Origin of the sequence: Burkholderia sp. KJ006, from assembly GCF_000262695.1 — a bacterium.
Lineage (GTDB): Bacteria > Pseudomonadota > Gammaproteobacteria > Burkholderiales > Burkholderiaceae > Burkholderia > Burkholderia vietnamiensis.
Window position 1 is genome coordinate 1310839 of sequence record NC_017920.1, and the last position, 56434, is coordinate 1367272.

General features: G+C 69.4%; 50 protein-coding genes (2 of these 50 running past the window's edge). 33 read left to right on the forward strand and 17 right to left on the reverse strand.

The features are described from left to right. The 3 genes in view from bcsA to MYA_RS05975 are tightly spaced (at most 26 nt apart) and all read left to right on the forward strand, a layout consistent with a single transcriptional unit that may run on beyond the window. Nucleotides 1–637 carry the final stretch of a UDP-forming cellulose synthase catalytic subunit gene (gene bcsA / locus MYA_RS05965; protein WP_014722845.1) on the forward strand. 1901 nt of this gene lie to the left of the window's left edge, so the window shows 637 of its 2538 coding nt (coding positions 1902–2538); the start codon falls outside the window, past its left edge; its stop codon occupies nt 635–637. 26 nt (nt 638–663) lie between these two features. Then, nucleotides 664–2217: a cellulose biosynthesis protein BcsG gene (gene bcsG, locus MYA_RS05970; protein ID WP_014722846.1), complete on the forward strand. Its 1554-nt coding sequence runs from the start codon at nt 664–666 to the stop codon at nt 2215–2217. After that, nucleotides 2199–2396, forward strand: coding sequence for a hypothetical protein (locus MYA_RS05975; RefSeq protein WP_011884396.1), 198 nt, complete (start codon nt 2199–2201; stop codon nt 2394–2396). The genes bcsG and MYA_RS05975 overlap by 19 nt, the downstream gene beginning before the upstream one ends. A gap of 55 nt (nt 2397–2451) precedes the next feature. On the opposite strand, the gene MYA_RS05980 is transcribed toward MYA_RS05975, so the two are convergent. The 5 genes from MYA_RS05980 to MYA_RS32555 form a co-directional block, all read right to left on the reverse strand. After that, a complete protein-coding gene (locus tag MYA_RS05980) occupies nt 2452–3336 on the reverse strand; it encodes a pirin family protein (RefSeq protein ID WP_014722848.1) in 885 nt (294 codons plus the stop codon). Nucleotides 3337–3362: 26 nt separating this feature from the next. Then, nucleotides 3363–3755: an OsmC family protein gene (locus MYA_RS05985; protein WP_011884400.1), complete on the reverse strand. Its 393-nt coding sequence runs from the start codon at nt 3753–3755 to the stop codon at nt 3363–3365. A gap of 49 nt (nt 3756–3804) precedes the next feature. Beyond that, the gene (locus MYA_RS05990) at nt 3805–5385 is read right to left on the reverse strand and encodes a cation:proton antiporter (RefSeq protein ID WP_011884401.1); all 1581 of its coding nucleotides are present in this window, start codon (nt 5383–5385) and stop codon (nt 3805–3807) included. After that, nucleotides 5382–5645, reverse strand: coding sequence for a DUF1427 family protein (locus tag MYA_RS05995; protein ID WP_014722849.1), 264 nt, complete (start codon nt 5643–5645; stop codon nt 5382–5384). The genes MYA_RS05990 and MYA_RS05995 overlap by 4 nt, the downstream gene beginning before the upstream one ends. A gap of 151 nt (nt 5646–5796) precedes the next feature. Then, the gene (locus MYA_RS32555; RefSeq protein WP_148278547.1) at nt 5797–6186 is read right to left on the reverse strand and encodes a hypothetical protein; all 390 of its coding nucleotides are present in this window, start codon (nt 6184–6186) and stop codon (nt 5797–5799) included. A 132-nt stretch (nt 6187–6318) separates the two neighbouring features. On the opposite strand from MYA_RS32555, the gene MYA_RS06000 reads away from it, so the two are divergent. After that, nucleotides 6319–7233: a VOC family protein gene (locus tag MYA_RS06000; RefSeq protein ID WP_041493807.1), complete on the forward strand. Its 915-nt coding sequence runs from the start codon at nt 6319–6321 to the stop codon at nt 7231–7233. Further along, nucleotides 7230–7910, forward strand: coding sequence for a YoaK family protein (locus MYA_RS06005; RefSeq protein ID WP_014722853.1), 681 nt, complete (start codon nt 7230–7232; stop codon nt 7908–7910). Before MYA_RS06000 ends, MYA_RS06005 begins: the two co-directional genes overlap by 4 nt. Before the next feature lie 413 nt (nt 7911–8323). Here MYA_RS06005 and MYA_RS06010 read toward each other — a convergent pair whose 3' ends face one another. Beyond that, nucleotides 8324–9910, reverse strand: coding sequence for an acid phosphatase (locus tag MYA_RS06010; RefSeq protein ID WP_014722854.1), 1587 nt, complete (start codon nt 9908–9910; stop codon nt 8324–8326). 218 nt (nt 9911–10128) lie between these two features. Here MYA_RS06010 and MYA_RS06015 point away from each other — a divergent pair, with 218 nt between their 5' ends. The 3 genes from MYA_RS06015 to MYA_RS06025 all read left to right on the forward strand — a co-directional run bounded on the left by MYA_RS06015 (nt 10129) and on the right by MYA_RS06025 (nt 12515). Then, entirely contained in the window at nt 10129–11490 is a 1362-nt protein-coding gene (locus MYA_RS06015) for a cytochrome-c peroxidase (protein ID WP_041493808.1), read from the forward strand. Nucleotides 11491–11646: 156 nt separating this feature from the next. Further along, nucleotides 11647–12033: an RT0821/Lpp0805 family surface protein gene (locus tag MYA_RS06020; protein WP_011884411.1), complete on the forward strand. Its 387-nt coding sequence runs from the start codon at nt 11647–11649 to the stop codon at nt 12031–12033. Between the two features lie 11 nt (nt 12034–12044). Then, on the forward strand, nt 12045–12515 hold the full coding sequence (locus MYA_RS06025) for an NUDIX hydrolase (RefSeq protein WP_011884413.1): 471 nt from the start codon (nt 12045–12047) through the stop codon (nt 12513–12515). 134 nt (nt 12516–12649) lie between these two features. On the opposite strand, the gene MYA_RS06030 is transcribed toward MYA_RS06025, so the two are convergent. Continuing rightward, nucleotides 12650–14359, reverse strand: a complete 1710-nt coding sequence (locus MYA_RS06030) for a glutamine--tRNA ligase/YqeY domain fusion protein (protein WP_014722857.1) — start codon at nt 14357–14359, stop codon at nt 12650–12652. Nucleotides 14360–14611: 252 nt separating this feature from the next. Here MYA_RS06030 and MYA_RS06035 point away from each other — a divergent pair, with 252 nt between their 5' ends. Beyond that, the gene (locus MYA_RS06035) at nt 14612–14821 is read left to right on the forward strand and encodes an ornithine acetyltransferase (protein ID WP_011884418.1); all 210 of its coding nucleotides are present in this window, start codon (nt 14612–14614) and stop codon (nt 14819–14821) included. 168 nt (nt 14822–14989) lie between these two features. After that, the gene (locus tag MYA_RS06040; RefSeq protein ID WP_014722858.1) at nt 14990–15553 is read left to right on the forward strand and encodes an RBBP9/YdeN family alpha/beta hydrolase; all 564 of its coding nucleotides are present in this window, start codon (nt 14990–14992) and stop codon (nt 15551–15553) included. Nucleotides 15554–15792: 239 nt separating this feature from the next. Here the strand turns inward: MYA_RS06040 and MYA_RS06045 are convergent, their stop codons facing one another. Further along, complete coding sequence (locus tag MYA_RS06045; RefSeq protein WP_011884420.1) at nt 15793–17013, reverse strand: CaiB/BaiF CoA transferase family protein; 1221 nt, start codon at nt 17011–17013, stop codon at nt 15793–15795. A gap of 237 nt (nt 17014–17250) precedes the next feature. Between MYA_RS06045 and alaS the strand changes: the two genes are divergently transcribed. After that, a complete protein-coding gene (gene alaS / locus MYA_RS06050; RefSeq protein WP_014722861.1) occupies nt 17251–19875 on the forward strand; it encodes an alanine--tRNA ligase in 2625 nt (874 codons plus the stop codon). Nucleotides 19876–20279: 404 nt separating this feature from the next. Here the strand turns inward: alaS and MYA_RS06055 are convergent, their stop codons facing one another. Continuing rightward, nucleotides 20280–21194 carry a LysR family transcriptional regulator gene (locus MYA_RS06055; RefSeq protein ID WP_014722862.1) on the reverse strand — a complete coding sequence of 305 codons (915 nt, stop codon included), beginning with the start codon at nt 21192–21194 and terminating at the stop codon, nt 20280–20282. Nucleotides 21195–21312: 118 nt separating this feature from the next. Between MYA_RS06055 and MYA_RS06060 the strand changes: the two genes are divergently transcribed. The 8 genes from MYA_RS06060 to MYA_RS06095 all read left to right on the forward strand — a co-directional run bounded on the left by MYA_RS06060 (nt 21313) and on the right by MYA_RS06095 (nt 28472). Further along, a complete protein-coding gene (locus MYA_RS06060; protein WP_041493809.1) occupies nt 21313–22677 on the forward strand; it encodes a YbfB/YjiJ family MFS transporter in 1365 nt (454 codons plus the stop codon). 127 nt (nt 22678–22804) lie between these two features. Continuing rightward, nucleotides 22805–23341, forward strand: coding sequence for an NUDIX domain-containing protein (locus MYA_RS06065; RefSeq protein WP_011884430.1), 537 nt, complete (start codon nt 22805–22807; stop codon nt 23339–23341). A 97-nt stretch (nt 23342–23438) separates the two neighbouring features. Next, nucleotides 23439–23876, forward strand: coding sequence for an acyl-CoA thioesterase (locus MYA_RS06070; RefSeq protein WP_011884432.1), 438 nt, complete (start codon nt 23439–23441; stop codon nt 23874–23876). Between the two features lie 19 nt (nt 23877–23895). Continuing rightward, the gene (locus MYA_RS06075) at nt 23896–24834 is read left to right on the forward strand and encodes a branched-chain amino acid ABC transporter permease (RefSeq protein WP_041493953.1); all 939 of its coding nucleotides are present in this window, start codon (nt 23896–23898) and stop codon (nt 24832–24834) included. Next, a complete protein-coding gene (locus tag MYA_RS06080) occupies nt 24827–26071 on the forward strand; it encodes a branched-chain amino acid ABC transporter permease (RefSeq protein WP_041493810.1) in 1245 nt (414 codons plus the stop codon). The genes MYA_RS06075 and MYA_RS06080 overlap by 8 nt, the downstream gene beginning before the upstream one ends. After that, nucleotides 26068–26817, forward strand: coding sequence for an ABC transporter ATP-binding protein (locus tag MYA_RS06085; RefSeq protein WP_011884438.1), 750 nt, complete (start codon nt 26068–26070; stop codon nt 26815–26817). The genes MYA_RS06080 and MYA_RS06085 overlap by 4 nt, the downstream gene beginning before the upstream one ends. Beyond that, on the forward strand, nt 26814–27518 hold the full coding sequence (locus MYA_RS06090; RefSeq protein ID WP_014722866.1) for an ABC transporter ATP-binding protein: 705 nt from the start codon (nt 26814–26816) through the stop codon (nt 27516–27518). Before MYA_RS06085 ends, MYA_RS06090 begins: the two co-directional genes overlap by 4 nt. A 207-nt stretch (nt 27519–27725) precedes the next feature. Beyond that, nucleotides 27726–28472: a glucose 1-dehydrogenase gene (locus MYA_RS06095; RefSeq protein WP_011884441.1), complete on the forward strand. Its 747-nt coding sequence runs from the start codon at nt 27726–27728 to the stop codon at nt 28470–28472. Nucleotides 28473–28519: 47 nt separating this feature from the next. Here MYA_RS06095 and MYA_RS32080 read toward each other — a convergent pair whose 3' ends face one another. The 5 genes from MYA_RS32080 to MYA_RS06120 form a co-directional block, all read right to left on the reverse strand. After that, a complete protein-coding gene (locus MYA_RS32080) occupies nt 28520–28708 on the reverse strand; it encodes a hypothetical protein (RefSeq protein ID WP_014722867.1) in 189 nt (62 codons plus the stop codon). Between the two features lie 115 nt (nt 28709–28823). Beyond that, a complete protein-coding gene (gene iolB / locus MYA_RS06105) occupies nt 28824–29642 on the reverse strand; it encodes a 5-deoxy-glucuronate isomerase (protein ID WP_014722868.1) in 819 nt (272 codons plus the stop codon). Nucleotides 29643–29687: 45 nt separating this feature from the next. Beyond that, nucleotides 29688–30617, reverse strand: a complete 930-nt coding sequence (gene iolE / locus MYA_RS06110) for a myo-inosose-2 dehydratase (RefSeq protein WP_014722869.1) — start codon at nt 30615–30617, stop codon at nt 29688–29690. Between the two features lie 60 nt (nt 30618–30677). Further along, nucleotides 30678–32561, reverse strand: coding sequence for a 3D-(3,5/4)-trihydroxycyclohexane-1,2-dione acylhydrolase (decyclizing) (gene iolD / locus MYA_RS06115; RefSeq protein ID WP_041493812.1), 1884 nt, complete (start codon nt 32559–32561; stop codon nt 30678–30680). A gap of 88 nt (nt 32562–32649) precedes the next feature. Continuing rightward, a complete protein-coding gene (locus MYA_RS06120; RefSeq protein ID WP_011884448.1) occupies nt 32650–34605 on the reverse strand; it encodes a bifunctional 5-dehydro-2-deoxygluconokinase/5-dehydro-2-deoxyphosphogluconate aldolase in 1956 nt (651 codons plus the stop codon). A gap of 315 nt (nt 34606–34920) precedes the next feature. On the opposite strand from MYA_RS06120, the gene MYA_RS06125 reads away from it, so the two are divergent. The 6 genes from MYA_RS06125 to MYA_RS06150 all read left to right on the forward strand — a co-directional run bounded on the left by MYA_RS06125 (nt 34921) and on the right by MYA_RS06150 (nt 42149). Next, nucleotides 34921–35847: a sugar ABC transporter substrate-binding protein gene (locus MYA_RS06125; protein WP_011884459.1), complete on the forward strand. Its 927-nt coding sequence runs from the start codon at nt 34921–34923 to the stop codon at nt 35845–35847. A gap of 68 nt (nt 35848–35915) precedes the next feature. After that, on the forward strand, nt 35916–37490 hold the full coding sequence (locus MYA_RS06130; protein ID WP_014722871.1) for a sugar ABC transporter ATP-binding protein: 1575 nt from the start codon (nt 35916–35918) through the stop codon (nt 37488–37490). A gap of 27 nt (nt 37491–37517) precedes the next feature. Continuing rightward, complete coding sequence (locus tag MYA_RS06135) at nt 37518–38543, forward strand: ABC transporter permease (RefSeq protein ID WP_014722872.1); 1026 nt, start codon at nt 37518–37520, stop codon at nt 38541–38543. 128 nt (nt 38544–38671) lie between these two features. Further along, nucleotides 38672–39685 carry a Gfo/Idh/MocA family protein gene (locus MYA_RS06140; RefSeq protein WP_011884463.1) on the forward strand — a complete coding sequence of 338 codons (1014 nt, stop codon included), beginning with the start codon at nt 38672–38674 and terminating at the stop codon, nt 39683–39685. 151 nt (nt 39686–39836) lie between these two features. Further along, nucleotides 39837–41009, forward strand: a complete 1173-nt coding sequence (locus tag MYA_RS06145) for a Gfo/Idh/MocA family protein (protein WP_014722873.1) — start codon at nt 39837–39839, stop codon at nt 41007–41009. 255 nt (nt 41010–41264) lie between these two features. Then, complete coding sequence (locus tag MYA_RS06150; RefSeq protein ID WP_014722874.1) at nt 41265–42149, forward strand: MurR/RpiR family transcriptional regulator; 885 nt, start codon at nt 41265–41267, stop codon at nt 42147–42149. Nucleotides 42150–42213: 64 nt separating this feature from the next. Here the strand turns inward: MYA_RS06150 and MYA_RS06155 are convergent, their stop codons facing one another. Further along, a complete protein-coding gene (locus tag MYA_RS06155) occupies nt 42214–43734 on the reverse strand; it encodes a CoA-acylating methylmalonate-semialdehyde dehydrogenase (protein ID WP_011884470.1) in 1521 nt (506 codons plus the stop codon). Between the two features lie 107 nt (nt 43735–43841). On the opposite strand from MYA_RS06155, the gene MYA_RS06160 reads away from it, so the two are divergent. The 7 genes from MYA_RS06160 to MYA_RS06190 all read left to right on the forward strand — a co-directional run bounded on the left by MYA_RS06160 (nt 43842) and on the right by MYA_RS06190 (nt 51493). Further along, a complete protein-coding gene (locus MYA_RS06160; RefSeq protein ID WP_011884472.1) occupies nt 43842–44777 on the forward strand; it encodes a LysR family transcriptional regulator in 936 nt (311 codons plus the stop codon). Between the two features lie 485 nt (nt 44778–45262). Next, nucleotides 45263–45490 carry a sulfurtransferase TusA family protein gene (locus MYA_RS06165; protein ID WP_006753156.1) on the forward strand — a complete coding sequence of 76 codons (228 nt, stop codon included), beginning with the start codon at nt 45263–45265 and terminating at the stop codon, nt 45488–45490. A gap of 215 nt (nt 45491–45705) precedes the next feature. Continuing rightward, nucleotides 45706–46098: a hypothetical protein gene (locus tag MYA_RS06170; protein ID WP_045579221.1), complete on the forward strand. Its 393-nt coding sequence runs from the start codon at nt 45706–45708 to the stop codon at nt 46096–46098. A 279-nt stretch (nt 46099–46377) separates the two neighbouring features. Next, on the forward strand, nt 46378–47082 hold the full coding sequence (locus MYA_RS06175) for a response regulator transcription factor (RefSeq protein ID WP_011884479.1): 705 nt from the start codon (nt 46378–46380) through the stop codon (nt 47080–47082). 35 nt (nt 47083–47117) lie between these two features. After that, nucleotides 47118–48440 carry a FecR family protein gene (locus tag MYA_RS06180; protein WP_046428215.1) on the forward strand — a complete coding sequence of 441 codons (1323 nt, stop codon included), beginning with the start codon at nt 47118–47120 and terminating at the stop codon, nt 48438–48440. Nucleotides 48441–48450: 10 nt separating this feature from the next. Then, nucleotides 48451–50838, forward strand: coding sequence for a CHASE2 domain-containing protein (locus MYA_RS06185; RefSeq protein WP_014722877.1), 2388 nt, complete (start codon nt 48451–48453; stop codon nt 50836–50838). A 37-nt stretch (nt 50839–50875) separates the two neighbouring features. Continuing rightward, on the forward strand, nt 50876–51493 hold the full coding sequence (locus tag MYA_RS06190; protein ID WP_014722878.1) for a DUF4136 domain-containing protein: 618 nt from the start codon (nt 50876–50878) through the stop codon (nt 51491–51493). A gap of 49 nt (nt 51494–51542) precedes the next feature. Here the strand turns inward: MYA_RS06190 and galU are convergent, their stop codons facing one another. Together galU and MYA_RS06200 are read right to left on the reverse strand one after the other, a co-directional pair. Beyond that, complete coding sequence (galU, locus tag MYA_RS06195) at nt 51543–52427, reverse strand: UTP--glucose-1-phosphate uridylyltransferase GalU (protein WP_011884488.1); 885 nt, start codon at nt 52425–52427, stop codon at nt 51543–51545. Nucleotides 52428–52512: 85 nt separating this feature from the next. Beyond that, nucleotides 52513–55380, reverse strand: coding sequence for a valine--tRNA ligase (locus MYA_RS06200; RefSeq protein ID WP_041493813.1), 2868 nt, complete (start codon nt 55378–55380; stop codon nt 52513–52515). Between the two features lie 226 nt (nt 55381–55606). On the opposite strand from MYA_RS06200, the gene MYA_RS06205 reads away from it, so the two are divergent. After that, nucleotides 55607–56434: the 5' end (the start) of a UvrD-helicase domain-containing protein gene (locus MYA_RS06205; RefSeq protein ID WP_011884498.1), read on the forward strand. It continues 1536 nt past the right edge of the window; the window shows 828 of its 2364 coding nt (coding positions 1–828); the start codon lies at nt 55607–55609; the stop codon falls past the right edge of the window.

Consider the following 56434-nt stretch of genomic DNA (forward strand, 5'->3'; position numbering starts at 1 on the left):
GAAGCCGTATCTCGTGCTGTTCGCGCTCAACGTGCTGGCGATCGCGGCCGGGCTGTGGCGGCTCGTGGCCGACCAGGGCGACGAGGCCACGACGATCCTCATCACCCTCGGCTGGACCGTATACAACCTCGCGATGCTCGGCGCCGCGCTGGCCGTCGCGCGCGAGACGAAGCAGGTGCGCGTCACGCACCGCATCGCGATGCGCGTGCCGGCCACGCTGCTGCTCGCCGACGGCACGACCGCCGCCTGCTTCACGAGCGACTACTCGACCGGCGGTCTCGGCCTCGAGGCGGTGCCCGGGCTGTCGCTCGCGGTGGGCGACATGCTGACCGTCTGCGTGACGCGCGGCGATCGCCCGTTCCCGTTCCCGGTGCGCGTGAGCCGCGTGACGCCGACGCACGTCGGCGTGAGCTTCGACGCGCTGACGCTCGAGCAGGAGCGTCAGCTCGTGCAGTGCACGTTCGGCCGCGCCGACGCATGGCTCGACTGGCATACGTCGACGCAGGCCGACACGCCGCTGCGCGGCCTGAAGGCCGTGCTGCGCATCGGCCTCGACGGCTATGTGCGGATGTACAAGGGTGCGGTGCGCAGCGTGCAGGCGCTGCTCGCGCCGAAACTCGACCGGGCGCGCGACTGACGCGGCGCTCACACGGAGTGGTTTAGATGACGTTCTGGAATCTGTATTTCATCCTGAAGTTCGTGCTGTTCGCGACCGGCCATCTGCAGCCGCTGTGGCTGGCCAACCTCGCGTTCGCGCTGGCGCTCGCCGCGAGCGCGCGGGTCCGGCGGCGCGTGTCGCGCATCGTCCGGCAACTCGTCGCGATCGCGATCGCGGTGCCGCTGCTCGCGCACGAGATGCATGCGCCGCCGCTCGCGCGGCTCGCCGAAGCCGCGCGCGAAATGAGCACGTTCCGCGCCGATTACTGGATGGAGCTGCTGCCGCGCCTGCTGCCGCCGTTGCTGGCGTTGACCGTGGCCGGCGTGCTGATCGTCTATTTCATCGTGAACCGCTGGGTGCGCGTCGCCACCTTCGTGCTCGCGGCGCTGATCGTGCTGCCGCTGTGGGAGGCCGGCAGCGGGCTGGTCGCGCGCGGCATCGCGCCGCTGCCGCAGCAGGCGAATGCGGCCGTCGCGCGCGCCGACCAGCCGGAGGATTACAACGCGGCGCTCGCGGCGTTCCGCGCGCAGGAGTCGCAGCGCCAGGTCGCGTTCGGCCATCCCGCCAACGATCCGGCCACGCAGTTCGACGTGATCGTGCTGCACGTGTGCTCGCTGTCGTGGGACGATCTCGACGCCGCGAAGGTGCGCAATCATCCGATGCTGAGCCACTTCGACTACCTGTTCTCGAACTTCAGCACGGCGGCGAGCTACAGCGGGCCGGCGGCGATCCGCGTGCTGCGCGCGAGCTGCGGCCAGGAAGCGCATGCGGACCTGTACAAGAGCGCGCCGCAGCAGTGCCATCTGTTCTCGCAGCTCGCGTCGGCCGGCTACACGGTGCAGACGCTGCTCAACCACGACGGCCATTTCGACAACTTCCTGCAGATCGTCCACGACAACATCGGCGTGCCCGATGCGCCGATGGTGTCGAACGCGGCCGCGCCGGTCGCGATGCACGCGTTCGACGGCTCGGCGATCAAGGACGACTACAGCACGCTCGCGAACTGGTACGCGCAGCGCGCGTCGGTGCCGGGGCCGGTCGCGCTGTACTACAACACGATCAGCCTGCACGACGGCAACCGCGTGGTCGGCAGCGCGCTGACCAGCATCGATTCGTACCCGCAGCGCGCGACCAAGCTGATGAACGACTTCGACCACTTGGCCGACCTGATCGCGCAGTCCGGGCGGCGCGCGGTGATCGTGTTCGTGCCCGAGCATGGCGCCGCGCTGCGCGGCGACCACAACCAGGTCGCCGGCCTGCGCGAGATTCCGACGCCGCGCATCATTCACGGGCCGGTCGGCGTGCGGCTCGTCGGCTTCGCGGGCAATCACGGCACCACGACCGTGATCGATCAGCCCACCAGCTTCCTCGCGCTCGCGCAGCTGCTGTCGAACCTCGTGTCGAACAGCCCGTTCAAGCCGGGCGTGACGCTCGCGCAATATGCGGCCGACCTGCCGCGCACGCGGATGGTGGGCGAGAACGAAGGGACGGTGACGCTGCAGACTGCCGGCGGCTACGCGGTCAAGACTCCGGATGGCGTATGGATCGACGAACAGTGATCAACATCGGCGAAGGCGACGACGACCGCCTGTCGCAACCGAACGACGTGCTGGGGCTCGCGCGGCATCTGCCCGCGCTCGACCCCGCGCGCTACGTGGACGAGCAGGCGCGACGCGCGTTCATCGAGTCGCTCGAACGCTGGCCGACGCTCGCGAAGCTGATGGGATTGACGCGCTGAGTGCGATGAGTGCACCGAGGCCGGCGTGCATGCCGGCCTTGCCGCATGCCGCCGCTCAGTGTGCGTTGCGCTCGGGCTGGCGCGTCCATTCGTGTTCCTCGCCCGGCACCTTGCCGAACGTCTGCGCGGCCCACGCGGCGCGTGCGGCGTCGATCTTCGCGCGCGCGCTCGACACGAAGTTCCATTCGATGAACCGCTCGCCCGGCAGATGCGCGCCGCCGAGCAGCATCACGCGCGCGCCCGACGCGCTCGCGAGCGCGACCGTCGCGCCGGGTTCGAGCACGGCCATCGTCGCCGCGGCGAGCGGCGTGCCGTCGATCGTCAGCTCGCCGTCGACCAGATACACGCCGCGTTCCTCATGCTCGGCGTCGAGCGCGAGCGCTCCGCCGGCCGCGAATTCCGCATAGGCGTAAAGCGTCGGCGAGAACACGGCGACCGGCGACGCGAGCCCGAACGCGGTGCCGGCGATCACGCGCACGCGCGCGCCGTCGCGCGTGAACGACGGCAGCGTGTCGGCCGCGTGATGCACGAACGCGGGCTCGACGTCCTCGTGCTCGATCGGCAGCGCAACCCAGGTCTGGATGCCGTGCACCGGCTGTTCGTGCGGTCGGTCTTCGTCGGGCGAGCGCTCCGAGTGGACGATGCCGCGCCCGGCCGTCATCCAGTTCACGTCGCCGGGCACGATCTTTTGCCGGAAGCCGAGGCTGTCGTGATGCATCAGCGAGCCTTCGAACAGGTACGTGACGGTGGCGAGGCCGATGTGCGGATGCGGCAGCACGTCGATGCCGCGACCGGGCGGCAGCACGGCCGGCCCCATTTCGTCGAAGAAGATGAACGGGCCGACGAGCCGGGCCGCGCGCGCGGGCAGCACGCGACGCACGACGAGGTTGCCGATGTCGCTTTCGCGCGGCGTGAGCAGGGTCTTGATCGATGCGGACATGGTGGGGATCTCGTGCGCGGGTGAACTCAGGCGATGGCCGTGTCGATCGTGATCGGATGCGACAGGATCTTGTGGACCGGGCACGCGTTCGCGATCTGCAGCAGGCGCGCGCGCTGCTCGTCCGACAGGTCGCCGTCGAGCGTGATGCGACGCACGATCGTGCTGCCGGCGCTGCCGGCCTCGTGCGCGAGCTTCACGTGAACCTCCGCGAGCGGCCAGCCCTTGCGTTGCGCGTACATCTTCAGCGTGATCGCGGTGCATGCGCCGAGGCTCGACAGCAGCAGCGCGACCGGCGTCGGCGCGGTGTCGCCGCCGCCGAGCGCCACCGGTTCGTCGGCGCGCCATTGATGCACGCCGTCGGTGAAATGGACCAGATAATCGACCGAGCCGATGCTCGCTTCGACGGACAGTTCGCTCATTGCAATTCCAGGTTGGGGTAGGGGGCGGCCGGCGATCGCGTGCCGGGCGTCACGGCTCGAGCAGGCGCTGCAGCCGCAGCTCCTCGAAATCCAGCTCGGATTCTATGCGGTGCAGCACGGCGTCGTCGACGCGGCCGTCGCGATGCAGCGCGAGCAGCGCATCGCGCGACACGCCGACCATCTCGAGCTCGACGCCCAGCATCCGCGCGCGCACCTGCGCCGGCTGCGCGCCGTCGCGGTGGGCGCGCTCGTTGAACGCGACGCGGTTGCGGTATTCGGTGAGCAGCCGCTCGCGCGACGCGCGCTCGAGGCCGTCGCCGTCCGGCCCGCGCGCATCGAGCGCCGCCAGCGCCGCGCCGAACGTGTGTGCGCGCACCGCGTGCTCGGACATCGTGCGGCGCACGGCGGGGCGCAGCTTCAGCACGCGGATCAGCGGCGCGAGCGTGCCGCCCTGGACCACCAGCGTCGCGATGATCAGCAGGAACGTGCTGAACAGGATCAGGTCGCGCGCGGGAAAATCGGCCGGCAGCGCGATCGCGGCGGCGAGGCTCACGACACCGCGCATGCCCGACCAGCCGAGCACGACGGCCTCGCGCCACGACCACGGCGGATGGCCGGCGCGCGGCGCGCGCAGCCGCGCGGGCAGCCACATCGCGACGAACACCCAGACGACGCGTGCGGCGATCGCGGCGGCCGTCGCCGGCAGCGCGACGCGCAGGCCGGCCATCAGCACCGCGCCTTCCTGGTTCACGCGCGCGAGAATCGCATGCAGCGCGAGGCCGATCAGGATGAACACGAGCGCGTCGAGCACGAACACGACGGCTTCCCAGGTGGCCTTCGCCTTGATCCGCAGATCGGCGCCGAACACGCGGTGCTGGCGCACGCCGAGCACGAGGCCGCAGGTCACGACCGACAGCACGCCTGAGCCGTGCACGGCCTCCGCGATTCCGTAGCTGCCCCACGCCATCGCGAACGTGACGACGATGCCGAGCATCGGCTCGCGCACGCGCTGCAGCACCCAGCACATCGCGTGGCCGCATACGAGGCCGGTCACGATGCCGATCAGCGTGAGCGAGAAGAACAGCGCGGTGGCGCCCGCGGTCGTGATCGTCACCGCCAGCGCGGCGGAGACGGCCATCTGGTACAGCAGCAGGCCCGACGCATCGTTGACGAGGCTTTCGCCTTCGAGCACCGCGACGAGCCGCGCGGGCAGCGGATGGCGCTGCAGGATCGCCTTCGCGGCGACCGCGTCGGGCGGCGACACGATCGCGCCGAGCGTGAAGCATGCGGCCCACGGCAGCGCCGGGTTCGCCGCATGCACGGCGAGCGCGACGGCCACGGTCGTGAACGCGACCGCGCCGAGCGCCAGCGACGCGATCGACGCGAGCTCGTGGCGGAATTCCTTCCACGCGGTATAGAAGCCGCTCGACATCAGCAGCGGCGGCAGCACGGCCGCGAGCAGCAGCGCCGGGTCCATGTCGGGCACCCGCTTGCCGGCGACGGCCACCACGCAGCCGCCGACGAGCAGCACGACCGCCGGCGGAATCGACACGCGCTCGGCGAGCCACGTGAGCGCGCCCGCGCCGCAGATCAACAGCAGCAGGTAATGAAACAGTTCGACGTTGCTCATGCGTGGTATCGGGGTGCGGTGTGGATCACGACGACTTGCGCGCGTTCGTGCTGCGGCAAGGCGCGCTGGCTGCAGGTTGCGTCACGCCGTGCGGCGGTCGGCCGATGACCTGCGGGCATGCGCCGCGTGACGGACGGGAGCCGTTCGCCGGCCAGCAGGCCGAGCAGGCCGGTGAGCGCGAACCGCGGCGGGGCGGGCGAGTTCAGTTCGAGCGCGCCGTAGAGCATGCCGGCGAGCAGCGAGAAGACAGACGGTTTCATGGAGGCGGGTGTCGTGATCGCCGGGCGGCGGCGCAGGGGCTTCGTCAAAGTTTTGAAAGCGTATCGGGTTTGCGGGAAGAAAAAAAGGGCGGACTGCCGAGACGGATGGCGCGTCCGGCGAGGCCGTGACCGATGGCGAGCGCGGCAAGGATCACGTTCGCGCCCGACGCTGTGTGATGGAAGCGCCAATGCTCAGACGTCCGCAACTTCGTGCAGATAACGCCGACGTGCTGTTCGATGTCGCTCCGATCCACGAGCCGGCCGCACCGCGCACGGCTATGCCGGATATCACGAGACGACCGGCCGTTTGCCGGGCGAATTCGAAAAAGTGAATCGTCAAAATCCGCTCGACGGGCTCAACCGGTTCCCCGATCATGCGGAAACGCTTTCCGGGCGGACGACGAACCGCAGCGCAGCATGATGCCGCGGCGTGGCCGCGCGGCACCGGATCGCGTACCGGCGCGAGCACGTCGTCGAGCGCGACGGCGAGCTTCGCGACGAACGAGGTCCGCAACCGCGGGCGCCGCTCGCTTCGGTTCACTCGACAATTTTTTCGTGCATCTCGGGCCACTCGCGGCACGCGTGCTTGCAGCCACCCCGACGCCCGACGCTGCACGCCCACCGCCCGGCGACGGCCCGTTTCGATGACGATGCAACAACAGGAAACTTCGTGATGCAATCCATTCGCTCCATGCTGGTCGCCGCGCTGATCGCGGGCGGCCTCGCGCTCGCGCCGGCCGCGTTCGCGAAGCCGCCGGTGCCGCCGGCCGTCACGCCGACGCTTGCCGTCGGTGCGCAGTACGACACCACGCACGTGTACGTCGCGCCCGAGGACTTCGCGCGCTTCACCGACAGCTTCGTCGCGACGTTCGGCGGCAGCAAGTCGAAGCAGGGCGTGTTCCAGGTCACGCCGACGCCGAGCCGGACGATGTCGCAGCTCGTGTTCACGCCGGTCGGCACGCTTTCGGTGTTCGGCTTCAAGACGCCGGTGCCCTGGCCGTTCGGCGCCGAGCGCACCGGCTATCTGGTGACCGACATGGACACGGCGGTGAAGGTTGCGCGCGAGCACGGCGCGGACGTGATCGCCGACACGTTCGCCGATCCGATCGGCCGCGATGCGCTCGTCTCGTGGCCCGGCGGCGTGAACATGCAGCTGTACTGGCACAACCAGGCGCCGCACTACGACGCGCTGCAGAGCGTGCCGGAGAATCGCGTGTACGTGTCGCCGCAAAGCATGCGCAAGTTCGTGCACGACTTCGTGAAGTTCTCGAAAGGCAAGGTGGTGTCCGACGACGCGAACGCGCCCGGCATCGAAATCGGCCGGCCGAACGACACGTATCGGCGCATCCGCATCGAATCGGGTTTCGGCAAGATGACCGTGCTCGTCACCGACGGGCAGTTGCCCTATCCGTTCGGCCGCGAGATGACCGGCTACGCGGTCGCCGATCTCGCCGCGACGCTGCAGAAGGCGCAAGCCGCCGGCGTGACCGTGCTCGTGCCGCCGTTCGCATCGGACGGCCGCGACGCGGCGCTCGTGCAGTTCCCGGGCGGCTACATCGCCGAAATCCACGCGAGCGCGACGCGATGAAGCACGAGGACACGATCCTGGCCGCGGTGGCCGGCTTTGTCGACACGCTGAGCTTCGTCGCGCTGTTCGGGCTGTTCACCGCGCACGTGACCGGCAACTTCGTGCTGATCGGTGCGGGCATCGCGGGCTTCGGCCAGGGCGTCGTGCTCAAGCTCAGCGTGTTTCCGGCGTTCGTGTGCGGCGTGATCGCGGCGAGCCTGATCGCGCGCTCGATGTCCGCGCGGCCCGCATGGCAGGGCGCGCGCGTGCTGCATACGGTGCAGGCCGTGCTGCTGCTCGGCTTCTGCGCGGCCGGCTGGTGGGCGACGCCCGTCACGCAGCCCGACGCGCTGCCGGCGCTCGTCGCGGGCATCGTCGGCACGTTCGCGATGGGCGTGCAGAACGCGCATGCGCGGGTGATCCCGCGTGCCGCCGGCGTGCCGAATACGGTGATGACCGGCAACGTCACGCAGGCGATCCTCGACGTCGTCGAGCTGTGCTCGCGCGGCACGGCCGACGCCGCGCGTGCGACCGCACGCTCGCGCTTCGGCAAGATGCTGCCGGCGATCGTCGCGTTCGCATTCGGCGCGGCGTGCGGCGCGCTCGGGTTCCGCTACGTCGGTTTTCTCGCGCTGCTCGCGCCGGCCGCCGCGCTCGCGGTGCTCGCGCTCGGCGCGGCGCCGCAGGAGCGTGCGTGACGGGGCCACGCGTGCGCGCTTCGTGATTGGCGGTTTGCCAGCGCGGCTGGTCGCGCTCGCGTTTCGTTGCGGTAGCGCGCGACGATCGGCGGCTTGGTCCGTCGGTGGGCGAACGTTGCGCTGTCGGTACGGTGGGGAAGGGCCGGTCGTGTGCCGGAATCCATGTGCAACCGCGTGCCGGCCGCACGACCGTCGGCGCCCCTGACTGGCATGCTCAAGCCCGCGCAACGCCGAGGCGGCGACGCGATCGAGCAGGCCGCAGGCACGATGTGCATCACGTCGGCGCCGAGTCGAAGCAAGACGGGTGACGCACGCGCCACGGCGCGGCAGATGAAAAAAGGGCAGCCGCGACGGGCTGCCCTTGGTTCGACCGGCCGGCGTGGTGGCCGGTCCGGTCGTGACGATGCTGCGTGTTACAGGTTCGGCGACAGCGCGAGCGCGTTCGTCAGGTCGCCCATCGGCTGTGCGCCGTTCGCCTTCAGCGCGTCGTCGCGCTGTTGCAGGCCCGCGAGGCGCGGCAGCGAGAAGCGGCGCGTGATGAAGCGCAGGATCGAGCCGGTGTCGTACTGCGTATGGTCGACGAAGCCCTTCTTCGCGAACGGCGACACGATCAGCGCCGGAATGCGCGTGCCCGGGCCCCAGCGGTCGCCGCTCGGCGGTGCGGCGTGATCCCAGAAGCCGCCGTTCTCGTCGTACGTGACGATCACGACCATGTTCTTCCACTGCGGGCTGGCCTGCAGGTGCGCGATCACGTCGGCGATGTGCTGGTCGCCGGACGTGACGTCCGTGTAGCCCGGGTGCTCGTTCAGGTTGCCTTGCGGCTTGTAGAACGTCACCTGCGGCAGCGTGCCCGCGTCGATCGCCTTGATGAAGTCCGCGCCGTTCGCGCCGCCGTCGAGCAGGTGCTGCGCACGGTTCGCGGTGCCCGGCGCCTGGTTCGCGTAGTAGTTGAACGGCTGATGGTGCGGCTGGAAGTTCGGCGTCGACAGATCGGGGCCGTAGATCACGTTCGACGTGCCGTTCTGGCTCGCCTGCAGCGCCTGGCCCCACGCGCCCGAATACCATGCCCACGACACGCCCGCGCCGGTCATCAGGTCGCCGATGTTGGTGGCCGTCTGCGGCGGCATCGTCGACGGGTTCGCCGGGTCGGCGAGCAGCGGATCGCCGCCTGTGGCAGCCTTGTTGCCGCTCGGCTGGTAGGCCGGCTGCATCGTGTTCACGCCGTAGAAGTCGGGCGTGAGCGCGCCGTCGTTGACGAACTTCGGCGGGCCGCTCAGGGCCGACGCCGGCGAGTTCGACGCGACCTGCAGCGACTTGCCGTCGGCGTTCAGCACCGCGATCTTGCCGGCCGCGACGCTCTTGTCGGCGTTCGGGTAGTACGGTGCGCACGCGCAGACCAGGTACTGGTGGTTCAGGAACGAACCGCCGAACGCGCCCATGAAGAAGTTGTCGGCCAGCACGTACTGCTGCGCGAGCTTCCACAGCGGCAGCTTCGACGGATCGGGCGTGTAGTGGCCCATCGTCAGGCCGCCCGCATCGGTCCAGGCGGCGTACATGTCGTTCTTGCCACCGTCGATCTGCATCTGGTCCTGATAGAAGCGGTGCACGATGTCGCGCGTCGCGATGCTCATCGGCTGGTTGAAGCCCTTCGGATCGTCGATCGCGAACGGCGCGTTCGGCAGGTTCGCCGTCATCGCCTCGGTGACCGCCGGCGTGATGCCGGTCGCGGTCAGGCCGCCCCAGACCTTCGGCAGCGTCGCGAGCGTCGAGCCGTCGCGGTCCTTCTGCACCGAGTTCGCGGCCGTCGCGTTCTGCAGGCCGTTCGCGCCCGGGAAGTTGCCGTACAGGTTGTCGAAGCTGCGGTTTTCCGCGTAGATCACGACGACGTTCTTGACGGCCGACAGACCCTGTTGCGTGACATCGTCGCCGCCGCAGGCGGTCAGGCTCAGCGCGGCCGCGAGCGCGATCGGCGTACAGCGAATCCAGGCGTGCTTCTTCATGCGTTTTTCTCTCTCGTCGTTTGTCACGTGTGGGAACCGGGTGGTGTTCGGCCGGCGCGGACGCGGCGTGGCATCGACCGGCTGCGCGCATTATCTGGAACCCATTTGACAGGCTGGTGTAGGGCTGCTTTCAATTCGCTGTCGGCTTACCGTCATGCGACCGTCATGCAACTGACATAAGCTCCGGCCGATCGACCACCGCTACAAGAAGAACGACGATGCACAGCCTTCCGAACTCCCGCGCGTCAGCGCGATCGTTGCTGCCGGCCATGGCGGCGCTGCTCGCGGCCGGCGCGCTCGCCGCCCTGGCCGGGTGCGACGCGCGGCCCGCCGCGACTGCCGTGGCCACAGCGGTCATTTCCGCCGCCCAGGCCGCGCCGGCCGCGCCGACGCTCGCACCGGCGGTCGCGCCGCCCAATCAGCCGCAGAGCCGCGCGCAGGTGTTCGAGGGTGTGAAGCAGATGACGGCGCTCGGCAAGCAGCTGTTCTTCGATCCGTCGCTGTCGGGCTCGGGCAAGCTCGCGTGCGCGTCGTGCCACAGCCCCGACCATGCGTTCGGGCCGCCGAACGCGCTGTCGGTGCAGCTCGGCGGCGACGACATGCATCGCACCGGTTTTCGCGCGGCGCCGTCGCTGAAGTACCTGCGCGGGATCCCGCCGTTCAGCGAGCACTTCCACGATTCGCCGGACGAAGGCGACGAGAGCATCGACGCGGGGCCGACGGGCGGCCTGACGTGGGACGGCCGCGTCGATACGCGCGATGCGCAGGCGCGCATCCCGCTCACGTCGCCGTTCGAGATGAGCAGCTCGCCCAAGCGCGTCGCGCAGGCCGTGCGCGCGGCGCCGTATGCGGACGCGTTCCGCCGCGCGTTCGGCGACCCGGTGCTCGCCGACGATCAGGCGACCTTCGCCGCGGTGCTGCGCGCGCTCGACGCGTTCCAGCAGCAGCCGGCGCTGTTCGATCCGTACACGAGCAAGTACGACGCGTATCTGGCCGGCCATGCGAAGCTCACGCCGGCCGAACTGCACGGCTTGCAGCTGTTCAACGACGAGCGCAAGGGCAACTGCGCGAGCTGTCACGTGAGCCAGCGCACGCTCGAAGGCGGCCCGCCGCAATTCAGCGATTTCGGGCTGATCGCGATCGCGGTGCCGCGCAACCGCGCGCTGGCCGTCAATCGCGACGCGCGCTTCCACGATCTCGGCGCGTGCGGGCCGCAGCGCACCGACCTGAAGGGCCGCGACGAATTCTGCGGGCTGTTCCGCACGCCGTCGCTGCGCAACGTGGCGTTGCGCAAGACCTTCTTCCACAACGGCGTGTACCACTCGCTCGACGACGTGCTGCGCTTCTACGCCGAGCGCGACATCCATCCGGAGAAGTTCTATCCGGTCGTGCACGGCAAGGTGCAGATCTACGACGACCTGCCGAAACGCTACTGGCCGAACATCAATCGCGAGCCGCCGTTCGACCGCAAGCGCGGCGACGCGCCCGCGCTGAACGCCGCCGAGATCAAGGATGTGATCGCGTTCCTGAACACGCTGACCGACGGATATCAACCCGTGGCCGATCACGCGGCGCGCTGAGCGCAGCGCACGCGGCACGCATGCTATGCTCGCTCGCTGACAGGCGTGGCGAGTGGCGCGTGCCGGTTCGGCGGCCGCCGGTTTGCCGGCTGGCCAGCCGCCGGCGCACCGGCCGCGCGCCGCGCCGTTCGATCGAACATCCAAGGAGAACAACACATGTCGATGCGTGCATCCCTTTCCGTCGTCACGCGCGTGCTGGCCGGCGTCGCGTGCGCAGCCGCGCTGCTGCCCGCCCATGCGCAAAGCAACCTGGGCTTTCTGAACGACACGCCGCTGACCTATTTCAGCAACGCCGACCAGGAGTCGCTGGCCGACGCCGTCGCGCACGCGCGCGACACCAGCAAGGACGGCCAGACGTCGACGTGGCGGAGCAGCAGCAGCGGCACGCAGATCGTGGCGAAGCTCACGCCGTCGACGAGCCACAGCGACGGCCGCACGTGCCGCGAGGTCGTGACGGAGATTGCCGCGAAGGGCCAGACGCTGACGCTCAAGCCGTTCTACTGCAAGACGGCCGCGGGCGCGTGGCAGTTGCAGAAGCGCTGAGCGCACGCGCAATGACGCGCGGCGGCGCGACGCGCACGGTGTCGTGCGGCGTCGTGATCCTCGATACGGCGGGCCGCGTGTTCCTTGCGCATGCGACGGACACCACGCACTGGGACATCCCGAAAGGGCAGGGCGAGCCCGGCGAGACGCCGGCCGATGCGGCGCTGCGTGAGCTGCGCGAGGAAACCGGCGTCGAACTGGCGGCGGCGCGGCTCGTCGATCTCGGCCGCTTCGCCTATCGCCACGACAAGGATCTGCATCTGTTCGCGGTGCAGGTCGCGGACGACGAGATCGATCCCGCGCGCTGCACGTGCACGTCGCTGTTCCCGAGCCGTCGCGACGGCTCGCTGATTCCCGAGATGGACGCGTACCGGTGGACCGCGCCCGACGAAATCGACGCGTATGCGAGCCGTAGCCTCGCGCGGCTGTTTCACACGGCGTTGCCGCTCGCGGATGTGCAGCGCCGGCTCGCGGGCGGGTGACCCCGGCGGCGCGGCCTTGTGTGCAGGCAATGAAAAAACGGCCCGAAGGCCGTTTTTTTTCGATCGTGCGACATGCGTCGCGGCGATCGCGCGATGTGCGCCGCAGGCCACCGGCCCGCGCGCGCAACGGCCCGTCAGGCCGGCTTGCCCCAGCTGTCGCGCAGCCCGACGATGCGGTTGAACACCGGCTTGCCCGGCTTCGAGTCGATGCGATCGGCGACGAAATAGCCGTGGCGCTCGAACTGCAGGCGCGTTTCCGGCGCGACGTCGCCGGCGCCCGGTTCGACGTAGGCCTGCGTGACCTTCTTCGAATTCGGGTTGAGCGCGTCGAGGAAGTTCGCGCCGCCTGCGTCCGGGTGCGGCTCCTTGAACAACCGGTCGTAGATCCGCACTTCGGCCGGCTGCGCGTGCTTCGCGCTGACCCAGTGGATGTTGCCCTTGACCTTGTAGTTGTTCGCGCCGTCGGTGCCCGACTTGCTGTCCGGGAAGTAGTTGCAGTGCACGGCCGTCACGTTGCCGTCGGCGTCCTTGTCGAAACCCGTGCATTCGACCACGTAGCCGTAGCGCAGGCGCACCTTGTTGCCCGGGAACAGCCGGAAATAGCCCTTCGGCGGAGCTTCGGCGAAGTCGTCACGCTCGATCCACAGCTCGCGCGAGATCGGGAACGTGCGCACGCCGCGATCCGGATGATGCGGATGCACGGGCGCCGTGCAGGCTTCCTCGAGGTCTTCCGGATAGTTGTCGATCACGAGCTTCAGCGGATCGAGCACGCCGACCGTACGCGCCGCCTTGTCGTCGAGGTCGTCGCGCAGCGCGCCTTCGAACACGCTCATGTCGATCCACGAGTCGACCTTCGTCACGCCGATCCGCTCGCAGAACAGCTGGATGCTCTCCGGCGTGAAGCCGCGCCGACGAATCCCGACGATGGTCGGCATGCGCGGGTCGTCCCAGCCTTCGACGTGGCCTTCGGTCACCAGTTGCAGCAGCTTGCGCTTGCTGGTGATCGCGTACGTGAGGTTCAGCCGCGAGAATTCGATCTGTTGCGGCAGCGGCCGCGTGAACACGCCGGCTTCGGCGAGCTCGTTGAGCACCCAGTCGTACAGCGGACGGTGATCCTCGAATTCGAGCGTGCACAGCGAATGCGTGATGCCTTCGAGCGCATCCGAGATGCAGTGCGTGTAGTCGTACATCGGATACACGCACCATGCGTCGCCGGTGCGATAGTGGTGCGCGTAGCGGATCCGGTAGATCACCGGGTCGCGCATGTTCATGTTCGGCGACGCCATGTCGATCTTCGCGCGCAGCACGTGCTCGCCTTCCTTGAACTCGCCGGCCTTCATCCGGCGGAACAGGTCGAGGTTTTCCTGGGGCGAACGGTCGCGATACGGCGACGGCTTGCCGCCTTCGGTCAGCGAGCCGCGGTTCGCGCGCATTTCGTCCGCGCTCTGGCTGTCGACGTACGCCTTGCCGCGCTGGATCAGCAGCTCGGCGAACTCGTAGAGCTTGTCGTAGTAGTCGCTCGCGAAATACTGATGATCGACCGCGTCCTTGCGCCAGTCGAAGCCGAGCCAGCGCACCGCGTCGACGATCGAGTCGACGTATTCGACGCTTTCCTTTTCCGGGTTCGTGTCGTCGAAGCGCAGGTGGCACACGCCGCCGTAGTCGCGTGCGACGCTGAAGTTCAGGCAGATGCTCTTCGCATGGCCGATGTGCAGATAGCCGTTCGGCTCGGGCGGGAAGCGCGTCTCGACGCGGCCGCCCCATTTGCCGGTGCGGTTGTCGTCGTCGATGATGTTGCGGATGAAATTGGAAGCCGCGGGGGCGTCGTTACGTTCGGTGCTCATGCGGTTGGCGTCAGGTTGTGTCGGCGCGTCGCGCCGGTTTAATCCTGCAATTCTACCTGACCGGGGTCCGTCCCGCGCGGGTTGCGGCGGCGCCCGCGCCGGTGCGCGCCGCGCAACCCAGTATCTCGATAGTGTGTCGGCTGTAACACGAGGTAAATCGGTTTGCCGCGCGTGTTCGGCTGTTTCTATGATGGCTTTACCGATTCGACGCCGCCATTCGTATTATTTGCCGGCGAAAGGAAGCCAACAATCATGATGAAGCAGACCACTTTTCTCGTTCGTACCGCCGTGATCGTCGCGGCCCTGTCCCAACTCGGCGCATGCGCGATGACGCACACGCAGCGCAACGCCGGCATCGGCGCGGCCGCGGGCGGCGCGCTCGGTTATCTCATTACCGGCGGCCCGATCGGCACGGTCGCAGGCGCGGCGGCCGGCGGCCTGGTCGGCGCCGGCGTGCGTTGAGCGAAGCCGGCGCATGAGTGCCGGCCGCTCGTGACGGCGCGCGCGGCACGCGACGCACCGGTTTCCCGCGTATCCATTCCGCAATTCGACAGGCAGCAATCAGGGAGGAGCGGATGTGCGACACTTCGTCGGCCTCACATAACGATTTCATTCGTCGACGAAACCTTCATGAGCGATTCACTCGTGTTCGTGCTGCCGGGCTACGCCAACTCCGGCCCACTGCATTGGCAAAGCCGCTGGGAGCGGGCCGACGCGCGCTTCGTGCGCGTGGCGATGCCCGACTGGAACCACGCATTCCGTAACGGCTGGTGTCTCGCGCTCGACCGTGCGATCGACGCCGCGCGCGGCCCGGTGACGATTGCCGCGCACAGCCTCGGCACGTTGACCACGGCCTGGTGGGCCACCCGCTATGCGCGGCCAGCCGCGTTGGCGAAGGTGCGCGGCGCGCTGCTGGTCGCGTTGCCCGATCCGGCCGGGCCCGCATTTCCGGCCGACGCGCACGGCTTCGGGCCGGTGCCGCACGAACGGCTGCCGTTTCCGACCCGCGTGGTCGCGAGCAGCGACGATCCGTACGGCTCGATTTCATTCGCACGCGGTTGTGCGCAGGCGTGGGGCAGTGTGTTCCACGATCTCGGCCCGCGTGGTCATATCAATGCGGACAGCGGGCTCGGCGACTGGCCTGACGGGCGCCGCTGGCTCGACGCGCTGGGCGGTGGGGCGGAACGCGGCTGACGCGTGCGTGCCGAGTGCTGGGTGCCGCCCGTCGCGCCGGCCGGGCGCGAACGGCGGATCATCGGCTGGGGAACACTACGCGCCGCTCGCACCGCAACGGATGAGCTGGCGCTCGCCATGTCCTTGACGCTGCGACGGCTTGGCCGGCGCTCGCCATGCGACACAGGTTGCGACGGACCGGTCGGCTCCCGCGCGCCGCTGACACTGCGAGCGCCGCGCCGCGTCCGCGACATACATAGTCAAATCGCCTGCTTTGCGCGCAACGCCGCGATCCGCGAGTCGTCGTAGCCGAGCATGTCGCGCAGCACGTCTTCGGTCTGCGCGCCGAGCAGCGGCGGGGCCGTACGCGCGTCGGGCGGCGTCGCGCTCATCCGGATCGGATTGCGCACCAGCTTCACGTCGGCGCCGCACGGGTGCGGCAGCGACACCTGCATCCCGCGCGCGACCACCTGCTCGTTGGCGAACACTTCGTCGAGTTCGTTGATCGGCCCGCACGGCACGCCGGCCGCTTCGAGCGCGGCGATCCAGTCGGTCTTGCCGCGCGTCTTCACCATCTCCGCGAGGATCGGCACCAGCGTGTCGCGATGGCGCACGCGCGACGGGTTGGTCGCGAACCGCTCGTCGAGCGCGAGCTCCGGCCGGCCGCCGGCCTCGACGAACTTGCGGAACTGCCCGTCGTTGCCGACCGCGACGATGATCCAGCCGTCGCTCGTCTGGAACGTCTGGTACGGCACGATGTTCGGATGCGCGTTGCCCCAGCGCACCGGCGGCTTGCCGCTCGCGAGGAAGTTGGTGTTCATGTTCGCGAGCAGCGCGACCTGCACGTCGAGCAGCGCCATGTCGATGTGCTGGCCTTCGCCCGTGCGGTCGCGGTGCGCGAGCGCGGCGAGCACCGCGATCGTCGCATAGAGGCCGGTGGCCAGATCGGCGATCGCGACGCCGGCCTTCTGCGGGCCGCCGCCCGGCTCGCTGTCGCGCTCGCCGGTGATGCTCATGAAGCCGCCGATCCCCTGCACGATGAAGTCGTAGCCCGCGCGATGCGCGTACGGGCCCGTCTGGCCGAAGCCGGTGACCGAGCAGTAGACCAGGTCGGGCTTCACCGCGCGCAGCGATTCGTAGTCGAGCCCGTACTTCTTCAACTGCCCGACCTTGTAGTTCTCCAGCACGACGTCGCTTTGCGCGGCGAGCTCGCGCACGATCTGCTGGCCTTCCGGCGTCGCGATGTCGACCGTCACCGAGCGCTTGTTGCGGTTCGCCGCGAGATAGTACGCGGCCTCGGCGGTGTCGGCGCCGTTCGCGTCCTTCAGGTACGGCGGCCCCCAGTGGCGCGTGTCGTCGCCGGCGCCGGGGCGCTCGACCTTGATCACGTCCGCACCGAAGTCGGCAAGCGTCTGCGCGCACCACGGGCCCGCGAGCACGCGGGTGAGGTCCAGCACGCGGATATGGCTCAGGGCACCCATCGTCGATTCGTCTCCTGTCATGGCTCGCCGCGGCCGGCGAAGGATTGGCATGCCGAGCATCTTAAGGCGAATCGTCCCGGCCGGTGGCCCATTCCGGTCGTCCGGCGAGGCGGGCCGCTGCCGTCTGCGGCCGCCGGTCTCTATCGTATAATCGACCGTTTACGATATTCGCCCGCCGTGCGTCCGCGAGGACGGCCGGCGCTTGAAGCCGTCTTAGCCAGACATTCCCCGCACGCCATGAAAGCTGCCGAAATCCGCGAGAAATTCCTCAAATTCTTCGAATCGAAGGGCCATACGATCGTCCGCTCGTCGAGCCTCGTGCCCGGTAACGACCCCACGCTGATGTTCACCAACTCGGGCATGGTCCAGTTCAAGGACGTGTTCCTCGGCACCGATCAGCGCCCGTACACGCGCGCGACCACCGCGCAGCGCAGCGTGCGCGCCGGCGGCAAGCACAACGACCTCGAGAACGTCGGCTACACGGCGCGCCACCACACGTTCTTCGAGATGCTCGGCAACTTCTCGTTCGGCGACTACTTCAAGCACGACGCGATCCGCTTCGCGTGGGAGCTGCTGACGACCGTCTACCAGCTGCCGAAGGACAAGCTGTGGGTGACCGTCTATCAGGAAGACGACGAGGCGTACGACATCTGGGCGAAGGAAGTCGGCGTGCCGGCCGAGCGCATCATCCGCATCGGCGACAACAAGGGCGCGCGTTACGCGTCGGACAACTTCTGGACGATGGGCGACACCGGCCCGTGCGGCCCGTGCACCGAGATCTTCTACGACCACGGCCCGGACGTCTGGGGCGGCCCGCCGGGATCGCCCGAGGAAGACGGCGACCGCTACATCGAGATCTGGAACCTCGTGTTCATGCAGTTCAACCGCGACGCGCAGGGCAACATGACGCGCCTGCCGAAGCAGTCGGTCGACACCGGCATGGGCCTCGAGCGTCTCGCCGCGGTGCTGCAGCACGTGCACAGCAACTATGAAATCGACCTGTTCCAGAACCTGATCAAGGCCGCCGCGCGCGTGACCGAGACCGCCGATCTGAACAACAACTCGCTGAAGGTGATCGCCGATCACATCCGCGCGTGCTCGTTCCTGATCGTCGACGGCGTGATCCCCGGCAACGAAGGCCGCGGCTACGTGCTGCGCCGGATCGTGCGCCGCGCGATCCGCCACGGCTACAAGCTCGGCCGCAAGGGCGCGTTCTTCCACAAGCTGGTGGCCGATCTGGTCGCCGAGATGGGCGCCGCGTATCCGGAGCTCAAGGAAGCCGAGCAGCGCGTGACCGACGTGCTGCGCCAGGAAGAGGAGCGCTTCTTCGAAACGATCGAGCACGGGATGTCGATCCTCGAGGCGGCGCTCGCCGACGTCGAGGCGAAGGGCGGCAAGGTGCTCGACGGCGAACTCGCGTTCAAGCTGCACGACACCTACGGCTTCCCGCTCGATTTGACCGCCGACGTGTGCCGCGAGCGCGGCATGACGGTCGACGAGCCGGCGTTCGACGACGCGATGGCGCGTCAGCGCGAGCAGGCGCGCGCGGCCGGCAAGTTCAAGGCCACGCAGGGCCTCGAATACACGGGCGCGAAGACCACCTTCCACGGCTACGAGGAAATCGCGTTCGACGACGCGAAGGTCGTCGCGCTGTACGTCGAAGGGTCGTCGGTCGGCGAAGTGAAGGCCGGCCAGGATGCGGTCGTCGTGCTCGACCACACGCCGTTCTACGCGGAATCGGGCGGCCAGGTCGGCGACCAGGGCGTGCTCGCGAACGCCGCGACGCGCTTCGCGGTGGCCGACACGCTGAAGGTGCAGGCCGACGTGATCGGCCACCACGGCACGCTCGAGCAGGGCACGCTGAAGGTCGGCGACGTGCTGCGCGCGGAGATCGACGCACAGCGCCGCGCCCGCACGCAGCGCAACCACTCGGCGACCCACCTGATGCACAAGGCGCTGCGCGAAGTGCTCGGCGCGCACGTGCAGCAGAAGGGTTCGCTCGTCGATGCGGACAAGACGCGCTTCGACTTCGCGCACAACGCGCCGCTGACCGACGACGAAATCCGTCGCGTCGAGCAGATCGTCAACGACGAAATCCTGGCCAACGCGCCGGGCATCGTGCGCGTAATGCCGTACGACGAAGCGGTGAAGGGCGGCGCGATGGCGCTGTTCGGCGAGAAGTACGGCGACGAAGTGCGCGTGCTCGACCTCGGCTTCTCGCGCGAGCTGTGCGGCGGCACGCACGTGCAGCGCACCGGCGACATCGGGCTGTTCAAGATCGTCGTCGAAGGCGGCGTCGCGGCCGGCATCCGCCGCGTCGAGGCGATCACCGGCGACAACGCGGTGCGCTACGTGCAGGAACTCGATGCGCGCGTGAACGAAGCCGCGGCCGCGCTGAAGGCGCAGCCGTCGGAGCTCACGCAGCGCATCGCGCAGGTGCAGGAGCAGGTGAAGTCGCTCGAGAAGGAGCTCGGCGCGCTGAAGTCGAAGCTCGCGTCGAGCCAGGGCGACGAGCTCGCGCAGCAGGCCGTCGAAGTGGGCGGCGTGTTCGTGCTGGCGGCGACGCTCGACGGCGCGGACGCGAAGACGCTGCGCGAGACGGTCGACAAGCTCAAGGACAAGCTGAAGAGCGCGGCGATCGTGCTGGCGGCCGTCGAAGGCGGCAAGGTCAGCCTGATCGCGGGCGTCACGCCCGAGGCGAGCAAGAAGGTCAAGGCCGGCGAGCTCGTGAACTTCGTCGCGCAGCAGGTCGGCGGCAAGGGCGGCGGCCGCCCCGACATGGCGCAGGCGGGCGGCACGGAACCGGCGAACCTGCCGGGCGCGCTCGCGGGCGTGAAGGGCTGGATCGAAGCGCGTCTTTGATCGCTTGATCGTTGCCGACGGCGCGATGCGGTCTCGCTGACCGCGTCGCGCGTCTTGGGGAAAGCGACCCGTTCGGCGTTGGCCGGACGGGTCGCTTTGTTTTTTGCGGTGGGGTGGGGGCGGTGAGGTGGGGTTCGGCTGGGCGGCGGCCGGTTGGGTTTGGCTAGGCCCGGTAGGGCTCGGTGAGGCCCGGTTCGATTCGGCCCGGCGCGATTCGGCTCGGCTCGCTCGATTCGGCTCGCCCCGGCGCGCCGCGATTCGGCTCAATCCGATCAGGTCCGGTGGTTCGGCTCGTGCCGGCTCGATTCGATTCCGTCCGTCCGGCCGGCTCTGCTCGACTCGACTTGATTCGATTCGGCCAAGCCCAGCCTAGGCCTGCGAAGGCCGCCCGCCGCTTCCCCGCCTCAGACCGGCACAGCCACCGCCGCAGCCCCCGCATCGACCGGCCGACGCGCGCCCTCCGCGAGCGCATCGCGCAGCGCGGCGAGCGCGGCCGACGCGTACCCGTGCCGCCATGCGAGCAGCGTGTCGATGCCTTCGAATTCGACGATCGTATGGGCCGCGACGTTGTCGGTATGCGGCTGCAGCTCGAGCACCGAGTGCGGTGCGACCGCGACGCCCGCGCCGGCCGCGACGCACGCGACGATCGCATGATACGACCCGAGCTCGAGCACGCGCGCCGGCTTCATCCCCTGCGCCGCGTACCATTGCTCGACGTATTTCCGGTACGTGCAGCCGCGCTCGAACGCGACCAGCGTCGGCAGCATCACGTCGCGCGGCGTGCGCACCGGCGGATGGCCGCGCGGCGTCAGCAGCACGAGGTCCTCGCGATAGATCGGCACCGTCTCGAACGTGTCTGGCAGCGTGTCCGGCGCCGGTGGCCGCGCGAACAGCGCGGCGTCGATCTCGAAGTCGCGCACCTTGTCGATCAGCCAGCCGCTCGTGCCGGTGACGAGCTCCAGCGACACGGCCGGCCACGCATGGTGGTAGCGCGCCAGCACGGCCGGCAGCCGGCTCGCGGCCGTGCTCTCCATCGTGCCGAGCCGCAGCCGCCCGCGCGGCGTATCTTCGCGCACCGCGTCGCGCGCCTCGTCGGCCAGCGCGAGCAGCCGCTCCGCGTACGGCAGCAGCGTGTGGCCGGCCGGCGTCAGCACGAGCCGGCGGCCGTCGCGCACGAACAGCGCCGCGCCCAGTTCCTCCTCGAGCTGCTTGATGCGCGTCGTCACGTTCGACTGCACGCGATTGAGCTTCGCCGCCGCACGCGTCACGCCGTTCTCGCGCACGACGGCGCGGAAAATCGCCAGCGCGGCCAGGTCCATGGTTCTCTCCGGGAGATAGGTGGATTCTCGATTATTCATTTTTCGAGAAGGGTCGGTCAAGCTACGATGAAGCTCGTCCGATTCCTGTTCCGGCCGGCGCGCGCCGGCCGCCGCCGCCATGTCCCGTTCCGATGCTCACACCGCCGCCCGTGCCCGCCCGTCAGCCGATGCCGACCGCCGCGCGCGCACGGCCGCGCTCGCTTGCATGGTCGGGCTCGCGGTCGCGCTCGGCGTCGGGCGCTTCGCGTTCACGCCGCTGCTGCCGCTGATGCTCGCCGACGGCTCGATCGGCCTGCGGGCCGGCAGCTGGCTCGCGTCGGCGAACTACGCCGGGTATTTCGTCGGCGCGCTCAGCTGCGCGGCGCTGCCCGTCACGCCCGCGCGCATGGTCCGGTTCGGGCTGGCGGCCACCGTGCTGCTGACCGCCGCGATGGGCGTCGGCCACCTGCTGCCCGCGTGGCTCGCGGTGCGTTTCGTCGCCGGCGTGGTCAGCGCTTGGACCTTCGTGTTCGTGTCGCAATGGGGCTTGCGGCGGCTCGCCGAACTGCACGCGCCCGAGTGGAGCGGGGTGATCTATGCGGGACCCGGCGTCGGCATCGTGCTGACGGGGCTGATCGGCGGGGCACTTGCCGGCCACCGCGCGGCGCCGGGCTGGCTGGGGTTCGCGGCGCTGTCGGCGCTGCTGTCGGCGGCGATCTGGCGCACGTTCGGCCGCGCGCCGGCACCGGTGGCCCCAGCCGCGGCGGTAGCCCCAGCCCCAGCCGCGTCGGCGGTGCCGGCCGCGCACACGCCGGCCGCCGCGGTGACGCCTGCCGCAGTGCCAGCCACCGCCGCGCCGGCCCCTACCGCGCCAGCCACCGCCGCGCCGGCCACCACCGCGCCAGCCACCACCGCGCCAGCCCTCACCGCGCCGCCCGACGCACGCCGCCGTCGCGCCGACGCCGCATGGCTCGTCGCGCTGTACGGGATGCCGGGCTTCGGCTACATCATCACCGCGACGTTCCTGCCCGTGATCGCGCGCGCCGCGCTGCCGGCCGGCTCGCCGTGGCCCGACCTGTTCTGGCCGATGTTCGGTGCTGCGCTGATCGTCGGCGCGATCGCCGCCGCGCGGCTGCCCGGCCACTGGGACAACCGCCTGCTGCTCGCCGCCGGCTGCACGACGCAGGCGCTCGGGATCGCGGCGGGCATCGTGTGGCCGAACGCCGCCGGCTTCTCGATCGGCAGCGTGCTGCTCGGCCTGCCGTTCACCGCGATCACGCTGTTCGCGATGCGCGAGGCGCGGCGCCTGCACGGCGAGCGCGCGGCCGGACTGATGGGCTATGCGACCGCGTCGTACGGCGTCGGCCAGATCCTCGGGCCGCTCGTCGCGGCGCCGCTCACCGCGCGGTTCGGGTCGTTTTCGCCGGCGTTGTGGGGCGCGGCCGGCGCGCTGCTGGCCGGCGCCGCCGGCTTCGCGGCCCGCGGCGCACGCCCGCGCGCATGAGCGCCGCACGCTCGCCGTCGCACCCTCTGCGGCGCGGGCAAACTCGCTAGAATGAAGCCTTTCCCGCGCCGAGCGGGCGCGCGATGCGGCCGTCAGGCCGCGCCGGCGTCCGCCCAACTCCCGATCGATGACCACCGCCGATTACCGTTTTTGCCCGCAATGCGCGCGTCCGCTGACCGACCGCGCCGATCCCGCCCATGAAGGCGGCCGCGTGCGCCGCGCGTGCCCCGACGACACCTGCGGCTACGTGCACTGGAACAATCCGCTGCCGGTCGTGGCCGCGATCGTCGAGCTCGACGGCAAGATCCTGCTCGCGCGCAACGCGGCCTGGCCGGAAGGGATGTTCGCGCTGATCACCGGCTTCCTCGAGAACGGCGAAACGCCCGAGGACGGCATCGCGCGCGAAGTGTTCGAGGAAACGGCGCTGAAGGCCGAGCAGGTCACGCTCGTCGGCGTCTATGAATTCATGCGCAAGAACGAACTGATCATCGCGTACCACGTGCGCGCGTCGGGCACCGTCGCGCTGTCGCCGGAGCTGCTCGAATACCGGCTCGTCGATCCGCCGCTGCTGCGCCCGTGGCGCGCCGGCACCGGCTACGCGCTGGCCGACTGGATGCGCGCGCGCGGCCTCGACTTCGAATTCGTCGAGCGGGCAGGCCAGTGACGGGCCGCGCCGCCGCCCGTCCATGCTCCGCCGCGTCGCATCGCGCCGTGCCGCACGCGCGCGTCGCCACGTCATCCTCCCTCTGACCATCACCGCCATGTCCGACAAGCCGCAAGCGCGTTCGCGCGACGCCTATCGCCACTTCCTGCCGATCACGACCCGCTGGATGGACAACGACGTCTACGGCCACGTGAACAACGTCGTCTACTACAGCTACTTCGACACCGTCGTGAACGAATACCTGATCCGCGCCGGCGTGCTCGACGTCGAGCACGGGCAGACGATCGGCCTCGTGGTCGAGACGCAGTGCAACTACTTCGCGCCGCTCGTGTTTCCGCAGTCGGTCGATGCCGGCTTGCGGGTCGCGAAGCTCGGCACGTCGAGCGTGCGCTACGAGATCGGGCTGTTCGCGGCCGGAGAGGCGGCGCCGGCCGCGCAGGGGCATTTCGTGCACGTGTACGTCGATCGCGCGACACGCCGCCCGGTGCCGCTGCCCGACGCGCTGCGCGCGGCGCTCGAACCGCTCGCCCGCTGACCGGCACGCGGTGACGGCGTTGTACGCGTTCGCGCTCGAGGCATTCAACGGCCTCAGCTACGGCTTGCTGCTGTTCATGCTGTCGGCCGGCCTCACGCTGATCTTCAGCGTGCAGGGCGTGCTCAATTTCGCGCATGCGAGCTTCTACATGCTCGGCGCGTACGTCGGCTACAGCATCGCGGCGCGCGTGGGCTTCTGGCCGGCGCTCGTGCTCGCGCCGCTCGGGGTCGGGCTGCTCGGCGCCGGCTGCGAGCGCTGGCTGCTGCACCGCGTGCAGGCGCGTGGCGGCCACACGAGCGAGCTGCTGCTGACCTTCGGCCTCGCGTATCTGATCGGCGAGGCCGCGAAGCTGCTGTGGGGCCTCGCGCCGCTGCCGGCGCCGGTGCCGCCGCTGCTCGACGGCGCGCCGGTGAGCGCGTTCGGCGTCGCGCTGCCGCGCTACCGGCTGTTCATGATGGCGATGTCCGCCGCGATGCTGATCGCGCTCGGCGTCCTGCTGCGCGCGTCGCGCATCGGCCTCGTCGTGCGCGCCGCGCTCACCCATCGTGCGGCCGTCGAGGCGCTCGGCTACGACGTGCCGCGCGTGATGACCGGCCTGTTCGGCGCGGGCACCGCGCTCGCCGCGCTCGCGGGCGTGATCGGCGCGCCGCTCGCGGTGATCGAGCCGGCGCTGGCCGAGACCGTCGGCTCGGTGGTGTTCGCGATCGTCGTGATCGGCGGGCTCGGCTCGCTCGGCGGCGCGTTCGTCGCGTCGCTCGCGGTCGGGTTCGCGCAGACCTGCGCGGCGTCCAGCGACACGTCGCTGCGCGATCTCGCGCACTGGGCCGGCGTCGCGCTGCCCGATGGCGTCGCGGCCGTGTCGCTCGCGCAACTCGCGCCGCTGGTCCCGTACCTGCTGCTCGTCGCGGTGCTGGCCGTGCGGCCGCGCGGGCTGTTCGGCGAGCGTGTCGATGGCTAGCCGCATGCCGAACGGCGCGCTGCGCTGGACGCTGTTCGTCGCATGCGCGGTGCTGCCGGCATGGCTGTGGCCGCAGGGCGCGGTACTCGGCTATCTCGCGCAGACGGCCGCGCTCGTCGTGCTCGCGCTGTCGTACAACCTGCAGCTCGGCACGACCGGGCTGCTGTCGTTCGGCCATGCGGCCGTCGCCGGCGTCGGCGCGTTCGCCGCCGCGCACTGGTTCAATCGGGTGGGCGCTCCGCTGCCGCTGCTGCCGCTCGTCGGCGGCGTGGCCGGCGCGGCGTTCGGCTGCGTCGCCGGCCTGCTCGCGACGCGTCGCGCGGGCACCGTGTTCGCGATGATCACGCTCGGCATCGGCGAGTGCGTCGCGGCGGCCGCGTGGAGCGTGCCCGCATGGTTCGGCGGCGTCGGCGGCGTGCCGATCGACCGCGCGGGCGGCACGCCGTGGGGCGGCTGGCAATTCGGCGCGCCGACGCACGCATACGCGCTGATCGCCGCATGGTGCATCGGCTCGGCGCTGGCGATGTACGCGCTGACGCGCACGCCGCTCGCGCGCCTCGCGAACGCGGTGCGCGACAACCCGGCGCGCGTCGCCGCGCTCGGCACCGAGCCGCGCCACGTGCGGCTCGCGATGGTCACCTGCGCCTCGTTCTTCGCGGGCGTCGCCGGCACGCTGACGCTGATCGACGTCGAGATCGCGACGCCCGACAGCGTGTCGATGGCGCGCTCCGCGACCGTGCTGATCGCCGCGGTGATCGGCGGCACCGGCACGTTCTTCGGGCCGGCGCTCGGCGCGGTGGTTCTGACCGCGCTCAGCGTGGTCGTCGCCGGCGTGTCGCGCGCGTGGGCGCTGTATCTCGGCGTGCTGTTCGTCGCGGTCGTGGTCGCCGCGCCGCGCGGGATCGCGGGCGTCGCGCAGGCCTGCGCGCACGCGTGGCGCCGCGGCGCGCCGGCCGTCGAGCGCTGGCGCATGCTGTGCGGCGTCGGCGCGGGCGCGTTCTGGGCGATCGCGATCGTCTGCGCGGCCGAGCTCGGTTACGCCTGGCGCTTCGCGCAGGACGACGGCGGCGGCAGCGCGTTCGGCGTATGGCGGATCGACGCCGACGCGCCGGCCGGCTGGGCCGTCGCCGCTTCGGCGGCCGGCATCGGCATGCTGCTGTGGGGCTGGCGCGCGCGGCTCGCGGGCCGCGCGCACGAAGTGCCCGATGCGCCCGATGCGCGCGAGGACGGCCGATGAACGGCGATGCGATCGCACTGCACGGCATCGTCCAGCGCTTCGGCGCGCAGACCGTGCTCGACGGGATCGACCTGAGCGTGCCGAGCGGCGAGCGTCACGCACTGATCGGGCCGAACGGCGCCGGCAAGTCGACGCTGTTCGGCGTGATCGCCGGCGCGACGCGGCCGACCCGCGGGCGCGTCGTGCTGCACGGCGTCGAGTTGCGCGGGCGCGGCCCGGTCGTCGCGAGCCGGCTCGGCATCGGCCGCAGCTTTCAGCAGACCAGCGCGTTCGCGCAACTCAGCGTGTTCGACAACCTGCGCTGCGCGGCGCTGCACGCGCCGGCCGAGCGGCGCCGCTGGTGGAACCGGCTGCGCGAGTCGCCGTCCGTCGATCGCGCGGCCGCGCGCGTGCTGCACGACGTCGGCCTCGATGCGTGGCACGCGACGCGTGCGGGCGAGCTCGGCTACGCGGAGCAGCGCGCGCTCGATCTCGGCATCGCGCTCGCGAGCGGCGCGCGCACGCTGCTGCTCGACGAACCGACGGCCGGCATGAGCCGCGACCAGGCGGCGCGGATGCTCGCGCTGATCCGTGCGACCACGCAAGGCCGCACGGTGCTGATGATCGAGCACGACATGGACGCGGTGTTCGGCTTCGCCGAGCGCATCACGGTGCTCGTGCGCGGCGCGGTGGTCGCGACCGGCGCGCCCGATGCGATCCGCGCCGATGCCGCCGTGCGCGCCGCGTATCTCGGTGACGGCGCATGAGCGCGCTGCTCGACATCCGCAGCCTGCGCGCATGGTATGCGCTGCAGCCCGTGCTCGACGGCGTCGATCTCACGCTCGCCGCGGGCGAGACGCTCGCGCTGCTCGGCCGCAACGGCTCGGGCCGCTCGACGCTCGCGAAGGCCGTGATGGGGCTCGTGCGCACCGCGGGCTCGGTGCGCATCGACGGCGTCGAATCCGCGGGCGCGCGCACGTTCGAGATCGCGCGGCGCGGCGTCGCGTACGTGGCCGAAAGTCGCGACGTGTTTCCACTGCTCAGCGTGCGCGACAACCTGCGGCTCGGCTTGCGCGGCATGCGCGGCGCGGCCGGGCGCGCCGCGCTCGACGCGCTGCTCGAGCGCTTTGCGCTGCTCGGCGCGCGCGCCGACGTGAAGGCCGGCCGGCTGTCGGGCGGCGAGCAGCAGGTGCTCGCGCTGGTGCGCGCGCTCGCCGGCCGGCCGCGCGTGCTGATCGTCGACGAGCCGGCCGAAGGGCTCGCGCCGCGCGCCGTCGACGAAGTCGGCGCGTGCCTCGCCGCGCTGCAGGCCGACGGCGTCGCGATCCTGCTGATCGAGCAGCGGCTCCAGCTCGCGCCGCGGCTCGCGCAGCGCGTCGCGGTGATGGGGCGCGGACGGATCGTCCACGACGGCGCGCTCGCCGAACTCGGCGGCGACGTCGTCAGCGCGTGGTTGAGCGCCGGTTGATGCCCGATCGGGCCACCGAGCCCCGACCGAGCCCCGACCGAGCGCACGCGCGTTGCGCCGATTGTTCGTCAAACCCCGCCAGTCAATTCGCGTCGAGCCGCTTTATCGCGGCGGCCCAAACCGCGAAGATTGCCAGCAAGGACGGTGCAGCGCATCGCGCGTAACCGGTACCCATCCATCGAAGTCTTCCGATCGAGGAACGAAATCATGAGCAAGCTGGCAGGCAAGGTCGCAATCGTCACGGGCGCATCCAAGGGCATCGGCGCAGCAATCGCCAAGGCGCTGGCCGCCGAAGGCGCGTCGGTCGTCGTCAACTACGCGAGCAGCAAGGCCGGCGCCGACGCGGTCGTCGGCGCGATCGTCGAGGCGGGCGGGCGCGCGGTCGCCGTCGGCGGCGACGTGTCGAAGGGCGCGGATGCGCAGCGCATCGTCGACACCGCGATCGAGACCTATGGCCGTCTCGACGTGCTGGTCAACAACTCCGGCGTCTACGAATTCGCGCCGATCGAAGCGATCACCGAAGCGCACTATCGCCGGCAGTTCGACACCAACGTGTTCGGCCTGCTGCTGACGACGCAGGCGGCCGTCAAGCATCTCGGCGAAGGCGCGAGCATCATCAACATCAGCTCGGTCGTGACGAGCATCACGCCGCCGGCGAGCGCCGTGTACAGCGGCACCAAGGGCGCGGTCGACGCGATCACCGGCGTGCTCGCGCTCGAACTCGGCGCGCGCAAGATCCGCGTGAACGCGATCAACCCGGGGATGATCGTGACCGAGGGCACGCATGCCGCGGGCATCACCGGTTCCGATCTCGAAGCACAGGTGCTCAGCCAGACGCCGCTCGGCCGCCTCGGCGAGCCGAACGACATCGCCTCGGTCGCCGTGTTCCTCGCGTCGGACGATGCGCGCTGGATGACCGGCGAGCACGTCGTGGTGAGCGGCGGGTTGAACTGACCGGCGCGCGGGATCGCGCGAACGGTGCGCGTGCGCCGTTCGCGCCGTTATGCGTCGACGCGCACCGTGATGCGCGCATCGCCAGCGCGGTCGCGCCGACGTGCCGCCGCAAACATTCGACGACGCGCGAGTTCGCCGATTCGACGCGCGACGGCCGCATTGAAGTGCGGCAGCGCCGGGCTCGACGCATCGTCGTCGAACGTGTGCGATGCGAGGCGAAAGCGGGGCGTCGCCATGACGGCTCCGTAGCATTGCCGGCTGCGCAGGCTCATGCGCATGCGCATGCCGGGCGTCCCATCGTCACGGGCCGCCCAGCCCACGTTCCATTCACTGCTCGGACGTTTCCGCACGTCAGCGCTTCGGCGCCGCATCGAGCATCCACTCGTGCGCGGGATCGTTCTTGAACGCCCATGCGCGGCTCGGGCCGGCCATCACGTTCAGGTAGTACAGGTTGTAGCCGTGCGGCGCGACCACCGGGTGATAGCCGCGCGGCACCATCACCACGTCGTGGTTCTCCACCACGCAGGCCTCGTCGAGGCTGCGATCGTCGGTGTACACGCGCTGGAACGCGAAGCCTTGCGGCGGATCGATCCGGTGGTAATAGGTTTCCTCGAGCGAGGTCTCGTCGGGCGCCGCGTCGCGATCGTGCTTGTGCGGCGGGTAGCTGCTCGAATGGCTCGCGGGCGTGACCACCTCGACGACGAGCAGGCGGTCCGCCGCCGGGTTGTCGCCCATCAGGATGTCGCACACGTAGCGCGTGTTGGTGCCTTGCCCGCGCACCGCGCGGCGCATCCGTTCGCCGTCGAGCCGCTGCACCTGCTTGTCGCCGCTCACGCACGGCGCGGTGCACAGCGCGACTTCCGCGTCGCGCGTCGCGACCAGCGTGACGGTCTTGCCGCCGGGCACGTACAGCGCGTCCGGCGACACGTCGTCGAACACGCTGTCGCGCTTGCCGAGCGCGTCGTACGTGTGGCCGTCGACCTCGGCGCGCACCGTGCCGGTCAGCACGACGACGCACAGCTCGCGCGCGCCGGTGTCGAGCGTTTCGGTGTCGCCGGCGCGCAGGCGCAGCGCGCGAAAGCCGACGTGCTGCCAGCCGGCTGACTCCGGCGTCACGTTGCAGATTTCGCGCTCGGGCGACGCCTTGACCAGCAGGGGAGAAATCGTCATGGAGTGGTCCTCGTTCAGATGACGGTGCGCGTCGTACGGGAGCGCTCAGGCGCTCAGCCGTTCGACGATCGCGCGCAGCGTGTCGTAACCCTTCTTCGCATACTGATAGCTCGGCGCGACGGCCGGATCCTGCTCGGCCTCGACCACCAGCCAGCCTTCGTAGCCGGCGTCCCGCAGCGTGCGCAGCGTCGCCTCGTAATCGAGCGCGCCGTCGCCCGGCACCGTGAAGGTGCCGTTGATCACCCCGTTCAGGAAGCTCCAGCCGCCGTTGCGCGCCTGCGTGACGACCTGCGGCCGCACGTCCTTGCAGTGCACGTGCACGACGCGCGCGACGTGCTTCTTCAGCAGCGCGACGGGATCTGCCGCGCCGCCGAAGTACGCGTGGCCGGTGTCGAACAGCAGGAACACCTTGGCTGGATCGGTCAGCGCCATCAGGCGGTCGACGTCGGCCGGCGATTCGACGTACGCGCCCATATGGTGGTGGTACGCGAGCTTGATGCCGTAGGTGTCGAGCAGGTGTGCGCCGAACGCGTCGAGCCGGGCCGCATAGCGCTGCCACGCTTCGTCGTCGACGAAGCGCGGCCGCTTCGCGACCGGCGTGTCGATGCGGCCCTGGATCGTGCCCGCGCATTCGCCGTAGACGACCACCTTCACGTCGTTGTGCTGCAGCTTCGTCAGGTGCGCGCGGCAGCGCTCGATCTCGGCGGCGAGCGCATCGGCATCGGTCATGCCCGGCGCGACTTCCGCGAGGAATCCGGAATACCAGCCCGACACGCACACGAGGCCGAATTCCGCGAGCTTCGCCTTCAGCTCGGGGCCGGTCTTCGGAAACTTGTTGCCGAGCTCGAAGCCCGCATAGCCGATCTCGGCGCCTTCCTTCAGCGCCGTCTCGAGCGGCGTCTCGCCGCCGAGCGACGGCAGGTCGTCGTTCATCCACGACAGGGGATTGATACCGATGCGAACGTTCCAGCTCATCACGTGCGTTCCTGGGTTAGAAGGTCGAACAGGGGTTTCACCGTTGCAGGCGAGGCGACGTCAGCGCCGCTGCCGGGTTTTCGCGTCGAGATACATACGGTGCGCGCGTTCGACGCCGTCGCGGGCGGACACCTGCGGCACCGCGACTTCCCACCATGCGCCGCCGTCGGCGGTCGTGCGCGCGTGCGTCGTGTCGATCACCAGCACCTGGCTCGTCCTCGCCGCGCGCGCCCGCGTCAGTTCGCGGCGCAGCTCGGCCACGTCGCGCACGTGCACGGCTTCGGCGCCCATCGCACGCGCATGCATCGCGAAGTCGATCGTCGAGCGCGCGCCGCCTTCCGGCACGCAGTCGTCGAGCATGTTGTTGAAGCTCGCGCCGCCGCAGCTCAGCTGCAGCCGCTCGATGCAGCCGTAGCCGCGGTTGTCGAGGATCACGACGATGATCTTGCGGCCTAGCATCACCGACGTCGCGAGTTCCGCGTTGAGCATCATGTACGAGCCGTCGCCGACGATCACGATCACTTCGCGCTCGGGCCGCGCGAGCTTCGCGCCGAGGCCGCCGGCGATTTCGTAGCCCATGCACGAGTACGCGTAGTCCATGTGATAGTTGCCCGGCACGCCGCTGCGCCACAGCTTGTGCAGCTCGGCCGGCAGCGTGCCGGCCGCGCACACGACCAGATCGTCGCGCGCGCTGTCGCGTCCGGCGTCCGCCGCCGAATCGCGGACCGCGCCGATCACCTCCGCGTCGTACGGCAGCGTGTCCTGCGGCACGTGCGTGGTCAGCTCGGTCACGCGCGCGTTCCACGCGGCCGCGTGGTCGCGGTTCGTGGCGGTCCAGCCCGCGTCGGCGCGCCAGCCCGCGAGCGCCGCCGACACCTGGCCGAGGCCCGTGCGCGCATCGGCGATCAGCTGCCGGCCGCGTTTCTTGCCCGCGTCGAACGGCTGCACGTTCAGGCTCAGCAGCGTCGCGTCGCCGAACAGTGCATGCGAGCCGGTGGTGAAGTCCTGCAGGCGCGTGCCGACCGCGAACACCACGTCGGCCTGCGCGGCCGCGCGGTTGGCGGCGGGCGAGCCCGTCACGCCGATCGCGCCGAGATTCAGCGGATGGTCCCACGCGAGGCTGCCCTTGCCGGCCTGCGATTCGGCGACCGGCACGCCGTGCGTCTCGGCGAACGTGCGCAGCGCGTCCCATGCCTGGCTGTACAGCACGCCGCCGCCGGCGACGATCAGCGGCCTTTGCGCAGCCTTCAGCACGTCGAGCGCATCGGCGAGCTCGAGCGCGTCGGCCGGCGGCCGGCGCATCCGGATCAGCGGCGGCGCGAAGAAATCTGCGGGCCAGTCGTAGGCGAAGGTCTGCACGTCCTGCGGCAACGCGAGGCACACGGGGCCGCACTGCGCGGGGTCGGTCATCACCTGGATCGCGCGCGGCAGCGCGACGAGCAGCTGCTCGGGCGACGTGATGCGGTCGAAGTAGCGCGTGACCGGCCGGAAGCAGTCGTTCGCGCTGACGTCGCCCTGTTCGAAGTCTTCGACCTGCTGCAGCACCGGGTCGGGCAGCCGCGACACGAACACGTCGCCGGGCAGTAGCAGCAGCGGCAGGCGGCCGACGTGCGCGAGCGCCGCCGACGTCAGCATGTTGGTTGCGCCGGGGCCGATGCTCGACGTCGCGGCCATCATCCGCTGCCGGAAGTTCGCTTTCGCGAACGCGACGGCCGCGTTCGCCATCCCTTGCTCGTTGTGCGCGCGCAGCGTGGGCAGGCGGTCCTTCTCGGCATGCAGCGCTTCGCCGAGCCCGGCCACGTTGCCGTGCCCGAAGATCGCGAACACGCCGCCGCAGTACGGCAGGACGTCGGTGCGGCCGTCCGGCTGGACGACTTCGGCTTGCAGGGCGGCCAGGTAGCGCACGAGCGCCTGGCTGACGGTCAGTCTCACGGTGGTGGTCATCGTCTGTCGATCGGAAGAGTCGGTGAAGTCGGCAAAGTCGGTGAAGTCGCTGAACTCGGTGCAGGGATCGCGCGCACGGCCGGTGCGCTCACGCTGCGGCGGCGCGCGCGGGGTCGCGGCGGCCGAGCCACGCGTCGACGAGCTGCGCGAAATTGGCGGCGACTTCGTCGATCAGCGCGCGGTCGTCGATGCGGCCGGCGAGCCACGCCAGCGACGCGTCGACCCACAGCGAACGCCCGACCATGAAGCCCTTGACGATCGGGTTGGTCGCCGAGCGGAAGCTGTCGACCAGATACTGCAGCGGCTGGTTCAGCCCGAGGATCACCGCGCCGCGGCAATAGCGGTCGCGCTCGGCGACGAGCGACTCGAGCCGCGCCCAGCCGTCGGCGCTCATCGGCGCGAGCTTCCACCATTCGGGCATCACGCCGAGGTTGTAGAAGCGCGCGACGGTGCGCAGCACGGCGTCGTCCTCGGTGCCGGGCGGCGTCACCGCACGCGGCGGAATGATCTCGAGCAGCAGCTCGTTGCCGCTCGCGCGCGTGGCTTCCCACAGCTCGAGGACGCGCTGCTCCTGCGCGACGCGCAGGTCGACGTCGTCGTCGGGGTGATAGTGGACGAGGCACTTGACGACCTGTTCGGTCGGCCAGTGCGTGAGCGTCGAACCGACCGAGCGCGTGTCGTCGAAGCACAGCGGCCGCGAGCCCGGCAGCTCGACCGGGCGGCCGACCCACCAGCCGCGGCCGGTGGCCGCCGCGAGCGCATCGCGCCCGTATGCGCCGCCGTCGATCAGCACGCCGACGTGACCCTCGATGTGGCGCTCGCGCTCGACCTGCTCGGCCGCGCGTACCAGCAGGCGCTTGAGCGTCTTGATCCGCGCCTCGTCCGCGCCAGCCTGCACGGCCAGCTCGTAGAACTGGCTGCGATGGTCGAACGCCATCACGCACAGGTCGTCCCAGTCGCGACGCGGCACCGTCACGCGATGCAGATGCGCGAGCGTGCGATCGGCGTCCACCTGCGGATTGCGGCTGCCGCCGAACCAGTGCGCGAGTTCGGCCGGCGTCGGCATCGCGGCGGAGCACGCGTGGCGCGACACCACGATCGCGCCGCACGCGTTCGCGATGCGCGTGGCTTCCGCCCAGTCGCGGCCGCGCAGCAGCCCGGACAGCAAGCCGGACAGGAACGCATCGCCCGCGCCGAGCACGTTCAGCACCTCGACGCGCTCGCCGTGGAAGGTCGGCGCATCGTCGATCCGCGCGGGAACGTCGCCGTCGATCACGCAGCAGCCGAGCGCGCCGCGCTTGACCACCAGCACCGCGCCGCTCGCGCGCCGCACGGCCTCGAGCGACGCGATCAGGTCGCCCGGCGCGCCGCCCGCGATCAGGAATTCCTCTTCGGTGCCGACCAGCAGATCGAATTCGCCGAGCACCTGCTGCAGCTGCCGCGTGACCTGCGCGTCGGGCACGTAGCGGTTCTCGCCCGCGCCGCGCGCGGTCAGCCCCCACAGCACCGGCCGATAGTCGATGTCGAGAATCCGCACGACGCCGTGGCGGCGCGCGTAGCCGAGCGCGGTCAGCGACGCCTCGCGGGTCGCCGGCGTCGACAGATGCGTGCCGGTGATCGCGAGCGCGCGGCAGCGGGCGATGAAGCCCTCGTCGATCTCGTCGGCGCGCACGGCCATGTCCGCGCAGTTCTCGCGCACGAACAGCAGCGGGAACGTGTCGCGATCCTTCAGGCCGAGCAGCACCAGCGCGGTGAGGCGCTCCGGATCGGTCTGCAGCTGGCTCGTGTCGCAGCCCTCGCGCTCGAGCGTCTCGCGCACGAAGCGGCCCATCTGCTCGTCGCCGACGCGCGAGATCATCGCGGTCTTCAGCCCGAGGCGGGCGACGCCGAACGCGACGTTGCCCGACGAGCCGCCGAGGTACATCTGGAAGCTGCGCGCGTCCTCGAGGCGGCTGCCGTACTGCTGCGCGTAGAGGTCCACGGCCACGCGGCCGAGGCAGGCGAGATCGATGGGGCGGTCAGTCGGAAAGTTCAACGGGCTCATATCACGTATCACGCTCGCGGCCGGCGCGCGACGCGGCCGGCTGTTGGGGGATCGATCGGGCGACGATGCTCGGCCGCCTGCACGGCCCGGCGCGAACGCGCCTGCCGCAACGAATCGGGCTACGGAACGGAGTCTAGACTTTTTGGAAATCCTGTTCCCTAGGTGAAATCACGTAGAAATAAATTTCCAAATTCGCGACGAAGTGATCTACAGTTTCATCCGGATGCTTCAGTCCCGATCGGACCAGATCGGACTCGGCCCGGCGGCGCGCAACGCGCCGTCTTCCGCCCCCGGAGATGAGGAGACAGAGTGATCATGAAGACCAAGCTGATGGCCGCCGCGGCCGCCGCGATCCTGGCGATGCCGCTCGCGCATGCCGAGAAGATCGGCGTGACGATGGCATCGTTCGACGACACGTTCCTGACGATCCTGCGCAACAGTATCAGCGACGCGGCGAAGAAGGACGGCGCGACGGTGCAGATCGAGGACGGCGGCAACGACGTCGGCAAGCAGTTGAGTCAGGTGCAGAACATGATCGCGCAGAAGGTCGACGCGATCATCGTGAACGCGGTCGACACCGACGCGACGCCGAAGATCACCAAGATGGTGACGGCCGCGAAGATCCCGCTCGTCTACGTGAACCGCAAGCCGGTCGACTTCGACAAGCTGCCGGCCGGCGTCGCGGTGGTCGCGTCCGACGAGAAGCAGTCGGGCACGCTGCAGGCGCGCCAGGTGTGCAAGCTGCTCGGCGGCAAGGGCGACATCCTGGTGCTGATGGGCGAGCTGTCCAACGAGTCGGCGCGCGCGCGCACCAAGGACATCGAGGACGTGATCGCGACGAAGGAATGCGCCGGCATGAAGATCGTCGACAAGCGCGAAGGCAAGTGGAGCCGCACGCAGGGCCAGGACATCACGATGAACTGGCTGAGCTCCGGCGCGAAGTTCGATGCGATCGTGTCGAACAACGACGAGATGGCGATCGGCGCGATCAACGCGCTGAAGGCCGCGCGCAAGCTGACGCCGAAGACGGTCGTCGCGGGCATCGACGCGACGCCCGACGGGCTCGCCGCGATGAAGAGCGGCGACCTGAAGGTGTCGGTGTACCAGAACGCGGCCGGGCAGGGCGCGCAGGCGGTGGCCGCCGCGCTCAAGCTCGCGAAGAAGCAGCCGGTCGAGCGCTTCGTGAACGTGCCGTTCGAGCTGGTCACCCCCGAGAACATGAGCCAGTACGCGAAGCACTGACCGGTTTTTCCGCTGAATTGCGCGTGCCCGGCCGGTCCGGGCGCGCGTGCGACTTGCGAGGAACGTCCATGTTTACTGCCAGGATGGCGCGCTCGATGGCCAGCGAAAGCGCGCCGGCCGCGTCGGCGCCCGCATCGGCCGGGCCCGTTGCGGCCGCGTCCGACTGCCTGCTCGAAGTGCGCGGCGTCGGCAAGTCCTTTCCCGGCGTCGTCGCGCTCGACGGCGTGCAGTTCCGCGTGCGGCGCGGCACCGTGCATGCGCTGATGGGCGAGAACGGCGCGGGCAAGTCGACGCTGATGAAGATCATCGCCGGCGTCTACACGCCCGACCGCGGCGAGATCCTGATCGACGGCGAGCCGGTCGTGCTGAACGGGCCGCTCGATGCGCTCGAGCGCGGCATCGCGATGATCCATCAGGAACTGAACCTGATGCCGTACATGACGGTCGCGGAGAACATCTGGATCCGCCGTGAACCGAAGAACCGCTTCGGCCTGATCGATCACGCGGAGCTGCGCCGCCGCACGGCCGCGCTGTTCGAGCGGCTGTCGATCGACATCGACCCGGAAGCCGACGTGCGCACGCTGACCGTCGCGAGCCGGCAGATGGTGGAGATCGCGAAGGCCGTATCGTTCGACTCGGACGTGCTGATCATGGACGAGCCGACCTCCGCGCTGACCGACAAGGAGGTCACACACCTGTTCCGGATCATTCGGCAGCTGCGCGAGCAGGGCAAGGGCATCGTCTACATCACGCACAAGATGAACGAGCTGTTCGAGATCGCCGACGAGTTCTCGGTGTTCCGCGACGGCCGCTACATCGGCACGCACGCGTCGAGCGACGTCACGCGCGACGACATCATCAGGATGATGGTCGGCCGCGAGATCACGCAGATGTTTCCGAAGGAGACGGTGCCGATCGGCGACGTCGTGCTCGCGGTGAAGAACCTCGGCGTCGACGGCGTGTTCGGCGACGTCAGCTTCGAGCTGCGCGCGGGCGAGATTCTCGGCGTCGCGGGGCTGGTCGGCTCGGGCCGCTCGAACGTCGCCGAGGCGCTGTTCGGCGTCGTGCCGGCGACCTCCGGCGAGATCCTGATCGACGGCAAGCCGGTGCGCATCGCGACGCCCGCGCAGGCGATGAAGCACGGCATGGCGTTTCTCACCGAGGATCGCAAGGACAGCGGCTGCTTCCTCAATCTCGACCTGCTCGCGAACATGGAGGCGGCGGTGCTCAGCAACCGCTACGTGAAGTTCAATTTCGTGCAGCAGGCGCAACTGCGGCGCGATTGCGAGGCAATGAGCCGGATGCTGCGCGTGAAGGCGCCGGGGCTGCACGAGGAGATCCAGAACCTGTCGGGCGGCAACCAGCAGAAGGTGCTGATCGGCCGCTGGCTGTTGACGCAGCCGCGCATCCTGATCCTCGACGAGCCGACGCGCGGCATCGACGTCGGCGCGAAGGCCGAGATTCACCGGCTCGTCAGCGCGCTCGCCGCGAAGGGCGTCGCCGTGCTGATGATCTCGTCGGAAATGCCGGAGGTGCTCGGCATGAGCGATCGCGTGATGGTGATGCACGAAGGCCGGATGACCGGCATCGTCGAACGCAAGGACGCCGACCAGGTCCGCATCATGGACCTCGCGTCGCGCTGACCTGCAACCAAGCATGGAGACAAACAGATGGGCAACCTGAATCCGGTCGCGGACGCGCAGTCCATGACGATCAAGACGCGGCACGCGAAGTGGCCGCCCGAGCTGAGCATCTTCCTGGTGCTGGTGGGCATCAGCCTGTTCTTCGAGGTGATCGGCTGGCTCGTCGTCGGCCAGAGCTTCCTGTTCAACGCCGAGCGGCTCGAGATCATCGTGCTGCAGATGGCCGTGATCGGCATCATCGCGGTCGGCGTGAACCTCGTGATCATCACGAGCGGGATCGACCTGTCGTCGGGCTCGGTGGTCGCCGCGGCGGCCGTCGTGTCGGCGAGCCTCGCGCAGGTGTCGGACTTTCCGCGCGCCGTGTTCCCGCACCTCACCGACCTGCCGATCATCTGGCCGGTGCTCGCCGGCGTGTGCGTGGGGCTGCTGGTCGGCCTGCTGAACGGCTCGCTGATCGCGCTGACCGGCATCCCGCCGTTCATCGCGACGCTCGGCACGATGGTCGCCGCGCGCGGCTTCGCGAAGTGGTTCACCAACGGGATGCCCGTGTCGATGCTGACCGACCAGTTCGCGGCGATCGGCGCGGGCGCGAACCCGGTGATCATCTTCGTCGTGGTGGCCGCGATCTTCCACGTCGTGCTGCGCTACACGCGCTTCGGCAAGTACACGTATGCGATCGGCGCGAACCGCCACGCGGCCGTCGTGTCGGGCATCAACGTGACGCGCCATCTGGTGTTCGTCTATGCGATCGCGGGGCTGCTGAGCGGCATCGCCGGTACGGTGACGGCCGCGCGGGCGATCTCCGGGCAGTCGGGCATGGGCGTGATGTACGAGCTGGACGCGATCGCGGCCGTCGTGATCGGCGGCACGTCGCTGTCGGGCGGCCTCGGCCGCGTGACGGGCACCGTGATCGGCGTGCTGATCCTCGGCGTGATGACGTCGGGCTTCACGTTCATCCGCATCGACGCGTACTACCAGGAGATGGTGAAGGGGGCGATCATCGTCGCGGCCGTGATCGCCGACCAGTATCGCAACAAGAAGTCGCGCCGCTGAACGGCGGCATGCGAGGCCGCATGCGTGCGGCGCGCCGCGCAACGGCTTCGGCGCGGCGCGCAGATCGACGATCGAACCGGCGCGGCACGGGCCGCGCCGTTGAACAACGATAGACCGGAGATAACAGGATGACCTTGCAAATCGGCGTGATCGGCTGCGGCGCGATCGGCCAGGACCATATCCGCCGGCTCACGCGCACGCTGTCCGGCGCGCGCGTGGTTGCCGTCAACGACATCGACCCGCAACAGGCGCGCGACGCCGTGACGAAGTACGGGCTCGACGCGGAGATCTACGGCGACGGTCACGACGTCGTCGCGGCCGCGGACGTGCAGGCGCTGCTCGTCACGTCGTGGGGGCCGACGCACGAGGCGTTCGTGCTCGACGCGATCGCGCACGGCAAGCCGGTGTTCTGCGAGAAGCCGCTCGCGGTGACGGCCGACGGCTGCATGCGCATCGTCGAAGCCGAAGTCGCGCACGGCAAGCGGCTCGTGCAGGTCGGCTTCATGCGGCCTTACGACGAAGGCTATCGCGCGCTCAAGCGCGTGATCGACAGCGGCGAGATCGGCGCGCCGCTGATGCTGCATTGCGCGCATCGCAACCAGTCGGTCGGCGAGCGCTATACCACCGACATGGCGATCACCGACACGCTGATCCACGAACTCGACGTGCTGCGCTGGCTGCTCGGCGAGGACTACGCGAGCGCGCAGGTCGTCTACCCGAAGAAGACGCGTCACGCGAGCGCGCATCTCGCCGATCCGCAGATCGTGCTGCTCGAAACCGTGAGCGGCGTGCGCATCGACGTCGAGATCTTCGTGAACTGCCAGTACGGCTACGACATCCAGTGCGAGGTGGTCGGCGAAAACGGCATCGCGAAGCTGCCCGATCCGCCGGCCGTCGGGCTCAAGCATGCGGCGCGGCAGTCGGTCGAGATCATGACCGACTGGAAGGAGCGCTTCATCGCGTCATACGACGTCGAGCTGCAGGCGTTCATCGACGGCGTGCGCGCAGGCGCGCTCACGGGGCCGTCCGCGTGGGACGGCTACGCGGCCGCGGTCGCGGCCGATGCGTGCGTGCGCGCGCAACGCAGCGCGGCGGTCGAGCCGATCGCGATGGCCGAGCGGCCGGCGTTTTATCGCGGCTGAGCGGTGGGGCGGCGCGGGCGTGACGGAGTGAGCGGCGTGCTGCCGCTGCGTCGATGTCGATGCAGACGTTGACGCGAGCGACTCGCGCCCGCAGTGTCGCGCCCGGCTCACCGCGCTTCAGCACAAGAACACGAACAGGAACACGACAATCATGATCGACGGACAGCTTGTGCTCGGCCATTCGATCCGCTGGGGCATGGTCGGCGGCGGGCTCGGCAGCCAGATCGGCTATAGCCACCGGTCGGCGGCGCTGCGCGACGGCAGCTTTCAACTGGTTGCGGGCGCATTCGATCTCGACGCGGCACGCGGCCGGCAGTTCGGCGTGAAGCTCGGCGTCGCGGCCGAGCGCTGCTATCCGGACTACCGGACGATGTTCGACGCGGAAGCGCAGCGCGCCGACGGCATCCGCGCGGTGTCGATCGCGACGCCGAACAACACGCACTTCGAGATCTGCCGGGCCGCGCTGAACGCGGGGCTGCACGTGGTCTGCGAGAAGCCGCTGTGCTTCACGACCGACGAGGCGCAGGCGCTGCAGCGGCTGTCGGTCGAGCGCAACCGGATCGTCGGCGTCGCGTACGGCTATGCCGGCTACCAGATGATCGAGCAGGCGCGCGAGATGATTGCGCGCGGCGATCTCGGCGAGATCCGCATCGTGCAGATGCAGTTCGCGCACGGCTTTCACAGCGACGGCGTCGAAGCGGCGAGCGCGGCCGCGCGCTGGCGCGTCAACCCGAAGTTCGCCGGGCCGAGCTACGTGCTCGGCGACATCGGCACGCATCCGCTGTACCTGTCCGAAGTGATGGCGCCTGAGCTGAAGATTCGCCGGCTGATGTGTTCGCGGCAGAGCTTCGTGAAGAGCCGCGCGCCGCTCGAGGACAACGCGTTCACACTCATGGAGTACGACACCGGCGCGATCGGCTACGTGTGGTCGAGCGCGGTGAACGCGGGCTCGATGCACGGGCAGAAGGTGCGCGTGATCGGCTCGAAGGCGAGCGTCGAATGGTGGGACGAGCATCCGAACCAGTTGCGCTATGAAGTCCAGGGGCAGCCGGCGCAGCTGCTCGATCGTGCAATGGGCTATCTGCATCCGCACGCGTTACGCGAAGACCGCATCGGCGCCGGGCACCCCGAAGGGCTGTTCGATGCGTGGTCGAACCTGTATGCGCGTTTCGCGCTCGGGATGGACGCGACCGATCGCGGCGATGCGCAGACGTTGCGGCAGATTCGTTTTCCGGACGTCCATGCGGGCGTCGAAGGCGTGCGGTGGGTCGAGAACTGCGTGCGCTCCGCCGACGCGGGCGGCGTGTGGGTCGACTATCGTTGAGCGGGGGCTTGTGCTGTCCGTGCAGGCGGCAGGTCGGTAAACGCCCCGATCTTTACGCGCTGGCGCTGGCGTTGGACAATCGTTTCGAACGACGCCGCCGGTCGCAGGCAGCAGACGATCGAGCGCGTGGGAGCGGGCGTGCGGCGCGGCCCGTGCCGCAAACGTGATTAAATTCGCCCTTCATGCAGGTATTCAGTGAAGCCCCGGGCCGCGTGCGCAAGCCGCGCATCGGGGCCGTCAACTTCGCGCCATCCGATGACTTCATCCGAGAAACCTCCCGCCACCGTCGAGCAGTTCATGCAGCATCTGACGCAGGAATACGACGGCCTCAGCAATCGCCTGAAGGCGATCGCGCGTCATGTGGAAACGCATCGGGACCAGCTTGGGCTCGAAGGCATCCAGTCGCTTGCGCAGGCGTGCGGCGTGCAGCCGTCGGCCGTCGTGCGCTTCGCGAAGCACTTCGGCTTCTCCGGCTTCTCCGAGATGCAGCGGCTGTTTCGCGAGGGGCTCGCGCAGCAGATCGCGCCGGGCCGCGCGTACAACCTGCGCGTGCGCGACGTGATCGAATCGGGCTCGTCGAGCCTGCAGCCCGAGCAGATCGCCGACGAGTTCATCAAGGGCAGCATTGCCGGGATGCAGCAGCTGCGGCAGACGCTCGATCCGCAGGCGCTCGCGCAGGCCGTCGAGCTGCTCGCCGACACGCAGGCGATCTGGATCGCCGGCTCGCGCCGCGCGTTTCCGATCGCCGTCTATCTCGACTACGCGCTGCAGCACACCGACAAGCGCATCGGGCTGTTCAGCGCGCTCGGCAGCATGCATCTCGGCCAGATCCGCTCGGTGCGCGAAGGCGACGTGATGATCGTGATCTCGTTCATGCCGTATGCGGAGGAGACGGTGCAAGTCGCCCAGGAGGCCGTCCAGCGCGGCGCGCGCGTGATCGCGATCACCGACAGCCGGATGAGCCCGCTCGCGCGCGACGCCGAGGTCACGCTGATGGTGCAGGACAGCGCGACGTTCGGCTTTCGCGCGCTGACCGCGACGATGGGCCTCGCCCAGAGCCTGTTCGTCGCGCTCGCGTACCGGCTCGAGCTGTCGTACCGGCCGACCGCCGACGGCGCGCACGGCACGAAGGCCGGTTGAGTCCGACTGCCGGTGCGCCGCGCGCCGTCCGCCGGACGCAGCGGCGGAGGGCGCACCGGCCGGCTTACTTCGCGGTCGGCATCGCGAATTCGGCGCCCTTGCCGATGCTCGACGCCCAGCGCTGCATCACCGACTTCTGGCGCGTATAGAAGCGCACGCCTTCTTCGCCATAAGCATGCATGTCGCCGAACAGGCTCTTCTTCCAGCCGCCGAAGCCGTGCCACGCCATCGGCACTGGAATCGGCACGTTGATGCCGACCATGCCGACCTGGATGCGCCGCGCGAATTCGCGCGCGATGCCGCCGTCGCTCGTGAAGCATGCGACGCCGTTGCCGAATTCGTGCGCGTTGATCAGGTCGACCGCCGCGCCGAAGTCCTTCACGCGCACGCAGCCGAGCACCGGCCCGAAGATCTCTTCCTTGTAGATGCGCATGTCGGGCGTCACGTGATCAAACAGCGTGCCGCCGGTGAAGAAGCCTTGCTCGCGGCCCGGCACGCGCAGCCCGCGGCCGTCGACCACCAGTTGCGCGCCTTCGCTGACGCCTTGCTCGATGTAGCCTTCGATGCGCTTGAGCGCTTCGCCGGTGACGATCGGGCCCATCTCGACTTCGGGCGACATGCCGTCGCCGATCACGAGCTTGCGCGCCCGCTCCGCGACGGCCGGCACGATCCGGTCGGCCACGTCGCCGACCAGCACCGCGATGCTGATCGCCATGCAGCGTTCGCCGGCCGAGCCGTAGGCGGCGCCGATCAGCGCGTCGACGGCCTGCTCGAGGTTCGCATCGGGCATCACGACGAGATGGTTCTTCGCGCCGCCGAGCGCCTGCACGCGCTTGCCCGACTGCACCGCGCGCTGCTGCACGTAGGCCGCGATCGGCGTCGAGCCGACGAAGCTGACGGCCTGCACGTCCGGATGATCGAGCAGCGCGTCGACCGCGCCCTTGTCGCCCTGCACGACGTTGAACACGCCGGCGGGCAGGCCGGCCTGGGTGAGCAGGTCGGCCATGAACAGCGCGGCCGACGGATCGCGTTCGCTCGGCTTCAGCACGAACGTGTTGCCCGTCGCGAGCGCGACCGGGAACATCCAGCACGGCACCATGCACGGGAAGTTGAACGGCGTGATGCCGGCGACCACGCCGAGCGGCTGGCGCATCGTCCAGTTGTCGATGCCGGTGCTGACCTGGTCGGTGAAGTCGCCCTTGAGCAACTGCGGCACGCCGCAGGCGAATTCGATGATGTCGATGCCGCGCGCGACTTCGCCCTGCGCATCGGAGAACACCTTGCCGTGCTCGGCCGTGATGATCGCCGCGAGCGTGTCGCGGTGCTCGTTCATCAGCTGCAGGAAGCGATGCAGCACGCGCGCGCGGCGGATCGGCGGCGTCGCGGCCCACTCCGGGAACGCGGCGTGGGCCGACGCGACGGCGCGCTGCACTTCGTCGCCGTCGGCGAGCGCGACGCGGCGCACGGCGCGGCCGAGCGCCGGATTGAGGACGTCCTGGAAGCGGCCGCTGCGGCCGGCGACGGGCGCGCCGTCGAGGTAGTGGCCGACGTCGGCGTCGGACGTGTAGGCGGGAACCGGGTTCATCGTGTCTCCTGGGGGATGGGGGTACGACGGCTAGTCTAGGCAAAGCGGCGGGGCGGGAGAAGGCCGCGAAACTTGATTCACTGTTCAGAATTCTGAATAATCGGCGGATGAATCAGCAAAATGTTCAGGCGCTCTGGCCGCATATCCATTCGTTGACGGTGCTGGCCGCGGCCGGCAGTTTCACGGCCGCCGCGCAGCGGCTCGGCATCAGCAAGGCCGCGATGAGCCAGCGCATCGCCGATCTCGAGAAGGCGGCCGGCGTGCCGCTCGTGCGGCGCACGACGCGCAGCGTGCGGCTCACCGACGCCGGGCAGACGCTGGTCGACAGCACGCGCGACGCGTTCGAATCGATCGGCCAGCACTTCGCGCGCGTGAAGGAGCTGGCCGGCGAGCCGCGCGGCCTGCTGCGCGTGACTGCGCCGGTCGCGCTCGGGCGTCAGCAGGTCGTGCCGCACCTGCCCGATTTTCTGCGGCAGCATCCGGGCGTGCAGATCGAGCTCGACCTGTCCGACCGGCTGCATTCGCTGACGCAGGAGGGCTTCGACCTCGCGATCCGCCACACCACGACCGCGCCGCAGACGCACGTGGCGTGGAAGCTGTGCGACACGCGCTCGCTGCTGGTCGCGAGCCGCGACTACCTCGATGCGCGCGGCGCGCCGCGCCATCCGTCCGAACTGGTCGACCACAGCTGCCTGTGCTACCTGCGCGACAACGAGCCGGCCGCGTGGAGCTTCGAGCCGCACGGCCGGCGTCGGCAGCGCGTGAGCGTGCCGGTGCGCGGCAGTTTCGCGGCGAACAACAGCGAGGCGATGCGCGAGGCGGCGCTCGGCGGCCTCGGCATCGCGCTGCTGCCGGATTTCAGCGCGCAGCGCGACCTCGACGCCGGCCGGCTCGTCGCGCTGCTCGACGGCTGGCGGCCGTCGGGCGCGTTCGGCGACCACATCTTCGCGATCCGGCCGTACAGCGCGGTCGTGCCGAGCGCGGTGCGCGCGCTGGTGCGGCACCTGCGCGAGCGGCTCGCGGGCGGATTCGGCGGCGCTTGAGGGGCGATCGGGTCGGGCCGTCGCCGGGCAGCCGGTGAGCATTCGGCGGCATACCGACGACCAACCGACGACCAACCGACGACCAACCGACGACCAACCGACGACCAACCGACGACCAACCGACGACCAACCGACGACCAACCGACGACCAGCCGACGACCAACCGACGACCAACCGACGACCAACCGACGACCAACCGACGACCAACCGACGACCAGCCGACGACCAGCCGACCACCAGCCAACCACCAGCCAACCACCAGCCAACCACCAGCCAACCACCAGCCAACGGCCAACCGACGTGCATTCGACGGCCAATCGACCACCGACCGACAAGACCCTCGACAGCCACCCGCCAAACCCCCATCACCCCCACACCGCGCGAGCGCCCATTGCCGCCCCCCGCAGGCGCCCACACGCGCGCTGCGGTAAAATCGCCGCTTCCTCCCGCGCCCGTGTGGCGCGTCATTCGAAGGTCGACAGCCGATGCAGATTCACAAGGAAGTGGACGCGCGCGGGCTCAACTGCCCGTTGCCGATCCTGCGCGCGAAGAAAGCGCTCGCCGATATGGAAAGCGGGCAGATCCTCAAGGTGCTCGCCACCGACCCGGGCTCGCAGCGCGATTTCGCCGCGTTTGCGAAGCAGACCGGCAACGAGATCGTCGAAGTGACGACGCAGGACAAGACTTTCGTGTTCCTGATGCGCCGCCGTTGACGGCCGCACATCACGCGCCTCTCACGGCATCCGGGGCGGGCGATGCGCCCGCATCTCGCCGTCTCTGACAATTCTTAAACCTCGTCCCGCGGCCGTCTGCGTATACTGGCGCGGCCGGTCGTCCGTCTCGGACCGATGCACCGGCCGCGGTACGTCATACGAGGCAGGCACGGGGGCCATGCCCGACGCGACCGTCGTACCAACGGGGAAAGGACATGTCCTTCAGACCAGGGGCCATTCGCAGTCCATCCGGTTCGGAACGCAGCGCGCCGGAGTCGAGCCGGATCGAGCTCGACCCGCGCCGGGATCGCCACGCGCGTGCCGCGCTGGAGGCGTATGCCGATTCGGCCGCAGCCGAGATGCCATGGCTTGCCGAATCGCTCGACCAACAACTACGCGACGCCGCACGCGGCGATCACACGGGCGCAACGTATTGCGGCGCGACGATCGAACGCGTGTTCGAGCTCGCGCACGCGTGGGCAGCGGGGCAGCCCGACTATGCATCGACGGCTTGGGAGCGCGTGCGCGCGCAGCTGCAACGGATGCTGCAGGAGCCGGCGCCGGGCGCGCCAGCCGCGCCGGCCGCCCACATGGCGGGCGCCGATTAGCCGGTTCACCGACTGATTGCGCGAGCGGGCGCGCAGAACGATTATTCGAATAATGGGCCGTGGGCCGCGCAATTTCCCGGCAGATTTCGTACTACTATGACGAAATCGCCGATTGGTCCGCGCCCCATTTTCGAGATGGCGGGCAAGGCGACGCGTCTCGCGCGTTGCGCGGGCGGTCAACGGCGGTTCGCCGGCCGGAGTCCGAAGTCGCGTGTGCTACGCGGCGGGCTGAACGTGCAGAGCCGGGCTGGACGAACCGATTTGGATTTGCGGGGTGTTATGAGAATTGCTGTACTGGATGACGATCCGGCCCAGACGGATTTTGTCAGTCAAACGCTGACGGCCGCCGGCCACACGTGCTACGCGTTCAAGGAAGGCAAGGCTCTGAAGAAGCGTCTGCAGCGAGAGACGTTCGATCTGCTCGTGCTCGACTGGAACGTGCCGGACATGTCGGGTGAGGAAGTGCTCAAGTGGGTGCGCGAGAATCAGACCGAGCACACGCTGCCGATCATCTTCATGACGAGCCGCGACGACGAAGCCGGCATCACGCAAATTCTCAACGCGGGCGCCGACGATTACGTGGTCAAGCCCGTGTCGGGCCCGATCCTGCGCGCGCGCATCGGCTCGCTGCTGCGCCGCGCGTATCCGGTCAATGCCGAGGCGGCCATACGCGAATTCGACCAGTTCCGCTTCGACGTGAACCTGAAGCAGGCCTACGCGGGCGACAAGCCCGTGAGCCTCACGCAGAAGGAGTTCGAGCTGGCGCTGCTGCTGTTCCAGCACCTCGACCGGCCGCTGTCGCGCGCGCACATTCTCGATCTCGTCTGGAAGCAGGCGACCGACATTCCGTCGCGTACGATGGACACCCACATCTCGATGCTGCGCACGAAGCTCGGCCTGCGACCGGAAAACGGCTACCGGCTCGCGCCGATTTACGGCTACGGCTACCGGCTCGAACGCGTCGGTCACGGAGAACCGGAGTGATCGCGCGCATCCCGCAGCGCCCCGCGAGCGGGCGCATGACCGCATTGCGCGTCGCCGGTGCGCTCGCGTTCGCCGTCGCCGCGCACCAGGCTGCCGCGCAGCCGAGCACCGCGACGGGCAAGACGGTCGTCTACCGCACGCAAGCCGGCGACACGCTCTACGACGTCGCCGCGCGTTACCTGCAAGGGCCGGACGACTGGCAACTGCTGCAACGGATCAACCGCGTGCCGGCACCGAAGCATCTGCAGCCGGGCACCGCGCTGAAGCTGCCGGTCGTGCGGCTGCGCAAGGAAAAGCTGACCGCGCGCATCGTGGCGGTGCAGGGCAGCGCGCAGCGCTGGTCCGGCGGCGCGTATGCGCCGCTGGCGAACAACACGACGCTCGCCGAGGGCGAGCGCGTGCGCACCGGCGCCAACGGCTTCGTGACGCTCGAACTCGCGGACGGCACGCACATGAGCCTGCCGCCCGACAGCCAGCTCGAGTTGAAGACGCTGCGTCGCACCGTGCTGACGGGCATGCTCGATCGCGTGTTCGAACTCACGCGCGGCGAGGTGGACAGCGAGGTCACGCATCTGAAGAAACGCGACGACCGCTTCCAGATCCGTTCGCCGTCGGTGGTGGCCGGCGTGCGCGGGACGCGCTTTCGCGTGAACTACGACGCCGACGGCAATGCGGCCACGCGCGTCGAAGTGCTCGACGGCACGGTCGGCGTCGCGGGCAAGCAGCAACTGGCCGACGCCACGCTCGTGCATGCCGACTTCGGCAGCGTCGCGACGTCGTCAGGCACGGTCGGCGCGCCGATCCCGCTGCTGCCGGCGCCGGCGCTCGCCCATCCGGACAAGGTGCAGGACGAGCCGGACATCGCGTTCGACGTCGTCCCGCTCGAGCATGCGAACGCGTATCACCTGCAGCTCGGGCGCGACGCGGGGATGCTCGACCTGTTCAGCGAAACGCGCACCGTCTCGACGCGCGCGGTGTTCCGTGAGGTGCCGAACGGCACGTACTTCGTGCGCGTCGCCGCGATCGACGACAACGGCCTCGAAGGCACGCCGCACATCTACGCGTTCGAGCGGCGCCGGATGGGGCTCGACGCGAGCGCGTCGCCCGGCCCGAGCGGGTATGAGTTCCGCTGGGCGGCCGACGGCTCGGGCGACGACGCGCGCTATCGCTTCGTGCTGTCGCGCTCGAAGGATCTGAGCGCACCCGTGGTCGACGAGATGGGCCTGCAGGCGCGTCGAATCAACGTCGAGCACCTGCCGCCCGGCGACTACTACTGGGCGGTGACGGTCGAGGCGTTCGACGGCGGCAAGTTCTATCAGAAGACCAGTCCGGTCAGCGCGTTCACCTTGTCGCGCTGATCCGCAGCGCATGAAGCACGGCTCCGTTTCTCCGCTGCGGCATCTCGGCCGCCGCTTCCTGATCGAATGGATCGCGATCGGCTGTCTCGGCATCGCGGTGGTCCTCGGGTGCGCGCTCGGCCGGCTGTCGTCGGATGTCGACGGGCTGATCTACGACCGGCTGCTGATGTTGCGCAGCCTGCCGCTGTCGCCCGACGTCGTCGTGGTCGACATCGACAATGCGAGCGTGTCGGCGCTCGGCCGCTGGCCGTGGCCGCGCAGTGTGCACGCGCGGCTGCTCGACACGCTGGCGCGCGCGCGGCCGGCCGCGGTCGTCTACGACGTGCTGTTTACCGAGCCGTCGCCCGACGATCGCGCGTTCTCCGATGCGATGACCCGCGTGCCGACCTTCCTGCCCGTGTTGCTGAGCCCCGAGCGCGCGGACGGCACGCGCACCGTCGAACCGCCGGTCACGGAACTCGCGGCGCACGCGATGGGCCTCGGCCATATCAATCTCGAAGTCGATCCCGACGGCATCGTGCGCAGCGTCGCGCTGTTCGAAAGCGATGGACGCGTGCGTTGGCCGCAATTGATGGTGCCGGTGTACGGCGCGATCCGGGCCGGCCGCCTGCCGCCGCTCGGCGGCGCACGCGGCGCGAACGTGCACGACCTCGCGCGCGACGCGGCGGACGAAGGCCGTTACCTGATTCCGTTCAGCCGCAGCACGCCCGCGTATCCGACGCTGTCGTTCGCCGACGTGCTCGACGGCCGCGTGAAAGCCGACGCGCTGCGCGGCAAGATCGTCGTCGTCGGCGTGACCGCGTCGGGCCTGTACGACCGCTTCGCGACGCCGGTGTCCGGCGATTTCGGCCCGCTCGCGGGCGTGTACATCCACGCGAACGTGCTCGACATGCTGGCGACCGGCAGCGCGATCCTGCCGGCGTCGCGCGCGGGGCTGTTCGCCGCGTCGCTGCTGCCGCTCGCCGTGCTGCTGGGCGGCTTCCTGATGCTGTCGCCGTGGCGTGCGCTGCTGCTCACGCTGAGCCTCGCCGCGCTGGCGGTCGTCGCGAGCGTCGCACTGCTGTTCGAGGCGCGCGTGTGGCTGTCGCCCGCACCCGCGATCTTCGGCCTGATCGCCGTGTACCCGATCTGGAACTGGCGGCGGCTCGAGATGACGATGTCGTATCTGCGCCGCGAGCTGCAGCGGCTCGCCGACGAGCCGCATCTGCTGCCCGAGGCGCCGCGCAAGCGCAGCGTCGGCGGCGACGTGCTCGAACGGCAGATGGCGCTGATGGCGCAGGCCGCGCAGCGCGTGCAGGACATGAAGCGCTTCGTGTGGGACAGCCTGGACAGCATGCCGGAGCCGATCTTCGTCACCGATCTGGCCGGCACCGTGCTGATCGCGAACCACGCGGCGAAGCGCTACGCGGCGCGCCTGTCGCTGCCGATGCCGGAAGGGCTGACGCTGCGCGCCGCGCTCGGCGAGCTGACCTTCATGAAGACGGTCGACGGCAACGCCGAGCACGACGCCGCGATCCGCGCCCGCTGGCCGGCCGCGCTCGACCCGACGCTCGGCGCCGAGGACGATCTGATGGCGCGCGGCATCGAGGTGCGCGACCGAGCCGGGCTCGACCATCTGCTGCGCTACGCGCCGTGTACGAACGCGCAGGGCCGTGTGACCGGCTGGATCGCCGGTCTGGTCGACGTGACCGAGCTGCATGCGGCCGAGCGTCAGCGCGAGGAGGCGCTGCACCTGCTGTCGCACGACATGCGCTCGCCGCAGTCGTCGATCCTCGCGCTGGTCGAGATCGAGCGCGACCGCGTCGAATCCGAGTCGATGCGCACCTTGCTCGCGCGGGTCGAGCGCTATGCGCAGCGCGCGTTGTCGCTCGCCGACGAGTTCGTGCAGCTCGCGCGCGCCGAGTCGCAGGCCTACCAGCTCGAGCCGACGAGCCTCGCCGACGTGCTGATCGACGCGTGCGACGAAGTCTGGCCGCAGGCGCAGGCCAAGCGCATCCGCATCGATACCGACGTCGGCACCGGCATGTACTGGATGCGCGCGGACCGGTCGCTGCTTACGCGCGCGTTCGTCAACCTGCTCAACAACGCGGTCAAATACAGTCCGACCGACACGGCGATCACGTGTACGCTGACGGTCGAGCACGCATCGAAGCGGATGTTCTGTACGATTCGCGATCAGGGCTACGGCATCTCGCCGGAAGATCAGCGGCATCTGTTCGAGCGTTTCAAACGATTCCATGCCGGCGAGCGGCCCGAGATCTCGGGCTCCGGGCTCGGCATGGCGTTCGTGAAGACGGTCGTCACGCGCCACGGCGGCAGCGTGACGGTCGACAGCGAAGTGGGCGTCGGCACCGCGGTCACGGTGTCGCTGCCCGCGATCGACGAGCCGTCGGCCTGACAGGGCCGGGCGCGACGGCTGGCATTTGGGGATAGTCATGAGAAAGGAATGGGCAGCGGCCGCGCTGGCGGTAGCGCTGTTGACCGGTTGCGCCGGGATCACGACCGGCGTGAGCGCCGTGGGGCAAGCGGATGCGTTCGCGTCCGGGGCGCGCGGCTACGAGGTGATCCGCACCGGCGCACAGGCCGACGATCCGGAGTACCGACAGATCGAGACGCTCGTGCGCGATGCGCTCGCGCAGCGCGGCTTCGACGCACAGTCCGGGCAGGACGCCCGCTACCGGCTGTCGATCGCGTATGCGACGCAGCCGGCGTCGGTCGCGGCGACGTCCGAGCGGTGCGGCGCCGCGAGCAGCAGTGCGTGCGTGAGCGTCGACGGGCCGGCGCCGCTCGCGATCCCGTTCGCGGGCGCTGTGTATCGCCACGTGCTGACGCTGCTGTTCGTCGACGCGCGATCGGGCGCGGACGTGTACCGCGTGTCGGCGTCGCTGCGCGATCGCGATGCCGGTTCGCAGCACGCCGCGTCTGCGCTCGTGACGAGCGCGCTGGCGAAGCTGCCGTTCGGGCAGGGCGGCGGCTGGCTCGTGAAGACGAAAAAAGACGACGCGGGCGCAATGCCGGGCGTCGTCTCGGTGAAGCCGGCCGCCGCGCGCTGACGCGCGGGCGGCTCGGGAACTGCGGGCCGCGCGCGGCCCGTTGCCGCGTTCAGGCGGCCGGTTGCGCGGTGCCGCGCGTGCGCAGGTACGCTTCGAACTCCGCGCCGACTTCCGGGTGGCGCAGTGCGAATTCGACGGTCGCCTTCAGGTAGCCGAGCTTGCTGCCGCAGTCGTAGCGCGTGCCCTGATACTTGTAGGCCAGCACCTGCTCGTCGGCGAGCAGCGCCTGGATCGCGTCGGTGAGCTGCAACTCGCCGCCCGCGCCCGGCTTCAGCGCCCGCAGATGCTGGAAGATCCGCGGCTTCAGGATGTAGCGGCCGACCACGCCGAGGTTCGACGGCGCGTCTTCCGGCGCCGGCTTCTCGACGATCGCCGACATCTTGACGATCGACTCTTCCCACTCCTTGCCGTCGACGATCCCATACGATTTCGTCTCCGACGGCGGGATCTCTTCGACGCCGATCACCGAGCTGTGATAGTGGTCGAACACGTCGACCATCTGCTTCATCACCGGCGGGTTGCCGTCGAGCAGGTCGTCGGCGAGGATCACCGCGAACGGGTTGTCGGCGACCAGCTTTTCCGCGCAGAGCACCGCGTGGCCGAGGCCGAGCGCTTCCGGCTGACGCACGTAGAAGCAGTCGACGTGGCTCGGCTTGATGCTGCGCACGAGCTCCAGCAGCTTTTCCTTGCCGCGCGCCTCGAGTTCGGCCTCGACCTCGTACGACTTGTCGAAGTGGTCCTCGATCGCGCGCTTGCTGCGCCCCGTCACGAAGATCATCTCGGTGATGCCCGCGGCGATCGCTTCCTCCACGGCGTACTGGATCAGCGGCTTGTCGACGACGGGCAGCATTTCCTTCGGGCTCGCCTTCGTTGCGGGCAGGAACCGCGTGCCGAGACCGGCAACGGGGAATACCGCCTTGGTGACTTTCAACATGATCGAACCTTTATTCCTGTAATCGACTTGTCAGAGTCTATGTTCACGTTCCGATTATAGTGAACGCAAACGACCTTACCCTTTGTTACGCAGGCAACCGATCCAGCTGCGCACGCAGTTTGTCCAGCGTGCTCTGGAACTCCGCGACGCGTCGCTGCTCCTGTTCGACGACGGCCGGCGGCGCCTTCGCGACGAACGCCTCGTTGCCGAGCTTCGCGTTGCACTTCGTGATTTCGCCGCTGAGACGCGCGATTTCCTTCGACAGGCGCTCGCGTTCTGCCGCGACGTCGATTTCCACCTTCAGCACCAGCTTGTTGGGGCCGACGATCGCGATCGGCGCGCCGTGCGCGGCCTGGTCGAGCGTCGCCTCGTCGGCGAGGATCTGCACTTCCGACAGACGCGCGAGCGCCTGCACGTACGGCGCGAACGAGCGCAGGCGCTCGGCGTCGCCGGCCGCGAGCAGCGGCACCTTGGTCGCCGGCGACAGGTTCATCTCGCCGCGCAAGTTGCGGCACGCGTCGACGATCGCCTTCATGTCGGCCGCCCATTGTTCGGACGCCTCGTCGATCTTCTGCAGGTTCGCGAGCGGATACGCCTGCGTCATCAGCGATGCCTCGCCGTCGGCCTTGCCTTGCGGATAACGGCCCGCGAGCGGCGCGACCTTCTGCCACAGCGCTTCGGTGATGAACGGGATGATCGGGTGGGCGAGGCGCAGCACCGTCTCGAGCACGCGCAGCAGCGTGCGGCGCGTCGCGCGCTGCTGTTCCGGCGTGCCGTTCTGGATCTGCACCTTCGCGAGCTCGAGATACCAGTCGCAGTACTCGTCCCACACGAACTTGTAGATGCTGGTCGCGATGTTGTCGAAGCGGTAATCGGCGAAGCCCTTCGCGATGTCGGCCTCGGTGCGCTGCAGCAGCGACACGATCCAGCGGTCGGCCGCCGAGAAGTCGAGGTAGCCGCCGGGGCCGCAGTCGCCCGCGCCGCACACTTCGGGCTTGTCGGCGCCGCAGTCGTGGCCTTCGCAGTTCATCAGCACGAAGCGCGTTGCGTTCCACAGCTTGTTGCAGAAGTTGCGATAGCCTTCGCAGCGCGCGAGGTCGAAGTTCACGTTGCGGCCGAGCGTCGCCATCGACGCCATCGTGAAGCGCAGCGCGTCGGTGCCGAACGCGGGAATGCCGTCCGGGAATTCCTTGCGCGTCTTCTTCTCGATGGTGGCGGCCTGCTTCGGGTTCATCAGGCCCGTCGTGCGCTTCGCGACCAGCGTTTCGAGGTCGATGCCGTCGACGATGTCGATCGGGTCGAGCGTGTTGCCCTTGCTCTTCGACATCTTCTGGCCTTCGGCGTCGCGCACGAGGCCGTGCACGTACACCGTATGGAACGGCACCTTGCCGGTGAAGTGCGTCGTCATCATCACCATCCGGGCGACCCAGAAGAAGATGATGTCGAAGCCGGTGACCAGCACCGACGACGGCAGGAAGTGCTGCAGCTCCGGCGTCTGGTTCGGCCAGCCGAGCGACGAGAACGGCACGAGCGCCGACGAGAACCACGTGTCGAGCACGTCCTCGTCGCGCTTGAGCGCGCCGGTGTAGCCGCGCGCGGCGGCCTGCGCGCGCGCGTCGTCCTCGTTGCGGGCGACGAACACCTCGCCGTTCTCGCCGTACCACGCGGGAATCTGATGGCCCCACCACAGCTGGCGCGAGATGCACCAGTCCTGGATGTTTTCCAGCCACTGGTAGTAGGTGGTCGTCCAGTTTTCCGGCACGAACTTGATCTGGCCGCTGCGCACGACGTCGAGCGACGTTTCGGTGATCGACTTGCCCGGATTGAACGTGCCTTCCGGCGCCGGCTTCGTCATCGCGACGAACCACTGATCGGTCAGCATCGGCTCGATCACGACGCCCGTGCGGTCGCCGCGCGGCACCATCAGCTTGTGCGGCTTCACCGACTCGAGGAAGCCCTGTGCGTCGAGATCGGCGACGATCGCCTTGCGCGCGTCGAAACGGTCGAGGCCGCGATACTGCTCGGGGGCGTTGTCGTTGATCTTCGCGTCGAGCGTGAGGATCTCGATCGGCGCGAGGTTGTGGCGCAGGCCGACCTGGTAGTCGTTGAAGTCGTGCGCGGGCGTGACCTTCACGACGCCCGTGCCGAATTCGCGGTCGACGTAGTCGTCGGCGATCACCGGGATTTCGCGGCCGGTCAGCGGCAGCGTGACGAGCTTGCCGATCAGGTGCGCATAGCGCTCGTCTTCCGGATGGACCATCACGGCGACGTCGCCGAGCATCGTTTCGGGGCGCGTGGTCGCGACGGTCAGCGTGCCGGAGCCGTCGACGAGCGGGTAGCGGATGTGCCACAGATGGCCGTTTTCTTCCTCGCTCGCGACTTCGAGGTCCGATACCGCGGTGAGCAGCACCGGATCCCAGTTCACCAGGCGCTTGCCGCGGTAGATCAGCCCTTGTTCGTAGAGCGTGACGAACACGTCGCGCACCGCGGCCGACATCTTGTCGTCCATCGTGAAATATTCGCGCGACCAGTCGGTCGACGCGCCGAGGCGGCGCACCTGGCCCGTGATCGTCGAGCCGGATTTCTCCTTCCATTCCCACACGCGCTCGACGAACTTCTCGCGACCGAGGTCATGGCGCGACACGCCCTGCGCATCGAGCTGACGCTCGACGACGATCTGGGTCGCGATCCCCGCGTGGTCGGTGCCCGGCACCCACAGCGTGTTCTCGCCGAGCATGCGGTGATAGCGCGCGAGGCCGTCCATGATCGTCTGGTTGAACGCGTGGCCCATGTGCAGCGTGCCGGTGACGTTCGGCGGCGGCAGCTGGATCGCGAAATCGGGGCGGGCCGGATCGAATGCCGGCGCGGCATAGCCGCGTTTTTCCCACTCCGGCCCCCATTGGGACTCGATGGTATGGGGCTCGAAACTCTTCGCCAGCGTGTTGTCGCTCATGGTTGGAAATTTGCCGAAAAATGCGTGAATTGGATGCTGAATCCGACAATTATAAATGGATGCACATCGGCCAGCCATCGCAGCGCCCGCGCGGGACGCGCGCATGCTCGCCCGGCGCCGCGCGCGGCTCGTGGCGAGCCCTCGTGCCGAGCCGATCGAAAACGCCATCGCCCGGCCGACTTATAATGGCGGGTCCGCATTTTTCTCGCCCGTCCGCTGCCGCTCCATGCCCGATCTGCTCGCCAATCTGAACCCTGAACAATACGCCGCCGTCACGCTGCCGAACGAACCGGCGCTGATCCTCGCGGGGGCGGGCAGCGGCAAGACCCGCGTGCTGATCACGCGGATCGCGTGGCTGATCCAGCAGGGCTACGCGTCGCCGGCCACCGTGCTGGCCGTCACGTTCACCAACAAAGCCGCGCGCGAAATGATGGCGCGGCTGTCCGCGATGATGCCGATCGACACGCGCGGGATGTGGATCGGCACGTTCCACGGGCTGTGCAACCGGATGCTGCGCACCCACTGGCGCGACGCGGGCCTGCCGCAGACGTTCCAGATCCTCGACACGGCCGACCAGCTGTCCGCGATCAAGCGGCTGATGAAGGCCGCGAACGTCGACGACGAGAAATACCCGCCGAAGAACGTCCAGTACTTCATCAACAACGCGAAGGAGCAGGGGCTGCGTCCCGACAAGGTCGACGCCACCGACAACTTCAACCGCAAGTTCGTCGAGCTGTACCAGGCATACGATCAGCAATGCCAGCGCGAGGGCGTCGTCGACTTCCCCGAGCTGCTGCTGCGCTGCTACGAGCTGCTCGCGTACAACGCGCCGCTGCGCGCGCATTACCAGGCGCGCTTCCGGCACATTCTCGTCGACGAGTTCCAGGACACCAACAAGCTGCAGTACGCGTGGCTCAAGATGCTCGCGGGCGCCGGGAACGCGATCTTCGCGGTCGGCGACGACGATCAGTCGATCTACGCGTTCCGCGGCGCGAACGTCGGCAACATGCGCGACTTCGAAGACGAATTCCGCGTGCGCAACCTGATCAAGCTC

What these genes read in the sequence shown, in the direction of transcription:
- MYA_RS06035 (WP_011884418.1), top strand. Translation starts at nt 14,612, where the DNA reads ATGATGAAGCAGACCACTTTTCTCGTTCGTACCGCCGTGATCGTCGCG.
- MYA_RS06185 (WP_014722877.1), top strand. Translation starts at nt 48,451, where the DNA reads ATGAAGCACGGCTCCGTTTCTCCGCTGCGGCATCTCGGCCGCCGCTTC.
- MYA_RS06085 (WP_011884438.1), top strand. Translation starts at nt 26,068, where the DNA reads ATGAACGGCGATGCGATCGCACTGCACGGCATCGTCCAGCGCTTCGGC.
- MYA_RS06060 (WP_041493809.1), top strand. Translation starts at nt 21,313, where the DNA reads ATGTCCCGTTCCGATGCTCACACCGCCGCCCGTGCCCGCCCGTCAGCC.
- alaS (WP_014722861.1), top strand. Translation starts at nt 17,251, where the DNA reads ATGAAAGCTGCCGAAATCCGCGAGAAATTCCTCAAATTCTTCGAATCG.
- MYA_RS05985 (WP_011884400.1), bottom strand. Translation starts at nt 3,755, where the DNA reads ATGAGCGAACTGTCCGTCGAAGCGAGCATCGGCTCGGTCGATTATCTG.
- MYA_RS06040 (WP_014722858.1), top strand. Translation starts at nt 14,990, where the DNA reads ATGAGCGATTCACTCGTGTTCGTGCTGCCGGGCTACGCCAACTCCGGC.
- MYA_RS06180 (WP_046428215.1), top strand. Translation starts at nt 47,118, where the DNA reads ATGACCGCATTGCGCGTCGCCGGTGCGCTCGCGTTCGCCGTCGCCGCG.
- MYA_RS06160 (WP_011884472.1), top strand. Translation starts at nt 43,842, where the DNA reads ATGAATCAGCAAAATGTTCAGGCGCTCTGGCCGCATATCCATTCGTTG.
- MYA_RS06015 (WP_041493808.1), top strand. Translation starts at nt 10,129, where the DNA reads ATGCACAGCCTTCCGAACTCCCGCGCGTCAGCGCGATCGTTGCTGCCG.
- MYA_RS06170 (WP_045579221.1), top strand. Translation starts at nt 45,706, where the DNA reads ATGTCCTTCAGACCAGGGGCCATTCGCAGTCCATCCGGTTCGGAACGC.
- MYA_RS06005 (WP_014722853.1), top strand. Translation starts at nt 7,230, where the DNA reads ATGAAGCACGAGGACACGATCCTGGCCGCGGTGGCCGGCTTTGTCGAC.
- MYA_RS06150 (WP_014722874.1), top strand. Translation starts at nt 41,265, where the DNA reads ATGACTTCATCCGAGAAACCTCCCGCCACCGTCGAGCAGTTCATGCAG.
- MYA_RS06165 (WP_006753156.1), top strand. Translation starts at nt 45,263, where the DNA reads ATGCAGATTCACAAGGAAGTGGACGCGCGCGGGCTCAACTGCCCGTTG.
- MYA_RS06000 (WP_041493807.1), top strand. Translation starts at nt 6,319, where the DNA reads ATGCAATCCATTCGCTCCATGCTGGTCGCCGCGCTGATCGCGGGCGGC.
- MYA_RS06140 (WP_011884463.1), top strand. Translation starts at nt 38,672, where the DNA reads ATGACCTTGCAAATCGGCGTGATCGGCTGCGGCGCGATCGGCCAGGAC.
- MYA_RS06090 (WP_014722866.1), top strand. Translation starts at nt 26,814, where the DNA reads ATGAGCGCGCTGCTCGACATCCGCAGCCTGCGCGCATGGTATGCGCTG.
- MYA_RS06010 (WP_014722854.1), bottom strand. Translation starts at nt 9,910, where the DNA reads ATGAAGAAGCACGCCTGGATTCGCTGTACGCCGATCGCGCTCGCGGCC.
- iolB (WP_014722868.1), bottom strand. Translation starts at nt 29,642, where the DNA reads ATGACGATTTCTCCCCTGCTGGTCAAGGCGTCGCCCGAGCGCGAAATC.
- MYA_RS06200 (WP_041493813.1), bottom strand. Translation starts at nt 55,380, where the DNA reads ATGAGCGACAACACGCTGGCGAAGAGTTTCGAGCCCCATACCATCGAG.
- MYA_RS06095 (WP_011884441.1), top strand. Translation starts at nt 27,726, where the DNA reads ATGAGCAAGCTGGCAGGCAAGGTCGCAATCGTCACGGGCGCATCCAAG.
- iolD (WP_041493812.1), bottom strand. Translation starts at nt 32,561, where the DNA reads ATGACCACCACCGTGAGACTGACCGTCAGCCAGGCGCTCGTGCGCTAC.
- MYA_RS05975 (WP_011884396.1), top strand. Translation starts at nt 2,199, where the DNA reads ATGGATCGACGAACAGTGATCAACATCGGCGAAGGCGACGACGACCGC.
- MYA_RS06175 (WP_011884479.1), top strand. Translation starts at nt 46,378, where the DNA reads ATGAGAATTGCTGTACTGGATGACGATCCGGCCCAGACGGATTTTGTC.
- MYA_RS06130 (WP_014722871.1), top strand. Translation starts at nt 35,916, where the DNA reads ATGTTTACTGCCAGGATGGCGCGCTCGATGGCCAGCGAAAGCGCGCCG.
- MYA_RS06080 (WP_041493810.1), top strand. Translation starts at nt 24,827, where the DNA reads ATGGCTAGCCGCATGCCGAACGGCGCGCTGCGCTGGACGCTGTTCGTC.
- MYA_RS05990 (WP_011884401.1), bottom strand. Translation starts at nt 5,385, where the DNA reads ATGAGCAACGTCGAACTGTTTCATTACCTGCTGCTGTTGATCTGCGGC.
- MYA_RS06025 (WP_011884413.1), top strand. Translation starts at nt 12,045, where the DNA reads ATGACGCGCGGCGGCGCGACGCGCACGGTGTCGTGCGGCGTCGTGATC.
- MYA_RS06020 (WP_011884411.1), top strand. Translation starts at nt 11,647, where the DNA reads ATGTCGATGCGTGCATCCCTTTCCGTCGTCACGCGCGTGCTGGCCGGC.
- MYA_RS06120 (WP_011884448.1), bottom strand. Translation starts at nt 34,605, where the DNA reads ATGAGCCCGTTGAACTTTCCGACTGACCGCCCCATCGATCTCGCCTGC.
- MYA_RS06155 (WP_011884470.1), bottom strand. Translation starts at nt 43,734, where the DNA reads ATGAACCCGGTTCCCGCCTACACGTCCGACGCCGACGTCGGCCACTAC.
- MYA_RS32080 (WP_014722867.1), bottom strand. Translation starts at nt 28,708, where the DNA reads ATGGCGACGCCCCGCTTTCGCCTCGCATCGCACACGTTCGACGACGAT.
- bcsG (WP_014722846.1), top strand. Translation starts at nt 664, where the DNA reads ATGACGTTCTGGAATCTGTATTTCATCCTGAAGTTCGTGCTGTTCGCG.
- MYA_RS06145 (WP_014722873.1), top strand. Translation starts at nt 39,837, where the DNA reads ATGATCGACGGACAGCTTGTGCTCGGCCATTCGATCCGCTGGGGCATG.
- galU (WP_011884488.1), bottom strand. Translation starts at nt 52,427, where the DNA reads ATGTTGAAAGTCACCAAGGCGGTATTCCCCGTTGCCGGTCTCGGCACG.
- MYA_RS06190 (WP_014722878.1), top strand. Translation starts at nt 50,876, where the DNA reads ATGAGAAAGGAATGGGCAGCGGCCGCGCTGGCGGTAGCGCTGTTGACC.
- MYA_RS05980 (WP_014722848.1), bottom strand. Translation starts at nt 3,336, where the DNA reads ATGTCCGCATCGATCAAGACCCTGCTCACGCCGCGCGAAAGCGACATC.
- MYA_RS06030 (WP_014722857.1), bottom strand. Translation starts at nt 14,359, where the DNA reads ATGAGCACCGAACGTAACGACGCCCCCGCGGCTTCCAATTTCATCCGC.
- MYA_RS06065 (WP_011884430.1), top strand. Translation starts at nt 22,805, where the DNA reads ATGACCACCGCCGATTACCGTTTTTGCCCGCAATGCGCGCGTCCGCTG.
- MYA_RS06055 (WP_014722862.1), bottom strand. Translation starts at nt 21,194, where the DNA reads ATGGACCTGGCCGCGCTGGCGATTTTCCGCGCCGTCGTGCGCGAGAAC.
- MYA_RS06045 (WP_011884420.1), bottom strand. Translation starts at nt 17,013, where the DNA reads ATGGGTGCCCTGAGCCATATCCGCGTGCTGGACCTCACCCGCGTGCTC.
- iolE (WP_014722869.1), bottom strand. Translation starts at nt 30,617, where the DNA reads ATGAGCTGGAACGTTCGCATCGGTATCAATCCCCTGTCGTGGATGAAC.
- MYA_RS06070 (WP_011884432.1), top strand. Translation starts at nt 23,439, where the DNA reads ATGTCCGACAAGCCGCAAGCGCGTTCGCGCGACGCCTATCGCCACTTC.
- MYA_RS05995 (WP_014722849.1), bottom strand. Translation starts at nt 5,645, where the DNA reads ATGAAACCGTCTGTCTTCTCGCTGCTCGCCGGCATGCTCTACGGCGCG.
- MYA_RS06125 (WP_011884459.1), top strand. Translation starts at nt 34,921, where the DNA reads ATGAAGACCAAGCTGATGGCCGCCGCGGCCGCCGCGATCCTGGCGATG.
- MYA_RS06135 (WP_014722872.1), top strand. Translation starts at nt 37,518, where the DNA reads ATGGGCAACCTGAATCCGGTCGCGGACGCGCAGTCCATGACGATCAAG.